33 protein-coding genes, 3 tRNA genes and 2 pseudogenes are annotated in these 40550 nt (G+C 68.5%); 23 read left to right on the forward strand and 15 right to left on the reverse strand.

The features are described 5' to 3' along the window. The first annotated feature begins 65 nt into the window (after nucleotides 1–65). From AC3ETA_RS44540 to AC3ETA_RS44560, 5 genes are all read left to right on the forward strand, one after another. Entirely contained in the window at nucleotides 66–893 is an 828-nt protein-coding gene (locus AC3ETA_RS44540) for an NAD(P)H-binding protein (RefSeq protein ID WP_432198595.1), read from the forward strand. A gap of 237 nt (nucleotides 894–1130) precedes the next feature. Beyond that, on the forward strand, nucleotides 1131–1748 hold the full coding sequence (locus AC3ETA_RS44545; protein ID WP_432198596.1) for a GtrA domain-containing protein: 618 nt from the start codon (nucleotides 1131–1133) through the stop codon (nucleotides 1746–1748). Between the two features lie 84 nt (nucleotides 1749–1832). Then, nucleotides 1833–4844: a SpoIIE family protein phosphatase gene (locus tag AC3ETA_RS44550; protein ID WP_432198597.1), complete on the forward strand. Its 3012-nt coding sequence runs from the start codon at nucleotides 1833–1835 to the stop codon at nucleotides 4842–4844. Between the two features lie 203 nt (nucleotides 4845–5047). Next, nucleotides 5048–5947, forward strand: a complete 900-nt coding sequence (locus AC3ETA_RS44555; RefSeq protein WP_432198598.1) for a PP2C family protein-serine/threonine phosphatase — start codon at nucleotides 5048–5050, stop codon at nucleotides 5945–5947. Nucleotides 5948–5973: 26 nt separating this feature from the next. After that, the gene (locus tag AC3ETA_RS44560) at nucleotides 5974–6987 is read left to right on the forward strand and encodes an MASE1 domain-containing protein (RefSeq protein WP_432198623.1); all 1014 of its coding nucleotides are present in this window, start codon (nucleotides 5974–5976) and stop codon (nucleotides 6985–6987) included. Between the two features lie 110 nt (nucleotides 6988–7097). Here AC3ETA_RS44560 and AC3ETA_RS44565 read toward each other — a convergent pair. Together AC3ETA_RS44565 and AC3ETA_RS44570 are read right to left on the reverse strand one after the other, a co-directional pair. Beyond that, nucleotides 7098–7170 (reverse strand) — tRNA-Arg (locus AC3ETA_RS44565). A 220-nt stretch (nucleotides 7171–7390) separates the two neighbouring features. Then, nucleotides 7391–7481: transfer RNA gene (locus AC3ETA_RS44570), tRNA-Ser, on the reverse strand. Between the two features lie 169 nt (nucleotides 7482–7650). Between AC3ETA_RS44570 and AC3ETA_RS44575 the strand changes: the two genes are divergently transcribed. Together AC3ETA_RS44575 and AC3ETA_RS44580 are read left to right on the forward strand one after the other, a co-directional pair. Next, nucleotides 7651–8142: an SSI family serine proteinase inhibitor gene (locus tag AC3ETA_RS44575; RefSeq protein ID WP_432198624.1), complete on the forward strand. Its 492-nt coding sequence runs from the start codon at nucleotides 7651–7653 to the stop codon at nucleotides 8140–8142. A 397-nt stretch (nucleotides 8143–8539) separates the two neighbouring features. Continuing rightward, nucleotides 8540–13024: a PAS domain-containing protein gene (locus tag AC3ETA_RS44580; RefSeq protein ID WP_432198599.1), complete on the forward strand. Its 4485-nt coding sequence runs from the start codon at nucleotides 8540–8542 to the stop codon at nucleotides 13022–13024. Between the two features lie 97 nt (nucleotides 13025–13121). Here the strand turns inward: AC3ETA_RS44580 and AC3ETA_RS44585 are convergent, their stop codons facing one another. From AC3ETA_RS44585 to AC3ETA_RS44610, 6 genes are all read right to left on the reverse strand, one after another. After that, nucleotides 13122–14765 (reverse strand): long-chain fatty acid--CoA ligase, encoded by a 1644-nt coding sequence (locus tag AC3ETA_RS44585; protein WP_432198625.1) that lies wholly within the window; start codon nucleotides 14763–14765, stop codon nucleotides 13122–13124. A gap of 408 nt (nucleotides 14766–15173) precedes the next feature. Further along, the gene (locus AC3ETA_RS44590; RefSeq protein WP_432198600.1) at nucleotides 15174–15734 is read right to left on the reverse strand and encodes a SigE family RNA polymerase sigma factor; all 561 of its coding nucleotides are present in this window, start codon (nucleotides 15732–15734) and stop codon (nucleotides 15174–15176) included. A gap of 146 nt (nucleotides 15735–15880) precedes the next feature. Then, nucleotides 15881–17047, reverse strand: a complete 1167-nt coding sequence (locus AC3ETA_RS44595; RefSeq protein WP_432198601.1) for a lipid-transfer protein — start codon at nucleotides 17045–17047, stop codon at nucleotides 15881–15883. Next, a complete protein-coding gene (locus tag AC3ETA_RS44600; protein ID WP_432198602.1) occupies nucleotides 17044–17505 on the reverse strand; it encodes a MaoC family dehydratase in 462 nt (153 codons plus the stop codon). The genes AC3ETA_RS44595 and AC3ETA_RS44600 overlap by 4 nt, the downstream gene beginning before the upstream one ends. Further along, entirely contained in the window at nucleotides 17502–18674 is a 1173-nt protein-coding gene (locus AC3ETA_RS44605; RefSeq protein WP_432198603.1) for a bifunctional MaoC family dehydratase N-terminal/OB-fold nucleic acid binding domain-containing protein, read from the reverse strand. Before AC3ETA_RS44605 ends, AC3ETA_RS44600 begins: the two co-directional genes overlap by 4 nt. A gap of 349 nt (nucleotides 18675–19023) precedes the next feature. After that, nucleotides 19024–19350: a hypothetical protein gene (locus AC3ETA_RS44610; RefSeq protein WP_432198604.1), complete on the reverse strand. Its 327-nt coding sequence runs from the start codon at nucleotides 19348–19350 to the stop codon at nucleotides 19024–19026. 378 nt (nucleotides 19351–19728) lie between these two features. Between AC3ETA_RS44610 and AC3ETA_RS44615 the strand changes: the two genes are divergently transcribed. The 3 genes from AC3ETA_RS44615 to AC3ETA_RS44625 all read left to right on the forward strand — a co-directional run bounded on the left by AC3ETA_RS44615 (nucleotide 19729) and on the right by AC3ETA_RS44625 (nucleotide 21787). Then, nucleotides 19729–20595 (forward strand): bifunctional DNA primase/polymerase, encoded by an 867-nt coding sequence (locus AC3ETA_RS44615; RefSeq protein WP_432198605.1) that lies wholly within the window; start codon nucleotides 19729–19731, stop codon nucleotides 20593–20595. Between the two features lie 145 nt (nucleotides 20596–20740). Then, on the forward strand, nucleotides 20741–21172 hold the full coding sequence (locus AC3ETA_RS44620; protein ID WP_432198606.1) for a hypothetical protein: 432 nt from the start codon (nucleotides 20741–20743) through the stop codon (nucleotides 21170–21172). A gap of 75 nt (nucleotides 21173–21247) precedes the next feature. Next, nucleotides 21248–21787 (forward strand): hypothetical protein, encoded by a 540-nt coding sequence (locus AC3ETA_RS44625; RefSeq protein WP_432198607.1) that lies wholly within the window; start codon nucleotides 21248–21250, stop codon nucleotides 21785–21787. Nucleotides 21788–21949: 162 nt separating this feature from the next. On the opposite strand, the gene AC3ETA_RS44630 is transcribed toward AC3ETA_RS44625, so the two are convergent. The 3 genes from AC3ETA_RS44630 to AC3ETA_RS44640 all read right to left on the reverse strand — a co-directional run bounded on the left by AC3ETA_RS44630 (nucleotide 21950) and on the right by AC3ETA_RS44640 (nucleotide 23306). Next, complete coding sequence (locus AC3ETA_RS44630) at nucleotides 21950–22420, reverse strand: hypothetical protein (protein ID WP_432198608.1); 471 nt, start codon at nucleotides 22418–22420, stop codon at nucleotides 21950–21952. Nucleotides 22421–22595: 175 nt separating this feature from the next. Beyond that, on the reverse strand, nucleotides 22596–22976 hold the full coding sequence (locus tag AC3ETA_RS44635; RefSeq protein ID WP_432198609.1) for a hypothetical protein: 381 nt from the start codon (nucleotides 22974–22976) through the stop codon (nucleotides 22596–22598). Nucleotides 22977–22994: 18 nt separating this feature from the next. Next, nucleotides 22995–23306, reverse strand: coding sequence for a hypothetical protein (locus AC3ETA_RS44640; RefSeq protein ID WP_432198627.1), 312 nt, complete (start codon nucleotides 23304–23306; stop codon nucleotides 22995–22997). A gap of 50 nt (nucleotides 23307–23356) precedes the next feature. Between AC3ETA_RS44640 and AC3ETA_RS44645 the strand changes: the two are divergent. Then, nucleotides 23357–24021: pseudogene (locus tag AC3ETA_RS44645) on the forward strand (GntR family transcriptional regulator); the annotation flags it as partial. Between the two features lie 191 nt (nucleotides 24022–24212). Here AC3ETA_RS44645 and AC3ETA_RS44650 read toward each other — a convergent pair. Further along, nucleotides 24213–24299 (reverse strand) — tRNA-Ser (locus AC3ETA_RS44650). A 446-nt stretch (nucleotides 24300–24745) separates the two neighbouring features. On the opposite strand from AC3ETA_RS44650, the gene AC3ETA_RS44655 reads away from it, so the two are divergent. After that, nucleotides 24746–28093, forward strand: a complete 3348-nt coding sequence (locus AC3ETA_RS44655; RefSeq protein WP_432198610.1) for a dsDNA nuclease domain-containing protein — start codon at nucleotides 24746–24748, stop codon at nucleotides 28091–28093. A 375-nt stretch (nucleotides 28094–28468) separates the two neighbouring features. On the opposite strand, the gene AC3ETA_RS44660 is transcribed toward AC3ETA_RS44655, so the two are convergent. Both AC3ETA_RS44660 and AC3ETA_RS44665 read right to left on the reverse strand, forming a co-directional pair. Then, nucleotides 28469–28939 carry an NUDIX domain-containing protein gene (locus AC3ETA_RS44660; protein WP_432198611.1) on the reverse strand — a complete coding sequence of 157 codons (471 nt, stop codon included), beginning with the start codon at nucleotides 28937–28939 and terminating at the stop codon, nucleotides 28469–28471. A gap of 2 nt (nucleotides 28940–28941) precedes the next feature. Then, nucleotides 28942–29685: a DUF5919 domain-containing protein gene (locus AC3ETA_RS44665; protein WP_432198612.1), complete on the reverse strand. Its 744-nt coding sequence runs from the start codon at nucleotides 29683–29685 to the stop codon at nucleotides 28942–28944. Nucleotides 29686–29792: 107 nt separating this feature from the next. Between AC3ETA_RS44665 and AC3ETA_RS44670 the strand changes: the two genes are divergently transcribed. From AC3ETA_RS44670 to AC3ETA_RS44680, 3 genes are all read left to right on the forward strand, one after another. Further along, the gene (locus tag AC3ETA_RS44670; protein WP_432198626.1) at nucleotides 29793–30035 is read left to right on the forward strand and encodes a hypothetical protein; all 243 of its coding nucleotides are present in this window, start codon (nucleotides 29793–29795) and stop codon (nucleotides 30033–30035) included. A gap of 251 nt (nucleotides 30036–30286) precedes the next feature. Further along, nucleotides 30287–30730, forward strand: a complete 444-nt coding sequence (locus AC3ETA_RS44675; RefSeq protein ID WP_432198613.1) for a glycine-rich domain-containing protein — start codon at nucleotides 30287–30289, stop codon at nucleotides 30728–30730. A gap of 68 nt (nucleotides 30731–30798) precedes the next feature. After that, on the forward strand, nucleotides 30799–31635 hold the full coding sequence (locus tag AC3ETA_RS44680; RefSeq protein WP_432198614.1) for a protein kinase family protein: 837 nt from the start codon (nucleotides 30799–30801) through the stop codon (nucleotides 31633–31635). 1713 nt (nucleotides 31636–33348) lie between these two features. On the opposite strand, the gene AC3ETA_RS44685 is transcribed toward AC3ETA_RS44680, so the two are convergent. Further along, nucleotides 33349–33831, reverse strand: a complete 483-nt coding sequence (locus AC3ETA_RS44685) for a GntR family transcriptional regulator (RefSeq protein ID WP_432198615.1) — start codon at nucleotides 33829–33831, stop codon at nucleotides 33349–33351. Nucleotides 33832–34001: 170 nt separating this feature from the next. Here AC3ETA_RS44685 and AC3ETA_RS44690 point away from each other — a divergent pair, with 170 nt between their 5' ends. The 8 genes and pseudogenes from AC3ETA_RS44690 to AC3ETA_RS44725 form a co-directional block, all read left to right on the forward strand. Beyond that, on the forward strand, nucleotides 34002–34361 hold the full coding sequence (locus AC3ETA_RS44690; protein ID WP_432198616.1) for a hypothetical protein: 360 nt from the start codon (nucleotides 34002–34004) through the stop codon (nucleotides 34359–34361). Further along, nucleotides 34358–34570: a hypothetical protein gene (locus tag AC3ETA_RS44695; protein ID WP_432198617.1), complete on the forward strand. Its 213-nt coding sequence runs from the start codon at nucleotides 34358–34360 to the stop codon at nucleotides 34568–34570. Before AC3ETA_RS44690 ends, AC3ETA_RS44695 begins: the two co-directional genes overlap by 4 nt. Then, nucleotides 34567–35946 carry an FtsK/SpoIIIE domain-containing protein gene (locus AC3ETA_RS44700; protein ID WP_432198618.1) on the forward strand — a complete coding sequence of 460 codons (1380 nt, stop codon included), beginning with the start codon at nucleotides 34567–34569 and terminating at the stop codon, nucleotides 35944–35946. The genes AC3ETA_RS44695 and AC3ETA_RS44700 overlap by 4 nt, the downstream gene beginning before the upstream one ends. A gap of 48 nt (nucleotides 35947–35994) precedes the next feature. Beyond that, complete coding sequence (locus AC3ETA_RS44705; protein ID WP_432198619.1) at nucleotides 35995–36717, forward strand: DUF2637 domain-containing protein; 723 nt, start codon at nucleotides 35995–35997, stop codon at nucleotides 36715–36717. 175 nt (nucleotides 36718–36892) lie between these two features. Next, on the forward strand, nucleotides 36893–38365 hold the full coding sequence (locus AC3ETA_RS44710; RefSeq protein WP_432198620.1) for a replication initiator: 1473 nt from the start codon (nucleotides 36893–36895) through the stop codon (nucleotides 38363–38365). Next, on the forward strand, nucleotides 38362–38568 hold the full coding sequence (locus tag AC3ETA_RS44715; protein WP_432198621.1) for a helix-turn-helix transcriptional regulator: 207 nt from the start codon (nucleotides 38362–38364) through the stop codon (nucleotides 38566–38568). Before AC3ETA_RS44710 ends, AC3ETA_RS44715 begins: the two co-directional genes overlap by 4 nt. Continuing rightward, nucleotides 38562–39959 (forward strand): tyrosine-type recombinase/integrase, encoded by a 1398-nt coding sequence (locus tag AC3ETA_RS44720; protein WP_432198622.1) that lies wholly within the window; start codon nucleotides 38562–38564, stop codon nucleotides 39957–39959. Before AC3ETA_RS44715 ends, AC3ETA_RS44720 begins: the two co-directional genes overlap by 7 nt. Before the next feature lie 262 nt (nucleotides 39960–40221). Then, nucleotides 40222–40550: pseudogene (locus tag AC3ETA_RS44725) on the forward strand (hypothetical protein); the annotation flags it as partial.

Consider the following 40550-nt stretch of genomic DNA (forward strand, 5'->3'; position numbering starts at 1 on the left):
GTACCCACTACCCCCGCAACAGTAGCGTCGCCGTTCGAGATCCGAACTCGGAACGGAGACCGACGATGATCGTGGTGACCGGAGCAACGGGCAATGTGGGAAGGCCACTTGTGCGGGCACTGGTGGACGCGGGCGAGCGGGTGACGGCGGTCTCCCGCCGGATCTCCGCCCACGACGTGCCTGCGGGGATCTACCACCGTCAGGCCGACCTCACCGAACCCGACCGCCTGAAACCCGCGCTCGACGGGGCCGAGGCCCTGTTCCTGCTGACCTCCGGCGACTTCATGGCGGCCGGCGGCGACCTCGGAGCCGTACTGGACGTCGTACGGGGATCGGGCGTCCGGCGCGTGGTCCTGCTGTCGTCCCAGGGCGTCGGCACGGGCGACCACCCCTCGGCGCTGGAGGACGCCGTCAGGGCATCCGGCGTGGAGTGGACGATGCTGCGGCCCGGCGCCTTCCACTCGAACGCCCTCCAGTGGGCCGACCTGGTCCGCACCCGACGGGAGGTCGCCGCCCCCTTCGGCGACTCGGCCCTGCCCACCGTCGACCCGGCCGACATCGCGGAGGTCGCGGCGGCGGCCCTGCGCGCACCGGGCCACGCCGGTGCGGTGTACGACCTGACCGGCCCGGCGCCGGTCTCGCCCCGGCAGCAGACCGCCGCGATCGGCGCGGCCCTGGGGGAGCCGGTCCGGTTCGTCGAACTGACCCGCGCGCAGGCCCGCGAACACATGCTGCGCGCCATGCCCGAACCGGTCGTCGAGAGCACCCTCGACCTGCTGAGCACCCCACCGGCCGCGCTGCGGCGGGTGAGCCAGACGGTCGGTCACGTCCTCCGCCGACCGCCGCGGTCGTTCGCGGACTGGGCGGAGCGCAATGTCGGCGCCTTCAAGTAGCCGGGGGCGAGCGGGGGGAGTCGGGGTGGTGCCTGCCCCACCTTCCGTCCGGTGGGCCACTCCATCGTTTCCGTGCGTCGACGACGGCATCGTTGACCCGGTCGATCCCGGCCGGACCCGGTCGCCGCCGCACCGGCTGAAACCCGCGCGACACCTGCCTGAGGCCGCGCTGAAGCCGGGCCGGGATGAGCTGGATCCCGTAGAGGACGCCGCCCGCCCGGAAGGAAGGAAGCCGCCATGCAGTCGCAGTGCCTGTCGAGGCCGAGCCCGGCGCCGTCGAGGCCGGGTCCCCTCTCCTCGTTCGTCCGGTTCGTGGTGTGCGGCGGCGGTGTCGGTCTGCTCTCCAGCGCGGCCGTACCGATGCTGGCCGCGGCGATGCCCTGGGCGGTCGCGAACGCCCTGGTCACCGTCGCCGGCACGCTCCTGTGCACCGAGTTGCACGCCCTGTTCACCTTCGGCACCGGCCGGCGCCCCGACCGGCGGCGGCACCTGCAGTCCTCGGGCTCGGCCCTCGCCGCCTATCTGGCCACGACCGCCGCGATGTTCGCCCTGCACGCCGTCCAGCCGTCGCCCGGCACGGTCTGGGAACAGTCCGTCTACCTCACCGCCTCCGGCCTGGCCGGCGTCGGCCGCTTCCTGGTCCTGCGGCTGTTCGTGTTCGCCGAACGGAGCGAGCGCGACGCGCGCGCCACGCGCAGCGAAACGCTCCTGCCCGGCGAGCCGAACCTCCGCCTGGTCCCGCAGACGGACACCACGCGTCCGCGAGTGGCCCCCACGCACTCCGCGTTGATCCCGTCCGCCGCCTGGCCGTCAACCGCACGACGCCCCAACTCCACCGCCGCATGCAGTTGTTGACTTCCCGTCAGCGCACTTCACGGCACCCGTGAGGATCTTGCGAAGCAAGGGTTTACCCGGGGCCCGAACGGTAAAGTCCGCGACATGAACGCTCGGCTGGCACTGCTCAGCACGGTGGCCCCCGGTGTCGCGGAAAGCGAGGTCTTCCGGCTGGCACTCCAGCACGCGGTGGGCGAGCTGGGCGCGCTGGGCGGCATGATCCACCTGCGGGGCCCGATGTCCGCGCTGCGCCTGGTGTCGACCGCCGGGCTCCCGCCCGCCCTCACCCGTTCCTGGGAGATCGTCGGCCAGGAGGGTCCCCTGGCCCCGGCGCTCGCGCTGCGCGAGGGCAACGGCGTCTGGGTCCCGCTGAACCCGGCCGGCGCCGCCGACTCCCCGGACACCGACTCCCTGGACACCGGCTCCCCGGACCTCGACTCCCCGGAGGCCGCCTGGCCCGGCGCCGGCCTCGCCGCACTGCCGCTGTACAGCGGCAACCGCGGCACCGGCGCCCTCAGCGTCCTGATGGACGCACCCGGCGAACCGGGCCCCGACCACTGGGAGTTCCTGCGCGCCGTCGCCTCCTGGACCGAGGACCGTATGGGCCAGGCGCCCCCTCCGACCGGCCCCGTACGGCCCGCCCAGCAGCCCGAACACAACGGCGAGCGCCTGCGCCAGGCCCTGAAGGAGGTCAGCGTCGGCTCCTGGGACTGGAACATCCGCACCGGCGAACTGATCTGGGACGAGGCGGCCCTGGAGCTGTACGGCACCCTGCCGCAGGACTACACCGGCAAGGTCGAGAACTGGATGCGGTGCGTCCACCCCGACGACCTGCCGCCGACGCTCGCCGCGGCGGACCGCGCGATCCGCACCGGCGAGGTCTTCGAGGCCGAGTACCGGGTACGCAAGCTGGACGGCACCTGGGGCTGGACCCAGGCGCGCGCGAGACCGACGTACGACGAGCACGGCGAACCGCACCGGATGATCGGGGTGGGCTGGGACAGCAACGAACCCCGTTCCGCCCGTGACGCCCTCAGCCGGGCCCTGCGGCACATGAGCGACGGCTTCCTGGCGATGGACGACGACTGGCGCATCACCTTCGCCAACCTGGAGGCCGAGCGCACCCTCGGCTACTCCGAGGAGGAACTGTTCGGCTGTCTGCTGTGGGACCTGCCCGCCGCCGAGCAGGTGCCCGGCCTGGAGATCCGCTGCCGGCAGGCCGCCGCCGCGGAGAAGTCGGTGAGCTTCGACGTACGACTGCCGAACGGCCGGCTGTGCCATCTGCGGCTGGTGCCGGGCCCCGACGGCCGCACCATCTACTTCACCGACGTCACCGAGAGGCGGCGGCTGGAGGAGGAGCGCCGGTCCGCCGAGCGTGCGGCCACCGAGCGCGCCGCCCGGATAGGGGAGCTGACCGCGGCCCTCGCCAAGGCGACGACGTCGACGGACGTGGTGGACGCGGTCGCACGCGGAGTGCTGCCGCCTTTCGAGGCGTCCGGTCTCGTCGTGCAGACGGTGGAGGGCGACCGGCTGCACACCGTCGGATCCGTCGGCTACCCGGACGACGTCCTCGCCGTCCTCGACGGCCGTGAGCGCACGCAGTCCAGCCCGCTGTGGGACGCGATCCTGGCCGGCACGCCCCTGTTCCTGTCCACCCCCCACGAGTTCTCCGCCCGGTACCCCGAGCTGGCCGATCTGCCCGCCCGCGCCGGCAAGCAGTCCTGGGCGCTGCTCCCGCTGACGGCCTACAGTCACACCTTCGGCATCTGCGCGGTCACCTTCGACCACCCGCGCCGCCTCACCGACGAGGAGCGCACCCTGCTGACCGCGACCAGCGCCCTGGTCGCCCAGGCCCTGGAGCGGGCCCGCCTCTTCGACGCCGAGCACACCCGCTCCCGCGAGCTCCAGCGCAGCCTGCTCCCCCGGGACCTGCCCGACCTGCCCGCCTGCACGGCCGCCGCCCGCTATCTGCCGGCCGGCCAGGGCATGGACGTGGGCGGCGACTGGTACGACATCATCGCGCTGTCCGGCGGCCAGGTCGCCCTGGTCGTCGGCGACGTCATGGGCCACGGCCTGCCGGAGGCGGCGACGATGGGCCGCCTGCGCACGGCCGTGCACACCCTGGCCGACCTCGAACTGCCGCCCGACGAGATCATGAGCCACCTCAACGACATCGTCGGCGCGATGGGCGAGGAGTCGTACGTGACGTGTCTGTACGCGTTGTACGACTCCACGACCCGCGTCTGCTCCATAGCGAGGGCCGGCCACCCGCCGCCGGCCCTGCTGCACCCCGACGGCACCGTCGTCTTCCCGCCCCTTGCGGCCGACCCGCCCCTGGGCGCGGCCGAGCCCCCCTTCGAGACGACGGAGGTCCAGGTCCCCGAGGGCAGCGTGCTGGCGCTGTACACCGACGGACTGGTCGAGTCGTCCAGGCGCGAGATGGACGAGGGCATGGCGGCCCTGGCCGAGGTGCTGCGCACCGCCCACGCGGACGGCACGGCGACGGACCTTGAGCTGCTCTGCGAGCGGATCACCTCGACCCTGCTGCCCGCCGGCCAGCAGACGGCCGACGACGCGGCCCTCCTCCTGGCCCGGCTGCAGGCGCTGCCCGACTCCCGCATGGCCTCCTGGCCGCTCCCCAAGGACCCGAGGGCGGCGGGCCAGGCCCGCACCCTGATCCGCAAGCAGCTGGTGGCATGGGACCTGGAGGCCCTCACCCCCACCACCGAACTGCTGGCGAGCGAGCTGGTGGGCAACGTCATCCGTCACGCCAAGGGCCCGATGCGGCTACGGCTCCTGCACGACGCCACCCTGATCTGCGAGGTCTTCGACGGCAGCCTGACCATGCCGCGGATACGCCGGGCGACGGAGACGGACGAGGGGGGCCGCGGCCTCCAGCTGATCACCGCGCTGTCGCAGCGCTGGGGGACCCGGTACACACCGACCGGCAAGTGCATCTGGACGGAACAGGCCCTCCAGACGGCGCCGGACGCCATACGGGATGAACCTGGGGAGGCGGCGGCCGACCCGCTGGAGCGGATGTTCCTGGGACTGCCGGGGCTGGGGGATGCCTTCGACGGGGACCTGGACGCGCTGGCCTTCGGCGACCAGGACTGAATCGGTTCGTCAGCCGGGACTGAGTACTGAGTCACTTCGTCAGCCGGGACTGAGTACTGAATCACTTCGTCAGCCAGGACTGAGTACTGAGTCACTTCGTCAGCCAGGGAGGACCCTCCCGTCACCGCGGGGTACCGTGAAAGCGCCACATATGCGACGTATCGCCGTATACAGCGCTCCGCAGGAACACGGGGTGTGATGCCATGGCCCACCGCCGCACCGATTCGGCCGGTGCCACCAGAGAGCTGCTCCAGGAGCTCGGGGATCTCACCGGCCGGATCCTGGACCAGATCAAGCTCCACCAGGCACGCGTCGAACTCGCCGCCGCGCTGCAGCGCCAGGTGCTCACCGCGGAGCTGCCGGACGTGCCGTGGCTGCGGGCGGCGGGCCGGTACACGCCCGCGCGACTCGGTCTGGACATCGGCGGCGACTGGTTCGACGGCTTCCGCATGCCGGACGGCTCGGTGGGCTTCGCGATCGGGGACGTCCAGGGCCACGATGTCGAGGCCGCGGCACTCATGGGTCAGGTCCGCACCTGTCTGCGCGCCGTCGCGACCGCCACCACGGACCCGGCGGAGGTGCTGGCGCACACCAACGACCTGCTCGTCGCGATGGCCTCCGAGCTCTTCGTGACCTGCACTTTCCTGCGTTTCGACCCGGCCACCAAGGAGCTGCGCGACGCCCGCGCCGGACACGTACCGGCCGTCTGGGCCACGACCGGCGGCCACTGCGAGATCGTCCTGGACGACGGCGGCCTGCCGCTCGGCATCAACGCCGGCGAGCACTACCCGTCGTCCCGCCGGCACCTGACCGGCACGGGCGCGTTCGTCCTGCTCACCGACGGCGTGGTGGAGGGCCCCGGCTATCCCATCGACGACGGCCTCAAGCGGGTGGCCGACCTGGTCGGCGACGGCTGCGGCGCCGAGCCCGCCGACCTGGCCGCTGAGGTGATCAAGGTCGCGGACCTGACCGGCCACAGCGACGACGCGGCGGTCCTGGTCCTGCGGTACGGCGACCTCGGTGACCTCGGTGACCTCGGTGACCTCGGTGACCTCGGCAGCTTCGCCGATCCCGGCGGCTTCGTCGATCCCGGCGAAGGGTGAGCGCCGTGTACGGACTGGTCGCCCCCATGACCCCGCAGCAGTCGGAGCGCCCCCGGCTCCGGCTCCGCGACTACGCGACCCACGCCCTGCTGCTGACCGTCGTCGCCGCCGCGTACTACGGCAGCGCCAAGCTGGGCCTGGAACAGCAGCTGGTACGGGGCCAGGTCACGCCCTTCTGGCCGCCGACCGGCATCGCCCTGGTCGCCCTGCTGATGTGGGGCCTGCGCATGTGGCCGGGCATCGCGCTCGGCGCGCTCGCCGTAAACGCGCCGCTCGGACCGTCGGCCCTGCCCGTGCTCGCCATCGTCGCCGGCAACACGATCGCGCCGGTCTGCGCCTGCCTGATGCTGCGGCGAGCGCGCTTCCGCCTCACTCTGGACCGACTCCAGGACGCCCTGGCCCTGGTCTTCCTCGGCGCCCTGGGCGGGATGGTGATCAGCGCGACGATCGGCACGGGGGTCCTCGTGGCCTCCCCGGCGCTGGCGGCCGACGACTTCTGGCCGACCTGGTCGGTGTGGTGGACCGGCGACGCGATGGGTGTCCTCGTCATCGCACCCCTGCTGCTGGCCGCACGCACCCTGCGCCGGCCGCACGACGTCCGGGTGCTGCGCTGGATCGAGGCGGCGGCCCTGCTGGCCGGCACGACCGCGGTCTCCCTCCTGGCCACCCGCAGCTCCCTAACCCTCCTCTTCCTCGTCGTCCCCTTCCTGATCTGGGCGGCCTTCCGCTTCCAACTCCCGGGCGCCGCGCCCTGCGCACTGATCACCTCGGTGGTCGCGATCTTCGCCGGCGCGGCAGGCGTGGGACCGTTCTCCGGCCAGGACCTCCTGGCCAAGATGGTCATCCTCCAGGCCTTCAACGGCACCGTGGCCCTGACGTGCCTGCTCCTGTCCGCCACCGTCGCCGAACGCAACCAAACGGTCCGCGCCCTGAGAGAAGCCTGCGAACGCCTCACGGAGGCCCTGTCCCACCTGGTCCCGGACCAGCCCCTGAACCACCACGCGGCCCTGCGCATGGAAGACGACAAGGGCAACAAGTAGCCCCCGGCGCCCACCGAACACGCGCCGCCACCCCGAACCGTCGGCCGCCCCCGGGCACTTCACCGAAAACACCAGAGGCCCCGGATTTCTCCGGGGCCTCTGATCCGATGTGCACTCGGCAGGATTCGAACCTGCAACCTTCTGATCCGTAGTCAGATGCTCTATCCGTTAAGCTACGAGTGCTTGTTGTGTTTTCCCGCTGCTCCCGGCCCTTCCGGCCCGCTCGCGGCGACAGGAAGAACATTACATGACTGCCGCCGCCATGTGAAATCCGTTTGGTCCACCCCTTGTGACCTGCGAAAACGGCCTCTGAGGCGTTCGAGGGGCGGGTGCTGGGGCGGGGGCTCCGAGTGGCGTGAACGACGAAGCCCCGGTCCAGGGACCGGGGCTTCGTGATCGAGCGCGGAGGCGGAGGGATTTGAACCCTCGATGGGCTTTAAGGCCCAAACCGCATTAGCAGTGCGGCGCCATAGACCGGACTAGGCGACGCCTCCAGCACAGCCGCCCGCGCGAGCGCGAGTGGTGCGTGCAGATGATGACACAGTCGAGCGTGCTGTCACCAATCGACTCCCACGGTACTAGGCGGAGAGGTCGCAGGGCAAAGCCCTTCCCGGCGCGCTTCGAGGGCCGCAACGTCCGACCGTGTCCGGCGTTGGTCAGGTCATGTTGCAGGTCAACCGTTCCGCCCGGGCCGGCCGCCTTCGCCGCGTCCTCCTCACGGCCACCGGCGCCCTCGCCGCCGTAGGCCTCGCCGCCGTCGCCCCCGTGACCGCCGCGCCCGCCGCCGTCCCGTCCGTGAGGGGACCCGATCGCGCCGGCGACCACCTCACCGTCACCGTGCGCAACGCCGGCGGCGCCGACGGGACCCATGAGCTGACCTGCCATCCGGCCGGCGGCGACCACCCCCGCGCCGCCGACGCCTGCGCCGCGCTCGACCGCGGCACCCGCTGGGGCAGGTACGCCTTCGCCCCCGTACCGCAGGGCACCTTCTGCACCATGCAGTACGGCGGGTCGGCGACCGCCCGTATCACCGGGACGTGGGCCGGGCGCCCCGTCGACGCCCGCTACGACCGCAGCGACGGGTGCGAGATCGCCCGGTGGGACCGGCTCATGCCGCTGCTTCCCGACCTGCGGGCGCAAGGGCGCCGGTCGTAGAGCGCCGAGCGGCCCCCAAGAGCCGCCGAGCAGCCCCCAAGAGCCGAGGAGGTCGCCGGCGGGCCCGGACGCGGCGTCGATGAGACGAACGTCCGATGTGCGGTCCGCCGGGGGCCTCACCCGTCCCCCGTCGCACAGGCTTTCCATACCGGACGCACCGGATCCGCAAGAGTCCCGCGAAGGTCTCGCGAAGTCGGTATGGACAGGGGGCGGACGCGGGAAGGACGACGGCACACGCGGTCATACGTTCTGGGTCACTTCGTCGTGCGACCTCCCTCTCATCCGACGTCGCGAGCGCAACCCCAACCCTTAGACTCCCTCGCGTGACACGCCGCGGGCCGATTGGCAAGATGGCCCGAGCGGTCGGCAAGGTGCGGTAACAGGGAGGAAGCGTCTCGTGAGCAGCAGGCCATCCCGAGGCGCTGCTCGCCTCGCAGCCATACTCGACGCGCTTCCCGATGCGTTGGTGCTGGTCAACGCCAATGGGACCGTCGTCAACGCCAACACCATCGCGCTGGAGGCCTTCGAGGCCCCGGGGACCGCTCTGGTGGGGCGCGGGCTGCTCGATCTGCTTCCGCAGTTCGACTCCAAGCTCATCCCGGGGTCGATGCGGCGGCCCGATCACATGGACCCGCAGGGCCGGACCAAGCCGACCCGGATGATGGCCCGGCGCACCGACGGCAGCGAGTTCCCGGTCGAGGTCACGTCCGCGAATCTGGAGAACGGCGGCCAGGCCTACGACGGCTACGGCTACACCGGCGACGAGCTGCTCATGCTCGTCGTACGGGACCTCTCCGGCACCGTCGACACCGAGGCCGAGCTGGCACGTTCGCAGCGGCAGACCGAGATGATCCTGCGCGCCGCCTCCGAGGGCGTCGTCGGCACCGACACCGACGGGCGGATCGTCCTAGTCAACCCGGCCGCCGCCCAGATACTGGGATACCGGGCCAGCGACCTCGGCGGGCGCGAACTGCACACGCTCGTCCTGCACTCCCGTGCCGACGGGTCGCCCTTCCCGTACGAGGAGTCCCCGCTCGCCGACACCCTGCGCTCCGGGCGCAAGCACCGGGTGCGCGGGCAGGTGCTGTGGTCCAAGACCAGCGACAAGGTCTCCGTCGACCTGACGACCGCGCCCGTGCGCGACGGCGACCAGCTCGTCGGCGCCGTGATGACCTTCACCGACCGGCGGCCCTACGACACGCTGGCCGAGGAGAAGGACTCCGAGCAGAAGCGGCACGAGGACGAACTCGAAAGGCTCGCCGAGGAGCACGCCTCCGAGCTGACCGCCCTGCGGCAGAAGCACGTCACCGAGGTCGAGGAGCTCCAGGAGCGGCACGCCGAGGAACTCGCCGCCGGGGAGGACCGCTACGCCGCCCTCGGTGAGCGCGAGAAGGACCGGTACGAGGCGCTGTCGGGGCGGCACGACCAGCTGCTGACACTGCTCGCCGGGTCGCTGCGCGGTCCGCTGGACGAGCTGCGCCGTGAGCTGGCCGCGCTCGCCGCCGACGACGCGGGCCAGTTGTGGCCCGAGGCCAACCAGGTGCTGCACCATCTGTCGGCCGGCTACTCGCGGATCACGACGCTGATCGACAACGTCCTCGGCTATCAGCAGCTGGACTCCGGCGGCGATCAGGTCGTCCGTACGAAGGTGATGCTCGACGCCGTGGTCGCCGCGGGTGTCGACGGCGCCGTCGACCTCATCGGCCCGGGCCGGGTGCAGTTCGCCGTGCACGCGCCGCCCATCGAGGCCGAGGTGGACCCGCAGCGTCTGGCCACCGCCCTCGCGCATCTCGTCGCGGACGTCGCCGGGGTCGACGCGACCGGCAACTCGCCCGTGTCAGCGGGCGGTTACATGGACAACACCGTCGTGGTGGCCGCGGCGCAGCGCGGTGAGGTCGTACGGATCGAGGTGCGCGGGCCGTATCCCGGGGGAGACCCGGTGCACGAGCCGATCGTGCGCGGGATCGTGCGGGCTCACGGCGGAGTGCTCCAGACGCACGAAGTGCCCGGCATGAGCGGCAGTGCGTTCGTCCTCGAAGTACCCATCGGGGGTGGGGCGGGGGCCGTTGCCGCAGCTCCGGCCGTTGCCGTTGATGCCGCCGGGACCGGGGACGGGACCAACGGGACCAACGGGACCGAGAGTGGCGCCGCGGGCGGCGGTACCGGACGACGGCGGGCCCGGCGGTCCTCCGTCGACGCCTTCCTGGAGAGCGACACGCCCGAGGCCGACGCCGAGGGTTCCGCCGACGCCGAGGTGGCCGCGCCCACCGGTCGGCGGCGCAGGCGTGCCGCCGCCACGCCCGAACTGCCCGCGGGCCCGGGTGACGGTGGCGGCGAGGTCTCCGGCGGCACCGGACGGCGCCGTGGACGTCCCGCCGAGGACGGCAGCGGTGACGGCGGTGACGGCGGTGACGGTGTCTCCGAGGGCGCCGTCATGACGGCCGCCGAGCACGCCGCCGGGACCGCCGCGACCGGGAACGGCCTGGGCGGGACCGTACCGCCGCAGGGCGTGCCCGGCCCCGGTGGACGACGTGCCCGGCGGGACGGCGGGGAGCAGCACGCGCTGCCGCCCGCCCTGCCCGCTCCGGCCGCCGACACGGCTCCGGCGGCCGCCGGTTCCGGTACGGCCGCCCCGGGCGATGCCGCCCAGCCGACCGGACGGCGTCGCCGTGCCCTGGCCGCCGCGGCCGAGCGCAGCGCCGCGCAGGCGCAGGCGCAGGAGGCGGGGGCCCGTACGGTGTTCGCGCTGCCGCCGGCCGAGGCGGACCGCGCGCCCGCCGAGACGGCGGAGGGGCCGGGCCACGCCGGGCCGAGCCCTGCTGCCGCTGCTTCGATGACTCCGGCTTCTCCTGTGTCTCCGCTTCCGGCTCCGCTTCCGCTTCCGGTTCCGGTTCCGGTTCCGGTTCCGGGACAGGCTCCGGCACCGGCCCAGGTGCCTGCGCAGGGCGCGCCGGGTGGCGTACGGGGCGACGAGGGCCGGCACGATGCCGTACCGCTCGATCAGGCCGACGATCACACCCCGCCGCAGCCCCACCCCACCAGCGCGCCGACCGGGCGTCGCCGGCGTGCCGTCGCTCCGCCCGCGGAAGCGGTCGGCGCGGCCGCGCAGGAGGTTCCGCCGCAAGGAATTCCGGGGCAGGTCGCTCCGGGACAGGCAGTTCCAGGACAGGCAATTCCAGGACAGGCAATTCCGGGACAGGCAATTCCGGGACAGGCGGCGCTGGCGCAGCCGGTGCCCGGGCAGCCCGTGCGCGCCGCCGGTCAGCCCGTGCCTGCCGCCGGTGGTCAGGCCCAGCCCGCGCCGGGCGCCGTCGCCCCGGGCGGGCCTCTGCCCGTCGAGGCGACCCCTGGTCAGGGCGTTCCCGCGCAGGGCGTGCCTTCGCAGGGCGTGCCTTCGCAGGGCGTGCCTTCGCAGGGCGTGCCTGCCCCGCAGCCGTGGCCCGCCGGTGCCGACGACAGCTCCGGCGCTGGGACGGCCGTGGCACCGAACGGTGCCGCCACCCCCGTACCGCCGAATCCGAACGCCGCCCAGCAGGCACAGCCCGCGCAGCCCGCACAGCCGCAGGGCACGCCCGCTCCGGGTACTCCCCTGCCTCCCGAGGCCGCGGCCGGTCAGCAGCGGGCGGCGCAGCCCCTTCCCGCCGAAGCCGCCGCTCCGGCCGGTCCCGGCGCTCCCGCTGCTCCCGTCGACCCGGACTCGACGCAGGGCCGCGCGATCAGTGTGCGGACGTTGGGGCAGGGCGTGCCCTTCACGCGGCAGGCCGCTCAGGTGCAGCAGCCCTCACCGGCCGCGCAGTCGTCGGCCACTCCTCCCCTGCATCCGACCAACGGCGGACGCCGTCGCAAGCTGGGTACGCCGCCCGACCCCGCCGCGCGTGCCGGTGGCTCGGCGGAGCAGGGGGCGCGGCCGCATCCGCCGGCCGAGCAGCCGATGCCCGGGGCCCAGCCGCAGCCGTCGGCCGGTGCGCAGCCCCAGCCGCAGCCGCAGCCGTCGATGGCCGGACAGTCGCGGCTCGCGCCTGCGGCCGAGGCGGCCGGACGGTCGTACGCCATAGGCGCGCCGGACGAGAACGCCGCCGAGGGACCCGAACCGCTGGACGGGCCGGGCGGGGCCGTCGAGGTGGCCGACACCCCGCGTCCGCAGCCGATGGACGACGAACTGCCGCCGGAGCCGCTCGACAACCCGCGGCGGCTGCTGGTGTGGCCGGCGCCGGATGTGACGACCCAGCAGGCGCTGAGCGACCGCGGCTACCGGCCGGTGATCGTGCACTCGCGCGAGGAGGTCGACGCGCAGATCGCGGCGTTCCCGGCCGCGCTGTTCGTCGATCCGCTGACCGGGCCGATCACCCGTACCGCGCTCCAGTCGCTGCGGCAGGCCGCCGTCGCGGCCGAGGTGCCGGTGATGGTGACGGCGGGGCTCGGACAGGCCTCGCGGGAGGCGGCGTACGGCGCCGATCCCGCCGTACTGCTGAAGGCGCTGGCCCCCCGGGACAGCGAGCAGCACCCGCCGCGCGTTCTGCTGATCGAGGAGCACGCGGAGATCGCGCTGGCGCTGACCGCGACGCTGGAACGGCGTGGGATGCAGGTGGCGCGGGCCGCGGGTGACACCGACGCGGTGATGCTGGCGGGCGACTTCCGGCCGAACCTGGTCGTGATGGACCTGATGCAGGTCCACCGCCGCCGGGCCGGGATCGTGGACTGGCTGCGTGCGAACGGCCAGCTCAACCGCACCCCGCTGGTCGTCTACACGGCCGCCGTCGACCAGGCCGACCTGCCCCGGCTGGCCTCCGGCGAGACGGTGCTGTTCCTGGCGGAACGCTCGACGAGCGCCGAGGTGCAGGCCCGGATCGTGGACCTGCTGTCGCGGATCGGGACCAACTAGGTCCCGCTGGGGGCGCCCCGACAGGGGCGCGGGGAACTGCGCGACCAGCCACGAAAAGCCCGTGGCCGACCGACGACAGTTCCCCTTCGGCGCTCCGTCAGAGCTTGGTGACGTCCAGCCCGCCCTCGGCGTACTGCCTGCGCAGCACCTTCTTGTCGAACTTGCCGACGCTCGTCTTCGGCACCGCCGCGATGACCGTCCACCGCTCCGGCAGCTGCCACTTGGCGATCTTGCCCTCGTCGGCGAGGAAGCTGCGCAGGGCCTCGAAGTCGGTGCTGGCGCCCTCCTTGAGGACGACCGTGGCCAGCGGGCGCTCGCCCCACTTCTCGTCGGGGACGGCGACCACGGCTGCCTCGGCGACGTCCGGGTGGGACATCAGCGCGTTCTCCAGGTCGACCGAGGAGATCCACTCGCCACCGGACTTGATGACGTCCTTGGCCCGGTCGGTGAGGGTGAGGAAGCCGTCGGGGGAGATGGTGCCGACGTCACCGGTCTTCAGCCAGCCGTCCTCGCTGAACTTGTCGGCGGGGCGCAGCGGTTCGGCGTCGGGGCCGTTGTAGTAGGCGCCCGCGATCCAGGGGCCGCGCACCTCCAGCTCGCCCGCCGACTCGCCGTCCCACGGGATGCGCTCGCCGCCGGGGCCGGTGAGCCGGGCCTCGACGCTCGCCGGGAAGCGGCCCTGGGTGAGCCGGTACGCGAACTCCTCCTCCGTGCCGACCGCGTGGGCCGGCGGCCGGGCGATGGTGCCGAGCGGGGAGGTCTCCGTCATGCCCCAGGCGTGGCAGACCCGCATGCCGAGGTCGTCGAACGCCGCCATGAGCGACGGCGGGCAGGCCGAGCCGCCGATGGTGACCTGGCCGAGGGTGGAGACGTCGCGCGGGTTCGCGTTGAGCTCGGCGAGCAGGCCCTGCCAGATGGTGGGCACGGCGGCCGCGTGCGTCGGCTTCTCGCGCTCGATCATCTCGGCGAGGGGCGCGGGCTGGAGGAAGCGGTCCGGCATCAGCATGTTGACGCCGGTCATGAAGGTGGCGTGCGGCAGGCCCCAGGCGTTGACGTGGAACTGCGGGACCACCACGAGCGAGGTGTCCTGGTCCGTCAGGCCCATCGACTGGGTCATGTTGACCTGCATGGAGTGCAGGTAGATCGAACGGTGCGAGTAGACGACACCCTTCGGGTCGCCCGTGGTACCGGAGGTGTAGCACATGGCGGCGGCCTGCCGCTCGTCCAGCTCCGGCCAGTCGTACGTGGTCGGCTTGCCGGCGATCAGGTCCTCGTACTCGTGGATCTGGACGGAGGCGCCCTCAAGGAGGGAACGGTCGCCCGGACCGGCCACCACCACGTGCTCGATCGGCTTGAGGTGCGGGAGCAGCGGGGCGAGCAGGGGGAGGAGCGAGCCGTTGGCGATGACGACCCGGTCGGCGGCGTGGTTCACGATCCAGGCCAGCTGCTCGGCCGGGAGCCGGAGGTTGAGGGTGTGGAGGATCGCGCCCATGGAGGGGATCGCGAAGTAGGCCTCGACGTGCTCGGCGTTGTTCCACATCAGGGTCGCGACCCGCTCGTCGCCGACCACGCCCAGGTCATCGCGCAGGGCGTGCGCCAGCTGGGCCGCGCGGTCTCCGACCTCTGCGAAGGACCGGCGGTGCGGCTCGGCCTCACCGGTCCAGGTGGTGACCTGCGATGTGCCGTGGATCGTGGACCCGTGGGCCAGGATCCTCGAGATCAGCAGCGGTACGTCCTGCATAGTGCTCAGCACGGCGTCCTCCCGGGGGCGACATTGCCTACGCGGTAGTAAGGGTTGCGGAGATTCTGCGCGCATACCGCGCGGTATGTCACTAGGGCTGGGCGATCGATCATGTCACGTTGCGTTCACAGAGCTCTGCCGGTAGGGGTGAGAGGGCTCTGCCGGTAGGGGGGAGACGGGGCTCTGCCGCCGGGGGGAGGGCTCACCGCGCGGGGTGATAGGAGGGCTCACCGCCGGGGGGAGGACCCACCGCCGGGGCTGATGGGAGGGCTCACCGCCGGGTGGGGAGGACTCACCGCCGGAGGTGAAGGGAGGACCCACCGCCGGGGGGAGGACCCACCGCCGGAGGTGAAGGGAGGGCTCACCGCCGGAGGTGAAGGGAGGACCCACCGCCGACCGCGCCGGGCCCTACCGGACCAGGCCCAGCTCCGGGTCCTCGCGCAGCTTGCCGAGCGCTCTCGACACCGCCGACTTCACCGTGCCCACGGAGACCCCGAGCACCTCGGCCGTCTGGACCTCGCTGAGGTCCTCGTAGTACCGCAGGACGACCATCGCCCGCTGCCGCGCCGGCAACCGCATGATCGCCCGCCACATCGCGTCGTGCAGCGCCTGCTGCTCGGCGGGGTCGGCGTCCCGGCCGGAGACCGGCTCCGGCTCGGGCAGCTCGTCGCAGGCGAACTCGTCGACCTTGCGCTTGCGCCACTGCGAGGTCCGGGTGTTGAGCAGCGCCCGGCGCACATAGCCGTCGAGGGCACGGTGGTCCTCGATGCGCTCCCAGGCGACGTAGGTCTTGGTCAGCGCGGTCTGCAGCAGGTCCTCCGCGTCGCTCGGGTTCGCGGTGAGCGAGCGGGCGGTACGCAGCAGCACCGGCTGGCGGGCCCGTACGTACGACGTGAAGGACGGATACGTCGCGCTCGGCAGGGACCGCGTCGCGGCGTCGGAAGCGCTGGTGCAGACGGGTGTGGTCATGGCTCCACGCTATGAGCGACCCCTACTTCGGCGGATCGGCCGCAGGTGCCGAAGCCACGTCCGCCTCAGGTTGTAGGGGTGGGGCTGACTCCACCTCCTGAAGGTGGACGAGGGAAGGACGCCTACTGCGGGATTACCCCTGAGGGTCACCCGTCAACAGCAAGCACCAGCCCCGATGTCGGCACTCCCGTCCCGGCCGTCACCAGCACCCGCTCGGCCCCCGATATCTGGTTCACGGACGTCCCCCGCACCTGCCTCACCCCCTCCGCGATTCCGTTCATCCCGTGCAGATACGCCTCTCCGAGCTGGCCCCCATGGGTGTTGAGCGGCAGCCGCTCCTCGGCCACGAAGCCCGGGGCCTCCCCCTTCCCGCAGAACCCGAACTCCTCCAGCTGCATCAGCACGAACGGAGTGAAGTGGTCGTACAGGATCCCCACGTCGATCTCCCCGGGCCCCAGCCCCGCCGTCCGCCACAGCTGCCGCGCCACCACGGCCATCTCCGGCAGGCCGGTGAGGTCGTCCCGGTAGAAGCTCGTCATCTGCTCCTGCCCGCGCCCTGCACCCTGGGCCGCGGCCGCTATGACGGCCGGTGCGTGCGGCAGATCCCGCGCCCGCTCGACGGACGTGACGACGATCGCCTGTCCGCCGTCCGTCTCCTGGCAGCAGTCCAGCAGCCGCAGCGGCTCGACGATCCAGCGCGAGGCCGCGTGGTCGGCGAGGGTGATGGGTCTGCCGTGGAAGTACGCGGCCGGGTTGGTCGCCGCGTACTTGCGGTCCACCACCGCCACATGCCCGAACGCCTCCGGCGTCAGCCCGTAAGTGTGCAGATAGCGCTGCGCCGCCATCGCCACCCAGGACGCCGGGGTGAGCAGCCCGAACGGCAGCGACCAGCCGAGCGCCGCGCCCTCCGCCGAGGGCTCCCGGTGCTGCACGCCCGAGCCGAATCTGCGGCCCGACCGCTCGTTGAAGGCCCGGTAGCAGACCACCACCTCCGCGACACCGGTCGCGACCGCCAGCGCCGCCTGCTGGACGGTCGCGCAGGCCGCGCCGCCGCCGTAGTGGACACGGGAGAAGAAGGACAGCTCCCCCATCCCGCACGCCTGCGCCACGGTGATCTCCGGACTGGTGTCCATCGTGAACGTCACCAGCCCGTCCACGTCCCCGGGCGTCAGCCCCGCGTCGTCCAGCGCGGCCCCTACCGCCTCCACGGCCAGCCGGAGTTCGCTGCGCCCGGAGTCCTTGGAGAACTCGGTGGCCCCGACACCGACGATCGCCGCCCGACCGCCCAGAGCGTCCCGCTCGCGCACGCTCATGCCTGGCCCTCCGCGGCGGCGGTGGCGGACGGTCCTCCCGCCGGCACTGTCACGGTCACCGTGCCGGTCACGTGCTTGCCGATGCCGTTGGCCCCGACCACCCGTACCGTCGCCGTGTCGCCGTCGATCTCCTCCACCCTGGCCGTCAACACCATCGTGTCTCCCGGGTAGTTGGGCGCCCCCAGTCGTATGGCCACCTTGCGCAGGACGGCCGTCGGTCCGAAGTGGTCGGTGATGTAGCGGCCGACCAGGCCGTTGGTCGTCAGGATGTTCATGAAGATGTCGGGAGAGCCCTTCTGATGGGCCAACTCCGTGTCGTGGTGCACGTCCTGGTAGTCACGGGAGGCGATGGCCCCGGCGACGATCAGCGTGCGGGTGATCGGGATCTTCAGCGGCGGCAGTTCGTCACCGGCCCTGACCCGGCTCCTCTTCGTCCTCATCCCCTCGTCGGCGCTCATGCGACAGCCTCCTCGGAGTCCCGGGCACGCCAGATCGGCAGCACCAACTCCTCGTCGTACCGGTGGAATTCGAGCCGCACCGACATCCCGATCCGCACCTCGTCGTACGGCACCCCCCGCACACTGCCGATCATCCGCACGCCCTCGGACAGCTCGATCAGGCCGACCGCGTAGGGAGGGTCGAAGGCCGGGAACGGGGGATGGTGCATCACGACGTACGAATAGACGGTCCCCTCGCCGCACGCCTCGACCGTGTCCCAGTCCGGGCCCCCGCAGGCGTTGCAGCCCGGCAGCCAGGGGTGGCGGAGCGTGCCGCAGGCGGTGCAGCGCTGGATGAGGAGCCTGTGGCGCCGGACGCCCTCCCAGAAGCCGGCGTTGTCGCGGTTGACGACGGGGCGGGGGCGAGTGGGCCGCGGTTTGCGGTCGCTGACCGGGCGGGGCTGACGGTCGCTGACCGGGCGGGGCTGACGGTCGCCGTGCGGCTGCGGCCTGCGGTCACTGACCGGGCGGGGCATGCGGTCGCTGTCCGGCTGCGGCTTGCGGTTGCTGACCGGGTGGGGCTGACGGTCACCGCCCGGGTGGGGCTGACGGTCGCTGTCCGGCTGCGGCTTGCGGTCACTGCCCGCCTGCGGCTGACGGTCGCTGTCCGGACGTGGCTGTGATGTCTCCGGGCGTACGGGTGCGTACTTGAGGATGCGGAAGCGGTGGGTGCCCGCGAGGTCGGGGCCGACGTGGATGTCGGTGCGGGTGGTGACGAAGTAGCCGGTGCCGAGCTTTGTCGTCTTCCTCTCCGACACCGTCTCGATGACGGAGTCGAAGGTGATCTCGTCCCCCGGGCGCAGGGGTCGTAGATACTCCTGCTCGCAGTCGGTCGCGACCACCGACGTGCAGCCCGCCTCGTCGAGCAGGCCGAGCAGTTCGTCGTAGGCGTGCGCGCGGCCGGGCTGGCCGGTGAGGCCGCTCATGGTCCATGCCTGGAGCATGGTGGGCGGCGCTATGGCGTCGGGCCCCGAGTACGCAGGGTTGGTGTCGCCCATCGCCTCGCACCAGTGCCGGATCATGGGCGCGTTCACGGGGTCCTTGCCCGCACGCGCCACCGCGGCGGACCGGCCCTCGTATGACTTCAGCCGTGTGTCGAGCTCGTCGTCCGCCGCCACCTCGTGGCTCACCCCCGGCCCGTAACCCACCGTCGCCCCCTCGTCCTCATCGCCCCACGACGCATCGCGCTGACACTTCTGGTACACCGCGAGTGCCGATCCGGTTCCCACGAGTCCCGGAGAACTTTCGGCTGCCCCACCAAGATTTCTGACTGTCCGTCAGATGCGTTGCACTGTCAAGGCCGATGCGAGCACCCGCGCAGCCGCACCCGGGAGCCACCCCGAAGGCAGGAGCTCCCACACGCGAAAACGCCTGCGCGGCGGTACCTAAGTACCGCCGCGCAGACGCGTTACACCCCACAGCACACCCACGGTTCCGAGAGGGCCGATGCCTGAGCACCGGGGCATCGGTCCTCTCAGCTCACCACCAGAGAGGGGTGAAGTTGACCGACGTGTTGTCGTTGCCCTGGTTGACGGACGTGAAGGCCGAGCCGTTGACCTGGGCGGTGTTGCTCTGGTTCGAGGCACCGGAGCCGGTCGCCTGCTGCTGGGTCGTGGACGAGTTGCCCCAGTTGTCGCCGCCGACCCCGCTGCCGATGAGGCCCTGAGCGGCGTTCGTGACAGCCGCGCTGGATCCGTTGTCCGCGATGGCGCCGTTGTCCGCCGTCGCGACGCCGGAGAACAGGGCGATCGCGAGCGGAAGGGCGGAGACGGCTGCGATGACGCGGGCAGTACGGATGCTTGCCATGTTGTTCCTCCAGAACAGGTGCGCCCAGGCTCCCCGCCGGACGCATTGGTGGTGCATGAAGTACGGCTTTTCCCACGGCGGTTGGCCGACCGCCCAGGAGTCGTTCACGACGTCGCGAGATCAGAGTTGCCCACCGAATCCCCGGCGAACCACCCCGGAAGCCCCGATTCGCCCTCAAGCGTGAGGACAAGTCGATAAACCCCCTTCATCACTCTCAACTCCCAGTCCAGGGCAGTCCGGACACACACATCCCAAGCGGCACAAGGGGTGAAAGGTTCCAGCTCAGTTCCGGCCAGGCCCTCCACCCACCGGCGAGTCGTCGGCGGGTCGCAGCCAATCCCTCTTTCTTTTTTCGAACATTCGTACGAACATGGAGGCATGGCCACCACAGCCCGGCAGGCCACGACGCTGGCCCTCGCACACGCCCTGTCAGCCGCCGAGCGCGGTCTGGCCGTCATTCCGCTGTCCCGGACGAAGCTCCCGGCACTGCGGTCCCCCCACCGCGACGACCCCGACCCCGCGCCCTGCCACGGCGAGTGCGGCCGCTTCGGACACGGCGTCTACGACGCCGCCACCGACCCCGCCCGCATCCGCGAACTCTTCGCCGCCGCCCCCTGGGCGACCGGCTACGGGATCGCCTGCGGGCTGCCCCCGCACCATCTGATCGGCATCGACCTCGACACCAAGTCCGGTACGGACTCCTCCGCCGCCCTGCGCGAACTGGCACTGCGTCATCTGTTCACGATTCCGCCCACGGTGGTCGTCCTGACCCCCAGCGGCGGCCGTCACCTGTGGCTGACCGGCCCGCCCGACGTCGTCGTCCCCAACTCGGCGGGCCGCCTCGCACCGGGGATCGACATCCGGGGCGCCGGCGGCTACCTCGTCGGCCCCGGCTCCCGCACCGACCACGGCGTCTACAGCACGGCTCCCGGCACCGCCCACATCGTCCCCGCGCGCTGTCCGCGCGCCCTCCTGCGCCTGCTGCTTCCCCCGCCCCGGACGCACCACCCCGCGCCCCCGTCGGCCGGCGGTCACGGCCAGGGCCTCGTCCAGTTCGTGCTCGCCGCGCACGAGGGCCAGCGCAACACCCGCCTGTTCTGGGCGGCCTGCCGCGCGTACGAGGACGGCATCGGGCCCGCGCTCGTCGATCCGCTCGTCGAGGCAGCCCTCAATACGGGCCTGACCGAACGGGAGGCCCGGGCGACGATCGCGTCGGCGGCACGGATGACGGGGCATCGGCCCTGACGGACACAACAGAGCGATCGATCCGACCGGCGCACGCGAACCACCGCCCCGACGGCGTGCGGCCCCCGACCTCCACCGAGTCGGGCGACTGACCGGCCCTGAAATTCACGGGAGCTCGATGCACCACCGCCCTAGAGTGCCGACCATGTCGCTGACCAGGGTCGTCCTCACGTCCGGCCGCTCGCTCGACCTCTCGGAGCTGCGGCTCTCCTCGACGTACGGCGGCGTCCTGGAGGGCTACCCGTGCAGGCCGCTCAACGAGATGAAGATCAAGGGCCTCATCAGCGCCGCGGAACGCGACCGGCCCTCGGCGCCGGTGCACCTCGTGCCGCCGCCGCGCGAGTATCCCGACCAGTACGCCGGCGCGTTCGGGCCGGTCGAGGTGCTGCCGCAGGTGGCGTGCGTGGGCGCGTTCCACTCCACGGCCCTCGACCCCGCCCACGACCCGGTCCTGCACCGCTCGATCCTGACGATCGTCTGGTTCCAGCCGACGACCCGCGTGCCGTCGGGCTGTGACGCGGAGGAGGCGTTGCGGGAGGTCGATTGGGAGGGGCTGGCGCGGGACTACGAGCTCTAACGCGTACACGGGAGAGGCCGGCTCGGCGGGGAAACGGCTTGCCAGGGCGTCCGGTCCGTATGCCAGGGTCGGCCGGTGACCGATTCCCAACGCGACCTGCTGCGCGGGCAGTTCGATCCGACCTGGGCGCTGGTCGAGTACCACCTCGAACGGCTCCGGCCCGAGGACTCCCTGTGGGAGCCGGGGTCGCTCCGCTGGGCGGTACGCCGGACCGCGGACGGCACCTGGGTGCCGGACCGGGCGGAGACCGAGCCGGGCCCCGTGCCGGACCTCGTGCCGGACCCCGTGATCTGGGACTTGGTTGCGGAGGAGGATGCCACCATGGCAGATGAATCACGGCGACCCCTCAGCGAGCTTCGGCAAGGCGAGACAGTCCAGGCAACGATCACCAGTCACCAGCCATGGGGGCTCTCCGCGGAGCTCGGCGAATACGAGCCGGTAGGCGCCTCCCTGGACGTGATTCGCCGAGGAAGCGAACCTGGCGTGCGGCGACTCGCCGAGGAGCTGCCCCCGGTGGGAGCGACCGTCGACCTCGTCATAGGTGAAGTGCGTACCTGGCACTTCGAGCCTTGGGTATGGGTGGATCTCACGGCACCAGGTCAGGGCGAAGGGTGACCGTGCCCCTTGCGTGTCAACGGAACGACCACCGGCCGTCTTGCCTGGTCAGAGGCTGTTCAGCTGCGCGGTGGGGGTGGGATTTGAACCCACGGTGACAGCGCTGCCACTACGGTTTCCAAGTCTTTCGATGATCATGTGCGCTGATCGCTCCGACGCAGGTCAGACGGGTGCGACCGCCTCGGAGGAGTCGTCGTCATCGTCGTCGTGCCCGCCGCGTGCCCCTGAGGCGCGGACATGACCACTGGACCCCCGCCGTACTCGGCGTATCTCTCTGACCGTCAGCACGCCCGCAGCGGCTGTCCCCATGAGGCAAACAACAGGCGTCAGCACCCAGATGCCCCACGCGACGAAGCCCGTTTCCACCGGCTCGTAGGAGCCCCACGGCTTCTGCGCCGCACGAATGACCTCTCCCGGGTGTCCTTCGTATTGGATCTCCACCGTCTGCATCTCGTCACCCACCAGTGGGCCGCTGCAAACAGAGTGGCTCCCCCCACGCCCTCCGCCCTCCCGGTGGCACTCTGTGAGCCGAACCTGGACAGCGTCCCCCAGCAAGTCCAGCCGCGCGAGACCAGTGATCACAGTCCAGACCACCGCCGCGGCACCCAGCAGGGTAAACACGCTGTAGGCCACGATGTTGCGCCTCCACCCCCTTGTCATTTACACAGCATGCCTCAGACCTGATCAACGCAATAGATCGAACTGCCCCACTCACAACGCGAAGGAACGCCCCGACCGTTCGCGGTCACGAGGCGTTCCTTCCTTGTCCGGTGGGACGATGCCCCGCCGGACGCAGTTGGTCCACTGATCAGAACAGCTGAGGTGCCAGACCGGCGGTTGCGCCTCCGACGACGGGAACGAGCACGACCAGCCAGCCACGTACGCCACGCATCGGCGACTCTTCCTGACGGATCATCAGCGCAAGGGCCATGCCTGCCATGGCAGGGAGAGCAATTCCGAGAATGGCGAGCACCAGCAAGTTGGGTACGGAGTGTCGCGTAATAGCCCACCCCGCGCCGAGGCTGAGTGCCGCAGCGGTGATCAGCTCTCCGGTCGGCTGGATGAGGCCAAGTCGAGGCCGGTCGGCCCCTGCGACCCTTGCATTGGTGCGGACGACTGCGAGCATCCAGATGATGCCTGCCACGACCAGTAGGGTTTCGCAAGCGAAGACAATGTTTGCTGCCAGCATGACTTTCCTCCGGTTGTGCTAGGCGCAGGCCGCCTTGACCCCTTCAAGTCCCAGGAGCTGGGCGCCGATCCACTGAAGGTCGTTGGCGAGGGTGTGCCCCTTGCCCTTCCGGATGGCCTTGATCGCGCTCACGATCCGCTTGACCCCGACGCGCTTCGCCACCTTCACGATCTTCACCATCTTCGCGGCGGGGAGCAAAATGGTGCCGATGGCCACCGCAACCGCGCCCATGCACCCGAAGCTGGGCCAGCCGAAACGAAGTTGTGCCTGACCCCGCTTCTGCTCCTGTTGCTTCAGGTAGGCGATGGTCGCTGCGTCCCCCTGCTCCAAGACGTCCTCGGGATGGACATCATTGTGTCGAGCAGGGCTTCCCATCGAGCATCATCGGCAACCTCGTCGGCGGCGAGGAGTGCGGCGTGGGCGAGAACGTGGTCCGGCGGGCGCAGGAGTTGCTGATCTCCCAGGGTGTGTTGGAGGGCCGTGCAGGGTCCGGTACCTACGTCGCCGAGCCCCGGCATCGCGTGCGGGTCGTGCGGTCGTCGGCGCGGGAGCAGCCCAGCGGGTCGCCGTTCCGGGCGGACATGAAGGCCGTGGGAAGGCAGGGCAACTGGGAGAGCCGGACGGACGCCAAGGTGCCGGCGCCTGACGACATCGCGGCGCGGCTCGGCATCGCTGAGGGTGAGCTGTGCGTCCGGACTACGTACGAGTTCCTGGCGGACGGCGGCCCATCCAGTTGTCGACGAGTTGGGAGCCGTACGACCTCACCGCCGACACGCTGGTGGTCCTCCCCGAGGGAGGCCCGCACGCCGGGGCCGGAGTCGTGAACCGGATGGCCGCGATCGGGGTCATGGTCAGCCATGCCGTGGAGCAGCCCGAGCCGGGGCAGGCGACCGCCGAGGAGGCGTCACTGCTCGGCATTCAGAAGGCCGCACTCGTCACGCACGTCCGGCGGACGTACTACAGCGACCAGGGTCGGCCGGTTGAGACGGCGGACATCGTCGTGCCCGCCGCTCACTGCGAGATCGTCTACGAGATCCTGATCAACGTCAGCGAGCGGGCGGCCGGCCGCCCGCCGATTGGATCTTTGGAAGCCGCGCCTCGCGCCTCGGACGTGCCCTCCGCGTGCTCCCTCCGTGCCCGACAGACCGGGAAACCAGAGGGGAAGGGCGGGGTCGGACGGCAGCGGGCAAAGCAACGGCCCCCGACCATATCGCCTGGTCAGGGGCCGTTCATCTGCGGTGGGTGTGGGATTTGAACCCACGGTGACATCGCTGCCACGACGGTTTTCAAGACCGTTCCCTTAGGCCGCTCGGGCAACCCACCTCGTCCTCGCCCACCAGGGGCGGAGCGGGTACAGCGTACCGGCCTCGTGCGCTGGGCGGGGTGCGTGGTCCACACAGGGTCCACTGATCCCTGCTTTCGTCCGCCGGCCCCGTCGCCTCGCTCAACACCTGATGACCACTCCGAGCCAGGCGTGGGGAAGTCTGATGCTGTGCCCGCACCTGCTGAGAGTAGGTCAATCTTCTGATCCGTAGGATCGGGCGGGGCGTTGGGTGGGGGCTCCGCTTTCCTCCCGGCTGATCGCTGGTGGTCGTGATCAACGGTCGCTGTGTGCCGTCGTTGCCGTCAGCTCTGAATGTCCGTTTTCAAGATCATTCTCTTCGGTCGCGCCGGTGCCCCTCCTCCTTCGCGACGTCCATCTGGGGCGGAGCGGGTAAGAGCGCGCCAGCCTCGGTCCCAGCGCGAGTGCACGGTCTGCACGGGGACCCATGCACGCATCGGCCCTTCTTGGGAGCGCCGACGCCCGTGCCGCAGGCACAGCTTGCAGCCGCTTGACGTCGGTGAAGCTGTACGTCGTAGCAGGGGCGGTCGACTCAACGGACCTCACGCCCTGTCCGTCAACGCACTGCGCCACTAAAATACGTAGAGTGACTGACCGGGGAAGAACGCCATGGGTGGGTCGGGACTCTGTGCCGAAAACCCTTCGAACGCTTCCACCTGACGCCAAGAACACCGCGCCCCAGACAAGGGCTCGATTCGAATATCAAGATGAGTGTGCAGCAGTGCTCGTATTGGATCATTTGTCTGATGACCTAGAGGGCATTCTTGTCGAGCACTCCACCGACGTTATTTTGTTGCCCCGCTCTGGCGTTCCAGAGCTGGTTTCAGTCAAGCACCGAGAGCCCAACCGATCCGGTGATGTCAACTGGAGCTGGTCAGCCCTACGTAAAGATAGCGTCCTAAAAGACTTGTATGACACGTGGGTTGCTTCGGGAAAGAATTGTACAGTCGCATTCTGCACTAACGCCGGATTTAGTGGAACTGCCCATGAACTCTGGCTAGCCGCAACTAAGCAAAGTCAAGCTGAACCGGATCTCCTAGCAAAACTTGCCCGCTTGATTGATGCAAGAATCGCTGAAAGTTGCGAGTTTCTAAAAGCTCTGACGCTTCCACTTCACCCGCTCCCAAGGCGTAATGAAATAACAGCCGTAGGAGTACAGAAGACGGCAGAGTTCCTAAGGAATAGCGGGAGGAATCCAAGTTTCGCAAACTTCAGCTACAGCGCACTAATTGAAGCGATTAGGCAGGCAGGGACCGAACTCCCCGATGCTCGCAAATCGAATAACCGAAAACCACTTCCCACCATACGGGAGGGGCTGTCAAGACGCGCAAGCCTGACTCAAGAGGAACGATATCTGTCCAGCAATTACTTGCGGCATGTCATCCTTTTTGAATGCGATCAGCGAGCTGCCAGCACCTTGCAAAGCCCCCGTCGTGGCCGAGCAAGCGATCCTCTATTTACTGGACGCTCAAAGGAGCTCCAAGAACTCAAAAGGCTACTACGTCTCAAGGAGGTTAGCCGAGTCTCTCCAGTCGTGCTCCACGGACTAGCGGGCATAGGTAAGACGTCCTTGGCTACACAGTTCGCAGCACAGGAAGCAAATGACCTTCGCACGTTGATCGTTGATGGAAGTAGTAGGGCCAGCCTCCTTGAATCTCTGTCCCTAATTGATGGGATCACTGACCACGCTGGCGCTGATGTAAGTACGGTTCGCAATGTAACGATGCTCAGCCTCGCAGAATCTTCGGCTATTTTGCTAATAGTCGACGGAGTCACAAGTCCGGACGCCATTCATGGAATCATCCCAAGGCAATCACTGACTCGTATACTGATCACGAGCACTGTTCATCACATAGATGACGGGTTCGAGCATCTGGAGTTGACATCCTGGTCTGACGAGGAAGCACATTCCTTCATTGCTAAGTCGCTTCGCCCTGAACTGGCCAATAGCGTCGATGCCCTCGTCTCGCATCTTGCTGGTCACCCGTTGGCATTCAATCAGGCCGTCAACTACTGCAATAGCTCAAGAATCTCTGTCTCAGAGTACATAGAACGTTTGCGCGCCCGCTCGCTTGACATGCTTGATCGCGGCGAGGCCGCCCAGTATCCGAAGACATTGACGAAGTCGATCCTGCTGGCACTGGACGCCGTAGATACCGCGAACCCTCTAGCGGGCCAACTCCTAAGGATTGTGTCTTTCCTAGGAGCAGAGCCCATTCCAATCTCACTTTTGTCCGATGAACCAATGCGTCCCTGGCTGACGAACGGAGACGAAAAGCTCAAGACAAAAAGATTTCCTTGGCAGAAGACGAAACTTCCCAATTGGGGTGGTGCTATCGCGAGCGATATAGGTTGGGAGTCTCGATGCGCACTGGAGGACGACCTCCAACGTGATGCCGCTATAGCCACACTAGGGCGTTACGCCCTCGTCTCGATCGATCACGACCATATTCTCGTTCACCCTTTGGTCCAGCTTGTTGTTCGGGAAAGTCAAACCGAAAAGGCACCCTGGATAGAGGCTGCTATCAGCTTGGTGACCAATATGCTGCCGATGGAACGATCAACTGCCTCAGTTGCCATGCATCGTTACATGGGCCATGCAAAGTCGGCTACCCAGCATGCCCTATCTGAAGGGTTCACCGGTCCTGCGGTTCTCTTTACCGCTGTGGCACTGTGTGATGAGCTATTGACACTGGGCGATGCAGTGGAAGCTGTACCACTTGCAAGCGAGATACGAGACACTGCGTACAGGCTAATACCACTCGGTTTTATCCGCCCCGCCCATTTCTTCAAGATTACTCAGACGCTCGCCATCGCATTGGCCATGAATGGAGACATGGCGGCAGCGATCCGTTCGGCAAAAGGCAACCTTGCAATGGTGCTGGACCAGTATCCTGGCGACCCGAAGGCGAAACTTATGGCCTATACGGATCTCGGCAGGATGGCGTGCCTTGCTGAAGATCGTAATCTTGCAGAAAGCATGCTTCCTCACCTGGACCTTTGCTCACCCAGTTCTGAATACTCTTCGGTCGCCGTGGGAACCCAAATTCTCGCAGCGCATGTAAGATTCAGCATTCTCTTCCTGCTAAACAGGGTCGACGAAGCGGCTCAAGTCAATACATGGGGCATGGAAAAGCTAAAAGATGAGAATTTCGATGATGAATCGAGCCCCTTTTCTGCGGCAATCCATGGTGACGCTGCAGCTCTGGCTCTCCATTTCCGCGACTCGCATGAGCGCGTGAAACATCAGAGGACTCTTGTCGAGGTCATGGGGAGAGGTAGCAAGCATAGCGCACGATACCTGGAAGGAATCCTCGACCTAGCCGATTCCTACTTGGACGAGTTGAACACGAAGGCTGCTGAGCCACTTATAGCAGAGGCTGGCGACCGTCTGGTGTCAGCCAATCAGCAAGAGAGCTCGCTATACACCAAGTACCTCTCTTATCGTGGCAGGCTCCAAGCGGCCCTCTCCGTCCCGGGCGATGCTCGCCTATCGCTTGCCGAGAAGGACCTATGTGAGGCAGCAAAACGCATCAAGACACAGCCTAGTGACATCGGCCTTTCAGCAGTGCTCATAAACCTGGCGGAGACGTATGCATTGATGGGCGATGAAGAACGTGCACTTACAGCTGCACACCAGGCTCTACAAATAGACCGCGAACGCTACCCGGCCGGCCACCCAGAGATCCTGATAGACGAAGAGATCATTTCTATGATTCCGTCCGAGGCGCGGGCAGCGCGTGCAATCATTCGCCGGTTAGGTCAGAATGGGTAGATTTCGACTGTAGAGCGCGTTCGTTCGGCAAACCATTAGATGGTCGCACTTCGCACGATATCCTTCGAACTAATTGGCTGGACGCTCCGGGAGTCGCTTCTGCTCGCTAAGGACGCGCCCAATTTACCGTCCCAGTTTCCGTCTCACTCAGACCCGTCCACGACCGTTCAACCGGGATCCCGAACCGTCAACCGACGGCCAGCCGCCCTATGAACGCAAATGAACGCCCCGGACGGGGCCCAGCACCACACCCCACAGTTGGAAGCGTGTTGTCAGGACGCTCGGCCTTCCTCCGGCTGACCAGTCTTGGTTGTAATCAACGGCCTCTGCGTGCCGTCGTTACCTCAGGGTTGCCGTCACTCCAAATTTAAGAGGTCAGCCTAGATAGGGCCGCTCATGGTGCTCCAGGAAGTGACGGATCCGGAGCCGCTGTGTGTGGTGCATCGGCAGTTGATCGATCTCCTTCGGCTGGACGAACCGCAGCTCCGTGGACTCGTCCGAGATCGCGAGTCGGCCGCCGACCATGCGGGCGGTGAAGCAGACGTTGAACTGTCGGCGAACCTCACCGTCCGAGTAGGCGATGACGTGGCGAGGGTCGGTGTACGTGCCCACGAGCCCGGTGATCTCTACGTCCAGACCCGTTTCCTCCTTCACTTCGCGAACGGCCGTTCCCGGGAGTGAGTCGGTCATCTCCATGCCGCCGCCAGGGAGCGCCCACAGATCGTTATCCTGTCGGCGCTGAAGGAGAATGCGCCCTTCGGCGTCGGTAACCACGGCAGACGCGGCGACCACCAAGCTGTTCGGCTCAGGTGCCGCCGGGTCGTCGTAGTACTCGGTCCGTGCCATAGTCACTCTTCCCTTACCGGTGTCGCGGTCTCCCACACAGCTTCGAAGCTGCTGGCGTAGGTGTCGAATATGCCGCCTTCTCCGTTACGCCGAAGATGCCACACGGGAGCACCGTAGGCGTTCACGCCCCAGACATGGGCGTTGACCAGAGCCTGGTCATCCGCACGGTAGATCGAGTTGTAGAGCGTGGTGGCGTGGGTCCGCACCTCGATGCCAGGTACCCCGGCAAGGGGGCGATAGTGCATGAGGGCGAGTCGGCACCGGGACTCGATGCCGTGGCCGAACCTCTCTTCCGTGCCGCGCTGTTGGACATTCACGCTGGCCGGATCGCCGATCGCGATACGAACCGCGCACCCGTCGGCAGCTCGCTCTCGCAGCAGGTCATTGAGCCGCGGGTACGCCTCGTGCAGGAAGACGGCGGCATACACCAACACGTCGATGTGCCTGCGGGCTTGGGTCAGCATGTCCACGAAGGTGGAGACGGGGATGTCCGCCCGCTGGTCGTAGAGAGCCACAAGTTCCGGGCTGACGGCGCGGGCAGGTCGTGCCTGCCGGAGCGCGGGCCATAGAGCGTGCACGTCTTCTCCTAGCGTTTCCGCTGCCAACATGGCCGTGGCACGGCGCGGCGTACGCCCCAAATTGACCCATCGTTCAACGGACTTGGGATCGACTTCGACCTTGTCCGCAAGGTCCGCGTACGTCCAGCCGCCGGCCGCCATGGCAGCACGTAGCCTCTCGTTCGGCATCCCAATCTCTCCCAACATTCGGGGACGGCACTAGGGACGTTCTACCCGACGCGGGACGTCCTGAAGTGGTGTTTGTCGGAGGTTCCGACGTCCCCATGAGCAGCAGGATGCTCGTGCACATGGCGAGCAACCAGCAGACCAGACCAGGTATCGGTGAACTGGCGAAGGACACCGCCAAGGGACGTGTCGGCGTCGTTATGGGCAAGCTCGGCGGCCGTGTGCAGATAAGGCCGATCGGCGGTGGCAAGGAGTGGGACGCCATGCCGGACAACGTGGAGCCGCCGAGTGCGCGGGAGGAACTGAGCGCACGCCTGGCCATCAGGAACGGCAACAGTCGGGACGGTCTGTGATGCGCCCTCGGCCGGTACGCGGGAGTCCTGTTCATCGTCTTGATCAGCGGGTCATGCGCCCTGGTGATCGGCATGGCGCTCGCCATGGGCCAGTAGACGGGCCACCCCGGACGGGTGCCATTCCCCGGTTCCCCCCTTCCCCGTTCGGGGCGGCCATCCAAGCCCGCGTCCTGGTCGTCCATGAGCCACGGCTCAGCGACCGATGCGGGGGGGGCAAGTGCCACGCACCGCCACACACAAGGAGTATTCGCATGACGGCAACGGTGAACGATCAGAGGACCGGTCGCGCGGTGGTTGGTGAGGAGTTGTTCGAGAGCCTCGCCCACTTCGTGGTCGTCCACAACGGGCAGTCGCCCGAGCGGGCCGAACGGATCGCGGACCAGGCGGTTGCCTTCGTGGTCACCGCAGCCACCGCCACCGTCCCCACGGTCCCGTCGGACGACGTGGACCTCGGCCTTCATGCGCTCATCCTGCACACGAAGGAGTACGCGGAGCTGTGTGAGCAGCACGCGGGCCGCTTCCTGCACCACAACCCGAAGCCGGGCGAGGGAGGCCGTGATCCGGAGTTGGTGGCCGCCTCTGTGCGTGCCATGAAGGCGGCCGGGTTCATGGTCTTCGATGACCTGTGGATCGTGGACGGCTCGAACCTCGCTCAGTGCGACTCGGACTGTGGCCGACCGTACGGACAGGCGTAGCCACGACATCAGCGACGCGGCCGGCCTCGACGCGTGGTCGGCCGCGTTCGCCCGGAAGGAGAAGCGAGTTGCCCGGCTCAACCCCTGAACTGCCGATGGTGGTGCTCGACGCGCTCATGCCCACGGCTCAGAGCCTGGTCCTCAATCGTCGGGGCTCCATGGTCTGGGAGGTGGAGGGCCCTCGGGGCCACCATGCCGTGAAGGTCGGCTATCCGATCGAGGCTACGGCCGACTGGCCTGGCCAGCCCTGGACTGCGCTCGCACCCGCCCGTGAAGGTGCCGTGCTGTACCACCTCGGCTTCGCTGACTACGCGTACGGCGAGTGGGACCACGGGACGTGGAACTTCCAACCGTGGCGTGAGGGGCCGGACCTGTACCAACTGTGGGAGCCCTGCCGCAGGCCGGACTCCTCCGTCGAAGCGCACGTCAGCGTGGCACTGGGCTGCGTCGATGCGCTGGCCGAACTCCACTCCCAGGGTTGGGCACACGGTGATGTACAGCCCGCCCACTTCATCGTTGGGCCGGAGCGGACGTACCTCATCGACCTTGCCCTTGCCCGAGGCGGACGTGTGCCCGACGGATACGACTTCCCGTTCCGCGGCTGCCTCGTCCACTACGAGGCACCGGAGATCTCCCGCAGCGTGCTCGACACAGGAGAGGCCGAACCGACGCAGGAAGCCGATGTCTATGCTCTCGGCGCTTCCTTGCTGATCTCAGCGACAGGCTGGCGGGCGGTCGAGTATCCGGACGATGCTCCACGTCCAGTGCAGAGGGAGGCCGTTGCGAACGGTCGGCGGCGGCCAATTAAGGCGGCCGGTGAACTGGGCAAGCTGATCGACGCGATGCTCAGCCATGATCCCGAAGATCGGCCCACCATCTACGAGGTGGGTGCGGCCCTGGGCTGATCCCGAAACCCCGGTTCATCTCGCGTCGCTCGTGCGGCTGAACCCAACAACAAAGACCGGACCACCCCTCAGCCTGGACAGCAAGTCGGGGTGGTCCGGTCGCGGAATCCTGATCAGGACCCCGGTGCCGATGGTACCGGGGCAGTTGGCGTGCTCGAACGTGGGTGCGGCTGCAACGAGCCCGGCTTCCTGTTGTCGAGTCAAAGGGGATGACTGTTGCGGTTCGGCCAATGGTGGCCCAGTTCTGACCTGGGCCACCGAAAGTCAGCCACGGCGGCGAGTGCGACGGCTGAGGCCCCGTCACGTGTGTTTCCAGCAACCCCGCGCCGGCCTCAGCCACGCTTCTTCCATGCGTCACGGACCGCGCCTCGATCCGGCCTGGGCGTTTCCAACGCGGGCAATCAGCTGGGCTCGGACTGTGGCTCTGTGGGCCATGCGGCTTTGAGCGGTCGGCGGTTGGGGGGTGTGCTCGCACTTGGTAGGCGTCGGCTTGGTCCTGGTGCTCGGAGCGATCGGATTGCTTCCTGGTCCGACTGTCCGCCTTGGCGATACTGCGCGCTGAGCGGGTGGGGGCTGCCGCAGCGGGGCGGGAGACAGGAGCGGCGGCGGCCCGTGGCCGCCAGCGCGCGGACCGCCGTAGGCGGGCCGCCTTGATCCAGTAAAGAAACTCTGAACAGCCCCGCTGCGCTGAACTCTTGATCCAGTAAAGAAACTCTGAACAGCCCCGCTGCGCTGAACTCTTGGCCGAGAGCGCAGCCGTGCGCTCCCTACGTCGTTCTCATCTACTTACCGTTTCTAGCCTGATACAGGCCCATAGGCAGGAGTTCATGCCTATTTGTTCTGGGCATCGGCGGATCTTATCCACAGGCGGGGGATTGCAGGATGCCCGTGGCGGCCTGGTCGGGCCTCGTGACCGTTCCGTGATGCTCTCGATCGAGCCCTTACCAGCCATGGTCGGGGTTCTCGTTACGCCTTCGTGACCTTGGTCGGGGTCACGTGGTCGGGGGTGTGGTCGGGGGTCGGTGGTGAGCTGAAGTTCTGCTCGGCGGCTGTCACACCGCCGGGTCGGGCGACACCTGTAACAAGCGAAGGCTGGGACACCTGACCGACAGAGAGAAGAGAAGTGGATCAGGGAAGCGACGGTCGCACAGGGGCGGACTTCACCACCCCGGCAAGCGATCCGCGGTGGATCGGGCGGCGCAACACAGCGGCACATCGCCGGTTAGCCAAACCGTCGGCTCCTCAGAGCATCGATGCGCCTGGCCGGCGGCTGGAAGGAAGAGTGACGTGAGTGCACGGCGACGCGAATTCCCGCGCACCGGGACGCAGGAGATGTCGAGGCAGCGGTTTTGCGCGCCCTGCGGGAACGGAGTGCCGCCCCTGTCCTACATGCCCACTCCAGCCGGTAGACCTGGCTCAACAACCGCGATGACGACTTGCCCGGCACTACAGGCAAGCCGCGATCCGGCGGTGGGCAACCCCTGGGCAGGCCTTCGGGCAAGCCCTCGGCGGTTGGCTGAACGCAACAACGACAGGGCAGCGGACGGGGAGATATGACCGAGCAGACAGGTGATTCGGAAGGTGAACTGGTCAGCATTCGCAGCCGGGAGACAGCCGAGGCAGCCGAGGCAGCCAAGTTGGTTCGAGAGATGACTGCGATGGTGGCGAGACTCGGCCGTGAGACGAGGCAGATGCAGCAAGAGGTCGCCCAGATCAGGACTGCGACTGCTGGGCCTTCTTCAGGGCCTCGACCTCGCGACGCAATTCCTGATGCTCGGCACTGAGCTCTCTGATCTCGTCGCGCAACCCGGTGAGCAGCTCAGCGAGAGAGGACCCGGCGGCCGTGTCGTCGGGCTCCCCCTCCCCGCCCCCCTGTTCCTGCTCCCCGTCGCTCTTCTTGGCGAGGTACCAGGCTGGTGCGGTGTACTCGGCGGAGAACTCGCTCGCGCCGTCGCTGATGTCGGCGACGAAGCTGCCCCGGCCGTGGATGGTGTAGATCAGCCCTTCGTCCCTCAGTACGTTCAGGGCGCTCCTGGCCGTCATGTTGGCAACGCCGAAGCGGTCTTGCAGCTCACGGACGGACGGCATCTGTTCGCCCGGCTTGAAGCGGCCTTGCTTGATCTCGCGCCGGAGCTCGTCGGCGGCGTGCTGATACGGCGGCCGGCGGTCGGGCTTCTTCTCTGGCGCGGGTGTCATGGCCCAAGGCTAGCGATTCCTAGCTCCCCTAGCACACCCCACTGACATAGCTGAACTGTGTCAGCTGACACCTAGCTCACCACATTGACTTGACTGTGCTAGGTCACTCACGTTCTATAGGTGTCGCGTCGCCGCTTCCGGCGGCATCTGATCGAAAGGACACAACTCCCATGGCTCGTATCCGTGTTGGCCTGCTGCCGTCCGCATCGTTCATGGTCGGCACCCTGCCGGTACCGAAGTACGCGGACGCCGAGAAGACCCAGTTCGCCGTGGACCGCGAGACGAACGCGAAGCTCTACACGCTCACCCTCTTCTTCATGGAGGAGGACCGTGCCGAGGCGCTGAAGATCACCGTTCCGGAGACGGGCCTGCCCAACGGGCTCAAGCCGGGTGTGCCGGTGATGCCAGTGGAGTTGTTCGCCACTCCGTGGGCGCGGATCTTCAATGGCTCTCTTTCGGATGGCGTCGCCTACCGCGCTGACCGCGTGGACCTGGTCGGCGGCTCGGCCCCGGCCACTGACGCGGCGTGAGCAGCGCGGGATTCCGGTTCGGCTCTGAGCGCGGCTACCCGCTCGCTCAAGCCGGGCCGGATGCCCGGTTCACCGAATCGCTCATCGACTCGGTGGCGGGCGTACTCGTCGGCTACGGCTCTCCCCGCCTCGCCTCCTTAAAGGACTCGGCGGGGCTCAAATCGGCCCTCACGGCCTTCCTCTACAGCTCTCAGGAGCGCAGCAAATGAAGGACTTCAAGGACCCGACAGGCGGAGCCTTCGGCTTCGGCCTCCTGGTGGTCGGCGTTGCACTGGCTGTGCTGGTGAGCTGGTCGATGTGGTGGGCGGTCTGCTATCTGCGGGCTGATGTCATGACCCGGCAGTCCATCTGGCAGGCGGTACGTGTGCGGTGGGCCTGGAAGCGGCTCGCGCCAATGTTGAAGTTGTCGGTCACGGACAAGACACCAACCGCGCTGGCCTCGCTGGCGAACACCGACGGCAAGCCCGCCAAACCACGTGTCCTGGTGCCTGCTCTGAAGGTCACCCACGACATGTATGGGGTGATCGCGCGAGCGGGCTGCCTGCCCGGGGTCGGCCTGGAGCAGTATCAGAAGGCTGCCCCGCATCTGGCGGACGCGTGGAAGTGCACGCGGGTCGCTGTCACCCAGGACAAGCCCGGCCACGTCGTCATCCGTGGCGTGCGCCTGGACCCGCTGAAATTCCGGAGCGAGCATCGCCCCACGGGCCAGATACCGGAGAAGGCGGCCCGGTGGCATCTAGGTCTGGACGAGTACGCACAGCCGGTGTCCGTGGATCTCGCACAGGTGCCCGGCGTGACCGTGGCCGGCCTGCCCGGATACGGCAAGACGTCGCTGATCAACCGCCTGTTGTCGGACTGGGCGCCCGCGCCTTGGGTCCAGTTCGCCTGCGCCGACGGCAAGGTGTCGGCCGCGTACGAGGGTGACTACGCCGACTGGGTACAGCGCATGTTCGCCTTCGTCGGCGATGACCTGGAAGAAGCGAACCGGCTGTTCAAGCGGCTGGTGGACATGCGGCGCGCCCGCTCGGCCCTGGTGCGCACCATGCTCGGGGTGAAGTCCATGTGGGACGTGGGCCCCTCTGAGAAGTGGCCGCTGGTCGTACTGATCATCGACGAGGCACACACCTACTTCCGCGACCACAAAGGCAGCGATGCCAAAACGAAGAAGCTCGCCGCCCTCGCCGCCGAGAACGCCCGGCTGGTGGAGGACCTGGTCAAGAAGGGTCGCTCAGTGGGCATGCTCGCCATCCTCGCCACGCAGAAGAGCACTGGCGATGCGATCCCGACGTTCATCCGCGACGTGTGCCCGGTGGGCCTGAGCTTCGCGCAGAAGACCGCTGAAGCGGCCGTCGCGGCCCTGGGTGAAGAGATCCGGGACTGGCCGGACGCCAATCCGATCAATCTTCAAGACCCGACCTATGTCGGTGTCGCCTCGATGAATCACCAGTCCCAGCCGGGCTTCACCCGGATCCGCACGCCGTATGTCCCGGACGCGGACGCAGCCGAGGTCGCCTACGCCACCAGGCACTTGACCGTTGATCCTGCCGGCTTCCTCCCCGCCGGCGTTGCGGCACCTATGCCCTGACAGCCCTGGCCACCGACCGGCGCAATTCAGGAGAGGAGGTGAACCCCTATGTCTGAGGACCGGATCACTCAGCGCACGGTGACCGTGGTCATGGGCATCATCGCTGCGCTGGCCTTCGTCTTCTCCTTCGGCAACGTCTGGGCGCTGGCCCTGCGGCTGGGCGTCCCCGCCCCGATCGCGCCCCTGATCGCTCCGATGGTTGACCTGTCCGTGGTCGGCCTCCTGGTCGGCCTGCGCTACCTGTCTCTGCGCGGCGTTCCGCCCGAGCAGATGAAAGCAGCCACGCGCCTCATGCACTTCTCCGGGCTGCTGACCCTGGCCCTCAACATCGCCGAACCCGTCGTCGCTGGGCACTACGGCCGCGCCGCCATAGATGCCGTAGCGCCTCTGCTGCTCCTTGGCTGGGGAGCAGTCGGCCCGCAACTCCTGCGCTCGTTCAACGAAGTCGCGCCCCGTGCAGCCGCCGCAGCAAGCACTGCCGAGACGAGAGCGGTCCAAGAGCCCACCCCGGCCCCCGCGGGCCCAGAACGGGGCTCGACCCCTACCGCACCAGTCACCCCGCAAGCACCCCCGGAAGCCCCGGTCGCTTCGCCCACCGCCCCAGCCCTCGCTGCGTCTGCAGTCAAGCTGCCTGAGCCACTTCTGACCGAAGCGCGTTCCATCGCCGCATCACACTGCGCGGAGCATGGCGAACCCATCACGGCGACCCAGCTCAAGAAGCGGCTCGGCATCGGCCTGCCCATGGCCACAGCCCTCCACGCAGCCCTGTAGAGCCTCGCTTCCCCGCCGGACTTCCCAGTACCCCACCCCTCGCCCCCTGGGCCCGGCTCGTCATGCCTGCGGGCAGCAGCACCAGGCGACAGGTGTAGCTGCTGCCCGCAGGTGAGGTTGCGAGCGCGCTGCCCGCATTGCCCACCCTTAAGCGAGAAAGGACATCCCGCCACTCATGCGCCGCCATCTGAACCTGCACCACGTGATCAGCCCGGGCCTGCGGGATCTGATCGAGTTAGCCAACACTCACAACTTCGACCGCATCACCGAACAGGTCCGTGACCTGCGCGGCTGCACCAGCCCCGTCAACCTCCACGGCTGGACGATCACCACCGACCAGGTCACCAAGGAGGTAGTCCGCTCCTATCGTTCCGAGGATGAGCCTTCCGGGCGCCTGCTGACCAGCTGCGGCAACCGCCGTGCCTCCCGCTGCCCGGCCTGCTCCCGTGTCTACGCAGCCGACACCTACCACCTCATCAAGGCCGGGCTGTCTGGCGGCAAGAACGTCGACGAAGCCGTTCGCGAACACCCCCGCGCTTTCGTCACCCTCACCGCCCCGTCGTTCGGCCCCGTCCACCGCAGCACCGACAGCGCAGGCAAGCCCCACCGCTGCCGCTGCGGCGCCCAGCACGCCGACGACGCCCCGGCTCTGAGTACGCCGCTGGACCCGGCCACGTACGACTACGCGGGTGCCGTGCTCTGGAACGCACACGCCGGACAGCTGTGGGCGCGCTTCACCACCTACCTGCGCCGCGCCCTGGCCCAGCACTTCGGTATGACCCAGAACGCACTGAACTCGGCCCTGCGCGTCTCCTTCGCCAAGGTCGCCGAGTACCAGAAGCGCGGCCTGGTCCACTTCCACGCCGTGATCCGCTTCGACGGCCCCGACGGCCACACCACCCCGCCGCCGCCCTGGGCCACCTTCGATGCCCTGCGCGTCGCCGTGGGCCTGGCGGTCAAGCGTGCTCAGCTCACCGTCGAGTCCGACGCCATCGGTGAACGCGTCATCGCCTGGGGCGGCCGGTTCAAGGTGGACCCCATCACCGCCCTGGGTGACGGCGAACTCACCGACGCCAAGGTCGCCGGATACGTCGCCAAGTACGCCACGAAGAACGCCGAAGGCGCGGGCACCGTAGACCGCACTCTGATGTGCCGCCCCTGCATCGGCCGTGGCTACCTACGCGGCCCGGACGGCTTCCACGACCGTTGCGCCGAGTGCGACGGCACCGGACAAGCCGAACCCATCAATGCCCTGCCGACCCAGCAGCACGTACGGCAGATGATCCGCACCGCCTGGGACCTCGGCCACCTGCCGGAGTTCGCCCATCTCAAGCTCTGGAAATGGGCTCACATGCTCGGATTCCGCGGCCACTTTTCCACCAAGTCCCGCGCCTACTCCACCACCCTGGGCGCACTCCGTGATGTACGACGCGCCTGGCGCCTTGCCCAGGCCGAAGCCGCTCGCACCCGCGCCGGCCTCTCCATCACCGCTGAGAGTGCCACCCTCGTCACCGCCTCCTCGTGGGCCTACCTCAGCAGCGGCTACCGCCCCGGCGAGGAACTCCTCGCCGCCCAGGTCCGCCACGACATAGCCCAAGCACGCGATGAAGCCGAACGCGTCAAGTCCGAAGGAGAGCCCTGGCTGTGACCCCTCCGACCAAGGCCGACAGGCAGACACTGAAGCTGGTCGATGCGCTGGCTGAGATCGGGGTGTCCCGCGCAGCCTTCTACCGCATGCGCGCTCGGGGCCAGGCTCCCAGGCACCTGAAGCTCCCTAACGGTCAGATCCGCATACGTCGGGCCGACCTCGACGCTTGGTTGGACTCCTGTGAGGTGCAGGAAGCGTGCTGACCTACGACGTGCATATCTGGGGCATCCGCAAGCGCCCCAACCGCGTGGCGGCTTATCAGCTCCGCTGGCGAGTCGGCCCCCGACCCTTTTCCAAGAGCTACAAGATCAAGGCCCAGGCCGACGGTCGCCGCTCGGAGCTGCTGACCGCGCTACGCAACCGCGAGCAGTTCGACACGGAAACCGGCCTGCCCGCCTCGGAGGTACAGGCGCTCAACTCCACTACCTGGTACGCCCACACCCGCGCTTACGCGGCAATGAAATGGCCTGGCGCTTCAGCCAAACACCGCGCGAGCATCGCGGACACGCTGGCCACTATTACCCCGAAGCTGGTCAAGGACAACCGCGGGGCCCCGGCTGCGAAGGTGCTCCGCATCGCGCTCTACTCGTGGGTCTACCGGTTCGTCGTCGGTGAGGACGGGACGTTGAAGCCTCGTCTCGACGTTGCAGAGCCGCCCGCCGACATCGTGGCCGCGCTGGACTGGATCAGCCGGAAGTCCGTGGACGTGACCGCCCTCAACACACCCTCGGTGGTGCGTACAGCGCTCGACGCGCTGAAGCTGAAGCAGGACGGCACGACCGCGGCCGAGAACACGGTGAACCGCAAGCGGACGGTCTTCAGCAACTGTCTCCGGTACGCAGTGGAACGAGAGTTGCTGACGGCGCTGCCCCTCAACAAGGTCGACTGGGCCCCGCCCGAGACTGACGACGAGATCGACTTCCGGTTCGTACCCGGACCGAAGATGGCGAAAGCGTTGATCGACGCTGTTGGCGAGCGGGGGGTGCGCGGACGGCACCTGATGGCGTTCTTCGGTTGTCTCTACTACGCGGCCAACCGCCCTGGGGAGGCTGCGCATCTCCGGCAAGAGGACTTCGCCCTGCCCGAAGAGGGCTGGGGAGAAGTGTTGCTCTCGACGAGCACGCCCCGCGTCGGCTCAGGGTGGACCGACACAGGCGAGTCGTTCGATACACGCGGCCTGAAGAAGCGGGCCCGCAAGGCGACTCGACCTGTGCCGATTCCCCCCGTCCTCGTGCGCCTGGTCCGCGAGCACATCAATGAGTTCGGTACCGCTGAAGACGGCCGGCTGTTCCGCGCGGCACAGGGCGGCGGCCTGCTGTCCAAGGAGTACGGCGAGGCTTGGAAAGCGGCTCGGCTCTCAGTGCTGACCGAATCCGAATCAGCTTCCCCTTTGGCTGACGTGCCGTACTCCCTACGTCACGCAGGCGTCTCACTCTGGCTTGAGTCCGGAGTCTCCCCGGCTGAGGTCGCGCGGCGGGCTGGCCACAGCATCGCGGTCCTGTTTCGCTTCTATGCCAAAGCGATCCATCGGAGCCAGCAGCGCTCAAACGAACAGATCCAACGTGCTCTTGATGCGGCGGAGCACGACGACTGAGCAGTCCTCGCGTTGAGGGGTGCCCTACCTAGTTGTAGGAGGCCGTCACGCGGCGACGCCGAGTTCCTTGCAGATTCGGCGGATGAACTCGCGGACGGCCGGATCGCGCCGCTAGGGGTGGCCACCCGGCGCACTCACCGCGGCCAGAGCCTCAGCGCCATCAGGCCAGGTGGTTTGGACGGTGCACCCCATCGATCGACCTCACGCTCACCCTACCTTCGGAACGTAGTCAAGCAACTACGTTGAGTGAGAGGAGACTTGGATGCGTCCGATGTCCATGGGTCGACTGGTGGCCCTCGCCTCGACGGCCCTGCTGCTGGCCGGTGCGGTGAGTGCCGGATCGGCCACCGCGATCCCGGAGCGCGCCGAGCGTGGCCGGGCAGCAGAGCCACTGAAGTGGGTGGCGCTGGGAGACTCCTACAGCGCGGATGTGATGGTCCCGCCGTGGGACGCTCCCGCTGACAGCGACGGGTGTGGCCGTTCCGGGTTCAACTGGGAGGCGATGCTGAAGCAGGACCTCAACGCGGCGCACCCGGGCTGGGTGAACCTGACCGACGTGACGTGCGGTGGAGCCACGGTCGCGCAAGGGGT

Source organism: Streptomyces sp. bgisy027 (genome assembly GCF_057710365.1).

What these genes read in the sequence shown, in the direction of transcription:
- AC3ETA_RS44660 (WP_432198611.1), bottom strand. Translation starts at nt 28,939, where the DNA reads ATGGCACGGACCGAGTACTACGACGACCCGGCGGCACCTGAGCCGAAC.
- AC3ETA_RS44700 (WP_432198618.1), top strand. Translation starts at nt 34,567, where the DNA reads ATGAAGGACTTCAAGGACCCGACAGGCGGAGCCTTCGGCTTCGGCCTC.
- AC3ETA_RS44655 (WP_432198610.1), top strand. Translation starts at nt 24,746, where the DNA reads ATGCACGCATCGGCCCTTCTTGGGAGCGCCGACGCCCGTGCCGCAGGC.
- AC3ETA_RS44585 (WP_432198625.1), bottom strand. Translation starts at nt 14,765, where the DNA reads ATGCAGGACGTACCGCTGCTGATCTCGAGGATCCTGGCCCACGGGTCC.
- AC3ETA_RS44560 (WP_432198623.1), top strand. Translation starts at nt 5,974, where the DNA reads ATGACCCCGCAGCAGTCGGAGCGCCCCCGGCTCCGGCTCCGCGACTAC.
- AC3ETA_RS44540 (WP_432198595.1), top strand. Translation starts at nt 66, where the DNA reads ATGATCGTGGTGACCGGAGCAACGGGCAATGTGGGAAGGCCACTTGTG.
- AC3ETA_RS44615 (WP_432198605.1), top strand. Translation starts at nt 19,729, where the DNA reads ATGGCCACCACAGCCCGGCAGGCCACGACGCTGGCCCTCGCACACGCC.
- AC3ETA_RS44590 (WP_432198600.1), bottom strand. Translation starts at nt 15,734, where the DNA reads ATGACCACACCCGTCTGCACCAGCGCTTCCGACGCCGCGACGCGGTCC.
- AC3ETA_RS44675 (WP_432198613.1), top strand. Translation starts at nt 30,287, where the DNA reads ATGACGGCAACGGTGAACGATCAGAGGACCGGTCGCGCGGTGGTTGGT.
- AC3ETA_RS44555 (WP_432198598.1), top strand. Translation starts at nt 5,048, where the DNA reads ATGGCCCACCGCCGCACCGATTCGGCCGGTGCCACCAGAGAGCTGCTC.
- AC3ETA_RS44690 (WP_432198616.1), top strand. Translation starts at nt 34,002, where the DNA reads ATGGCTCGTATCCGTGTTGGCCTGCTGCCGTCCGCATCGTTCATGGTC.
- AC3ETA_RS44545 (WP_432198596.1), top strand. Translation starts at nt 1,131, where the DNA reads ATGCAGTCGCAGTGCCTGTCGAGGCCGAGCCCGGCGCCGTCGAGGCCG.
- AC3ETA_RS44710 (WP_432198620.1), top strand. Translation starts at nt 36,893, where the DNA reads ATGCGCCGCCATCTGAACCTGCACCACGTGATCAGCCCGGGCCTGCGG.
- AC3ETA_RS44670 (WP_432198626.1), top strand. Translation starts at nt 29,793, where the DNA reads ATGCTCGTGCACATGGCGAGCAACCAGCAGACCAGACCAGGTATCGGT.
- AC3ETA_RS44635 (WP_432198609.1), bottom strand. Translation starts at nt 22,976, where the DNA reads ATGCTGGCAGCAAACATTGTCTTCGCTTGCGAAACCCTACTGGTCGTG.
- AC3ETA_RS44595 (WP_432198601.1), bottom strand. Translation starts at nt 17,047, where the DNA reads ATGAGCGTGCGCGAGCGGGACGCTCTGGGCGGTCGGGCGGCGATCGTC.
- AC3ETA_RS44685 (WP_432198615.1), bottom strand. Translation starts at nt 33,831, where the DNA reads ATGACACCCGCGCCAGAGAAGAAGCCCGACCGCCGGCCGCCGTATCAG.
- AC3ETA_RS44600 (WP_432198602.1), bottom strand. Translation starts at nt 17,505, where the DNA reads ATGAGCGCCGACGAGGGGATGAGGACGAAGAGGAGCCGGGTCAGGGCC.
- AC3ETA_RS44575 (WP_432198624.1), top strand. Translation starts at nt 7,651, where the DNA reads ATGTTGCAGGTCAACCGTTCCGCCCGGGCCGGCCGCCTTCGCCGCGTC.
- AC3ETA_RS44665 (WP_432198612.1), bottom strand. Translation starts at nt 29,685, where the DNA reads ATGCCGAACGAGAGGCTACGTGCTGCCATGGCGGCCGGCGGCTGGACG.
- AC3ETA_RS44550 (WP_432198597.1), top strand. Translation starts at nt 1,833, where the DNA reads ATGAACGCTCGGCTGGCACTGCTCAGCACGGTGGCCCCCGGTGTCGCG.
- AC3ETA_RS44610 (WP_432198604.1), bottom strand. Translation starts at nt 19,350, where the DNA reads ATGGCAAGCATCCGTACTGCCCGCGTCATCGCAGCCGTCTCCGCCCTT.
- AC3ETA_RS44620 (WP_432198606.1), top strand. Translation starts at nt 20,741, where the DNA reads ATGTCGCTGACCAGGGTCGTCCTCACGTCCGGCCGCTCGCTCGACCTC.
- AC3ETA_RS44705 (WP_432198619.1), top strand. Translation starts at nt 35,995, where the DNA reads ATGTCTGAGGACCGGATCACTCAGCGCACGGTGACCGTGGTCATGGGC.